The following is a 56,027-nucleotide window of genomic DNA, read 5'->3' as shown; positions in this document are numbered from 1 at the left end:
CCGGGGAGCACTTTTCCGGCCGCTACACGATCCGCCACCGGATCGAGTCCTGATCCATCCCATTCGTCCAGCGGCAGATGTATTTTTCACCTTTTCCCGCAGTTGCCTTCCGCCCGGTCAGCACCGTACATTGACGACAACCTTGGACGGCTGAAAAGGCTTGTCGCGCCTTCCTTTGCCGAGGTTGATTCAATCTGACATATGCTCTGCCATCGGTTCACCAAGATCGTCTTGCTCTGTCTGTGCTGTCTGCTATCCCCGTTCGGGCTCATGGCCGATGCAAAGCCCTCGACCACGTCCAGCGACCGGTTGATCCGGCAACAGGACGAGCTGTCCGCCCTCTGGAGCTTCTATCGGCAGGCCTACATCCGCGACGGGCGCGTGATCAGCCTGGATGAACAGGGCGTCACGACGTCCGAAGGCCAGGGCTATGCGATGTTGCGGGCGGTCTGGTCGAACGATCGCCGCACGTTTGACGAGGTGTGGCGCTGGACGCAAGCGTATCTTCAGGTACGACCGGATAAGCTCTTTGCCTGGAAGTGGAAGGGCAAGGTGCTGTCCTTGGATGCCGCGACCGATGCCGACACGGATATTGCGCTGGCTCTTATTCTCGCGTCGCGCCGGTTCGATATTCCCCGGTATGAGCAGGAGGCCCTCGCGATTCTAGCTTCCATCTGGGACCTGGAGGTGCTGCATCTGAGCACCGGTTCCTATGTCACGGCGGGAAACTGGGCGGTGCATGAAGCCTATCCGACGATCCACGTGGCCTACCTCGCGCCCTATGCCTATGAAGTCTTCGCCTCCGTCGATCGCAAGCGCGACTGGCGGAAGCTCATTGAGAGTTCCTACGCCGTTTTACATTGGCTCTACGATGAACGACAGGTTTCGCTTCCGCCCGAACTCATTTATCTCGACAAGTTGTCCGGCCGGTTGGTCATGACGCATCCCAAGGCCGGACCGGCGGCGGAGTTTAGCTACGATGCGTTCCCGCTTTTTTGGCGCGTCGCGCTGGATGCCAAGTGGTTCGGCCGTTCAGAAGCGGGGCTGCGTGAGAAGATGCTGGGCTTCTTTTGGGTGGAGTGGAAGGCGCGCGGAAAGTTCGTGGATCGCTACACGGTTTCGGGCGAGCCTCGTTCGACGCTGGAAGGGCTGCCGTTGTATGCGACGGTGCATGCGCTGGCCTCTCAGGACCTGCCGGAACTGGCCAGCCGGTTGTCCGAGCTGAAGCTCCCGCTGCTCCATGCCAATGCGTTGGCCGGCAAGAGCACGCCGTATTATCTGCATAACTGGCTGTGGTTCGATCGGGCCGTCGAACTGGATCACGTACGGCGATACGACGAGTACTTCGCGTTCTTGCGCCCGTTTGATGTGGCGGGATTCTCCGCGCATTTCGCCTGGGAGCTAGTGCTGGTCACGCTGGTCCTCTTTCTCCTGGCGCGATGGCACTGGGTTTTGAAGGTGGCGTTTCTGGTCTGCGGATTTGCGCTCTGTGTGCGGTATCTCGACTGGCGCGCGCACGAGACTCTGAATTGGGTCGAGGCCGGCGGGCCGTTCATCAGCCTGTCTCTCTGGTGTGCCGAACTCTATGCCTTTTCGACGGTGGCCCTCCTGCTCGTACAAGTCGGGGTGGGCCGGAAATCAGCCGCAGCCAGCGCACCTCCGGTCGCGACAGACTTCCAACCGTCGGTCGATATCTTGATTCCGATCTATTCCGAGTCCTGCGAGATTCTTGAGAAGACTTTGATCGGCGCCGAAGCGATTGCATATGGGAAGAAGCGGATCTTTGTCCTGGACGATAGCCATCGTGACGAAGTGCGCGCTCTCGCGGAACGGTATGGGGCGACCTATTTCCAAGGACCGAGGCGACATGCCAAGGCGGGCAATTTGAACCAGGCCCTGACTCAGACGGACGGCGAATTGATCGTAGTGTTTGATACCGATCATATCCCGGTCTCGACGTTTCTAGCCGAGACGGTGCCGTATTTTGCCGACCCGCGCATGGGATTCGTGCAGACGCCGCACCATTTCTACAATCAGGACATTTTCCAGCGCGCCCTCGGTACCGGAGTCCGGATTCCCAATGAGCAGGATCTCTTCAATCATGCCATTCAGGGAGGGCGGCATCATTGGGGGGGAGCGTTCTTCGTCGGCAGCGGGGCTGTGTTCCGGCGGACCGCGATTCAGGAGGTGAACGGCTTCAATCTGATGAGCATTACCGAGGATATCCATACCAGCCAGCATCTGCATGCCAAGGGATGGAAATCCGCCTTCGTCGATAAAGATCTGGCGGTGGGGCTGACGGCGGAGAATCTCTCGTCGTATATCGTGCAGCGCCGGCGCTGGATGCTGGGGTGCCTGCAGATCTTCCTGAAGGACAACCCGCTCTTCTGCCGGGGGCTGTCTCTGCGGCATCGGGTGGGCTATTTCGCCTCCCTATATTATTTCCTCTTTCCCCTGGCCCGCGTCGTATTCTGGATTACGCCGCTCTATTTTCTCTTGTTTCATCTCCACCCGATCTTGTCCGATGTGTCGATCCTGGTCGCCTATGTGTTGCCGTTTATGTTGATGTTGCCGTTGCTGTCTTCGGTGATGCTGCCGGGATGGCCGCGGTTGCTTTGGTCGTCGAGCTATGAGGCGACGGTCGCGTTCCCGCTGTTTCGGTCCATGTTCGATCTGTTTCTCCCGAAGCGGCTGGGGTTCAAGGTGACGCCGAAGGGGTTGACGTCGGCACACCGGACATTCGATTGGCGGTCGTCGTTGAGTCTGTTGGCGGCCACGGTGATCACCATGGGGGCGATCGCCAAGGGTCTGTGGGAATTCTGGTTTTTCGGAATCGAAAAGGACGCCTACTTCTTCAACCTCAGTTGGGCCGGGGTGAATCTGGTGACGCTGCTCATCGGATTGAGCATGGCGTGGGAGCGACCGCAGCGGCGGGGGGAAGAGCGAGTCGGCCGGCAGTTCGACTGTGGGGTGGAGGCTCAGGGGTTTCAGTGCCAGGCGGTTACGGATGACCTGAGTCTGTCGGGGCTCTCGTTTCTCACGACCTCCGCAGATCCGATTCCGGAAGCGTTTGACGTCACGCTGCAGGGACGGACGCCGATGACCTGCCGGGCGCGGGTGCTGTATCACGAGATTCTGCCCGGAAAGCGGATTCGTTGCGGGGCGGAGTTTCTGGATCTGCAGGCAGCGCAGCGGCAGTGGCTTGTGATAAATCTGTTCGGCGATCCGGCGACCTGGGAGCGGGCGCACGACGCGCGTGTGCGCAGTCCGTTGCTGATGGCCGGTCATTTGTTTGCGGGCTTTTGCCGGTCATTGAAGGCGCCGGTCACCAGGCGGCGACGGATTCCCCGTCGTCGGTGTCTGGTTCCCGTGCGGATCCAGATCGGTCACACCAGGCAGTGGGGGCTCCTGCGCGATCGTTCCTCCCGTGGCATGGGGGTGCTGCTGTTCGGGCGACCCGCTGAGTCCGCTGGCCCTTGGTTGATGGGTGAGGAGAGGGGGCGGTATGAGCCCCTGTATGTTCGACGACGATGGCTCTGGATCTGGCGGGCCGGAATACGGCCTGCAAATGTGTCCGATAATTCGATCTCCCAGCAATAGAAAGGTGTCAGGCATGTGGTGTCGCCGGTTGTGTGCCTTGAGTGTGCTCCTGTTCATCTTGTGCTGGGCGACGGTTCCCGCGGGGGCCGATGATTTTGTGGAGTCCTGGTATATGTCTCGGGGGCGTTCGAATCTGGAGATTGAAAACTACAAGGCGGCGATCGAAGCCTTCGAAAAAGTCGTCGAGCGTGATCCGGGCAACCGTGAAGCCATGCGGAGCCTGGGCGTTGCCTACGAAAAACAGGGGCTGAAGGACAAGGCCATCGAACAATTTGACCGGTATCTTGCCCGTTGGGACGATGATGCCGACATCGCGTTTGCCCAAGCGCGGGCGTTGGAATGGTCGCGCTACGCCTATCGCGAGAAAGACATGCTGAAGTATTACCGGATGGGCTTGAAGCGAACAAACGATCCGGCGATGCGGCTCCGGTATGCGACGCATCTAGCCAGGCATAAAGACACCAGTCAGGAAGCCGTGGCGCAGTACGGCAAGGTGTTAGAGACGCAGCCGCGCAATGCCGAGGCCCACCGGGGTCTGGCCAAAGCCTATGCCTGGCTGGGACAGAATGATCTGGCCTTGTATCACGCGAATCTGGCGCGGCAGCAGACGAAGCACGAATCGGGCGATCTGACGGCGCTCCGTCAGGACATGTCGAAGGGACGGGAGCCGGCCGTCGAAGGGGTGATGGGGGTGCTGGTTCAGCCGGAGAAGCCCTATGAGTTGTACGGGTTCCAGATGGGCACACGCGGAAAATTCGATATCACGCCGTTTACGACGACCAAAGTGGAGGTCGGGGCCGAGCATTTCTGGAACTCGTCGGAGAATCGCTCCGGCGCCTATCTCTCCCTGGGCAGTCAAGTGCGGTTCAATCCGTCGAATCGATTCGATGCGGTGCTGGAATATCATGGCGCGCCGCGCGGCGACGGGATGGCCTATAAGTTCGAATATGCCTACGATGGACAATCATTTTCCATTCGTCCCGGGGTCAAGCGGGAGTTCCGGTACGATTCGTTCGCGGCCTTGGCCGGGTCGCGCAGTGCCGGCCAGCTGGTGGGCTTGGCGCGGTCGACGCAGTTCTATAGTGAAGTGGCGTTCGACGTGGCCGCGTTGCATGTGACCGTGACGCCCTTTGTCGGATGGGTGACGGCGGAACAGGTGAAGTCGAACGATCAGGTGGGGGTAGATACCAAGTTATCGTTGCCGCTCTGGCAGCAGGACAACTGGGAAATCGCCGGCGAGTATCTTTTCTATCTCACTCACTACGGGGAGAATCAGGGAGGATTACAGCCGAGCCAGCGGGAGCCGTTCGCAGGGGGGTACTTCAGTCCGCAGGTGTTTATCAATCAGATTCCCAGGCTGGCGACGACGTATAGTATGGAGAACAAGGACGAGCTCTATTTTGCCGCCGGTCCCGCTCTCCAATATATCGACGAGGCGACGAAGTCAGCCGTGTTCCGCGTCGGAGGCGATGCGCACATGGCCTATACGAAACATATTTCCAAGCCTTGGCTCTTCAAGGTGATGGCGGACTACACGCAGATCGCCAGCATCTATATGCGGATTCAGGTCAATGGGCTGTTGGTCTACACGTTTTACTAGCAGGATCATTTCGACGGGATTGTTACTCTCAGGTTCTGTCAGTGAATTCCCGCTGGAGCATGCCGTAGAGTTCGAGGTCGACGAACCGGTCGAACCGGACGTAGTGTTCTCGCATGCGCCCTTCGTAGGTCATCCCCACTTTCTGTAGCACTCGCCCTGAGGCAGCGTTGCCCTCGAAATGCGGGCTGTAGATGCGGTGCAGATTCAGTTGCATAAAGCCGTAGCGAAGGACCGCGCGCACGGCCTCGGTACAGTAGCCCTGATTCCAGTAGGGAACGCCGAGCCAGTAGCCGAGCCGCGCGTGCCGGTGGATCTGGACAATATCCAGGCTGATCGATCCGATGACGGTCGCATTGTCCGCAAGGGTGATGGCGAAGCTGACGGCGGTGCCGTCCTCATGGGCTCGTTTCCGATCCGCGATCCATTGTTCGGCCATGCCGTTTTCGTAGGGGTGCGGAAGAAATGTGCCGGCGGCAACTTCTTTGGCCCCCGCGAGCCGCTCTATGTCGGGAGCGTCCGAGAGTTGAAACGGCCGGAGGAGCAGCCGCGCGGTCTTGAAAGAAGGGGGCTCCGGCATGGCGTGATGGACCTGTTGAGTTGAGAGAAGGGAACCACCCTGAGGGTTGTTTCCCTGCCTCATGCTGGTCAATCGATGGAGGCGCCGAGGTTATGCGGCGAGATGGGGACTCCATCGTCTACTGGAGCGGAGTCCTGCGATTAGAACCCCAGCGCCTTTTCGAGATCGTCCTGGCCCTTCTTGAATTTCTTTTTCTCCGCCTCGTCTTTTTTCTTCTGCAAGCTTTGGAGTTCTTCTGCGCGTTTCCGATTGGCTTCGTGTTCTTTCTTACGGGCCTCTTCCTCTCTTTCGCGTGCCAGCGAGGCAACTTGAACTGTTTTGATTGTCTCGTCCGGCACGGTCATCCATGATAACCGGTATCCGGTCGACTTGAGTGCCTTGTCTTGGTAGAGCACAACATACCGTGTCGGGTAGCTCCGTTGGCCAATCTGGCGTTCCTCCAGCACGAATATAGTGGGGGACGCGAACAGGTCCGGTCGAAACTGATTGCTCTGCTCCACCAGGCGTTGATTCAGAACCTCGGCCTGGAGTTGCATGATTTTTTCGAATGCGGCCTGCTGATTCGATGTGTCTTTTTGCAGAGCTTCTATCTGCTTACTGTTTTCATCGCTGGTTTGTTTCCAGATTCTCTCGCGGGCTTCCTGCTCATCGCTCAATTGGTACCGGTAGAGCGTATTGAATTCCTCAAGTTTCAACGGGCCTCGTTTTGACTTGCCCTTGAAGAACGCCATTGTCGGCTCCATGGCTTTTCTGGTCATGTACGACACTTGGCCATGCGCGGCGGCACTGGCGTAATAGAGATACGTGCTCTCCGGAGCGACCGGAAGCGAATATTTTCCGGGGTCCGCCGGGGTCTCCGGGGTGTGTCCTCCAGCCCAGGTCATGGTGCGCTGGGACAGCAGTCTGAGCTCGCTTCCTTTACCGTGGGAGAGCATCTGTGACACAGCTTTCCGGACTTCCGGGACCGGATCATTGGCGAGCGGGGCGAGAAGCTCCGCGTCGCTGTCCTGGGGGCCGATCATGCCGATGGCATCGGCTGCAGCCACGCGCAACTCGGCCTCCTCGATTTTGAAGACCGGGAGAATACTGAGCAGAAAGCCGTGATTCGCCGACGATCCCAGCGTCAGCAAGTCCTCTTTCAGAATTTCGACGGCGGTTTTTCTGAGCTTCTCGCAGTCCGCTTCCTTCGCCGGTTTGCCCTGACAGCCGTCGACATATTTTCTGACAGCTTCATCTTTGGGTGACGGAGCGGGAGCGGCCGCCTGAACCGGCGGCGGGACGAGTCCGATACTGCCGAACATGAGCGCGGCACTCAGTGCCGCCATGGATCCCCACGAAGTCTTCATGGTGTGGCCTCCTGACACGTGCGTGAATTCGATATGCCGTATCATTTTCCCGTCGGCCCCCCTCCGAGCATGCGGATTCGGTTTTCCGCCTGGTTCAGCCGTTCTCGCTGGGCCACGTCGTTCTGCAACTGCTGCTTGATGCTGGGGTCTTCTTTGGGAAGGCATTTTAGCTTGAGATCCGCGTATTTCTTCTCCAGGAAGGTTTTCTGTGCCCGATAGGATTCGACCTCTGATTCTGCGCGCAACCGCTGCAGCCGCGAGGTCATCAGCACGTCGAAGACCTGGGGGAAGCTCAGGTAGAAATCTTTATGTTTCCGTTCGTGCTCTTTTTCCGCCTCGATAATGTCATCGCAGTTACTGCTCTGAAAATCCTCGTCCACGACAGGCTCGCCCTTTTCACTGAGTCCGGCGACTTTCCTCAGGCTTTTCTTCTCTTTGACCGGCCCTTCCTTGATGAGGTCGTACCATTTGGATGCAGGGGCGTTCTTCAATTGGACAAACTTCTGGTTTAGATCGTCATTGGTTTTGGGAAGGTCAACATCCCGGTAGGTTTCTCTGGCCCATGCGAAGATGTATTTCCAGATTTCTTCTGAAGTGGCGGCTCTATCAAGGTTTTCTTTGATTTTGTCGAGATCTTTGCATGTACAGGGGCCGGCTGCGCCTGCCGGGGCATTGAGCAGGGTCAGAAGCAGCGTGACGCTCAGCAGGCCGACGGCCATGATCCGACCCGTCGGCCGATCCCTGGCCGACGGCTGAACGCTGGAAGATAGTCTTGATGTGACCCATCTGTTGAATGTTTGACGCCACATGCGTGTCACTCCTCTCTGTGTACTCAGGCGCGGCAAAAGAGTACGCTTGCCGCCACCGTGAACTGCTCGACGCATCTCCAAGGCAAACTGCTGTTTTCTATCCTGCTGGTCGCCGGTCTGACCTATGTTACGGCGTTCTCAGGAGACTTTCACTTCGACGACCGCCCGACCATTCTTGCCAATCCGCATCTCGACCGCTGGGAGATTTTTGTCAGTCATCTCGACCATATGGTTCGGCCCGTGTTGTATGCAACATATTTTGTGGATCGCCGCCTCTTCGAGACGTCTCCCGCCGGGTATCATGTGCTGAATCTGCTCCTGCATCTGGGATCCGGGGCCCTTGTGTACCGGATTCTCGCGCGGACCGTTACGGAGGAGACCAGGCTGGTTCCGGTGTGGACCGCACTGCTGTTTCTAACCCACCCGATCCAGACGGAAACCGTCACCTACATTTCAGGCCGCGCGTCCGGTCTCATGGCCTTCTGGTATCTGCTGGCGCTCTTCCTCTACATCAAAGCGTCGGAGGAGACAAGTGGTCATCTCATTCGGCGGCGCTATCGGGTTGGCGCACTGCTCTGCTTCATTCTGTCCGTCGCATCGAAGGAGCCGGCCGTTACCTTTCCGCTGGCGCTGCTGTTGTGGGACGTGGTGGTGCGCCGGCTCAGGGGAGCGGAGCTGCGCGCCGCGATTATATCCGATCATCTGCCCTTCTGGTTTGGCGTCCTGGCTGCTGGCGTTCTGGCCTGGCATCATCCGCGTTATGCTGATTTGGCTCAGTTCAGCCTGAATATACGCCCCCTCTGGGAGAATGCCTTGAGTGAACTCCACGCCGCCAGCTATGCATTGCTGCTCTTCATATGTCCTTGGCAGTTGAACTTCGACCATGATCTACCGCTGTTCCACTCGCTCCTGGAATGGCCGCTCCCGCTCGAAGTGCTGCTGTGGGGAGCCGCAGCCCTTGCCACCTTCATCGCCCGGCAGCGACTGCCGCTCTTCTCCTTCGGCGTTGCGTGGTTCGTCCTGCAAATGCTTCCGACCGGCCTCATTCCACGTAACGATCTCTTGAGCGAGCGCAATCTCTATCTGGCGTCGTTCGGCTTGCTGCTGGCCGCCACCGTGTTGGGCACATTCCTCATCCATCGACTCTCGACCGCGCTAACACGGCCCAGCCTGGTTCACATCAGTGCAGTCGCAATCGGACTCGCCGCCGTGGCGACACTCTGTGCGGCAACCGTACAGCGGAATGCCCTCTATCGCGACCCGGTCCTGCTGTGGTCCGACTCAGTTGCGAAATCGCCGCGCAAGGCCAGACCGCATAATAATCTTGGATACGCCCTCTCCCTGCGTGGCGAGTGGGACCCGGCCATCGAAGAATTCCGCATCGCCGTCAGGCTTGATCCAAACTATGCGCTCGCCCAGCAAAATCTTCGCGATGCCTATCTCCGCCGGGTCGACCGGCAGTAACCGAGCGTCTTATTCCTGCCCCGTTCGCATCACCGCTTGACCGTACCGCAGTAGGCGAGGGGCCTGTTCCCAGCGATCTTTGACATTCAATCCCACGAGCAGCAATTGATGGCCGTCTTTGAACATGCTGGCGATGAGACAGCGACCGGCCTTGCTTGTATAACCGGTTTTTACGCCGGTGACGTCGGGATCGAGCAGCAGTTGATTGGTACTGTAGAGATGAATGCGGCGGCTTCCGTCTACGGTCGCGATCTCGCGTTCGACGGTTCGCACCATCATGGAGAACTCAGGGATCTGCAGGGCCGCCTCGGTGAGTGTGGTCAGATCTTCCGCGGTGGAAACGTGGCCGGGCGCATCGAAACCACAAGGGTTAGTGAAATGAGTACGGGTCAGTCCCAACGCTTTGGCGTGCGCATTCATTCTCTCGACGAAGCGAGCCGGCGTCCCTCCGATATGCCAGGCGATCGCCTGGCAGGCATCGTTGGCGCTGGTGACGAGCATGGCAGCCAGTAGATCGCGGAGCAGAAACCGCTCTCCTCGGCGGAGCTTCAGAGACGAGCGGTAATGCACGGCGCGGGCATCGATTCGAACGTCATCGTAGAGCGACGCGCCGTTTAGCGCCACGACCGCCGTCATGATCTTCGTCAGGCTGGCGGGAGGGAGCGGCTGGGTGGCGTTCTTCGTGAACAACACGCGGCCGGATTTCAGTTCGATAAGGTGGAGCGCAGCCGCCTGAACAGGCGGCTGCGGAGGAATGTCCACGGTTTCAGTAAGACAATCGGCGACAGTGCTGAGGATGACCCAGCCAAAGAGGCCGGCGAAGAGGAGGAGTCTTCGTGCCGGCCGGCCCACCATCACGCTAGCGCCCGAACAGCTTCTTCATCATGTCGCCGGCCTTTTTGATATCGTCGACTCCGGTGGACTGGTCACGTTCCGGAGCGGCCGGCGCGTCGTCTGCCGGCGGAGCGACTGCGGGGCGCGAACGACGGGCACTGCCTCGTTCCCCCTGAGGCATCCCCATGCTTTCCCGGCCCATCATGCCACCCATCATGCCGGCCATGTCGAATTTGGTGAAGCCCTCGGGCACCTCGAACAATTTAGGATCCTGCTTGCCGATCTTGAGATTCTTCAACTCCGTCGTCATCCGGTGCTTCTCGTTGCCTTCCTTGTAGAGCAAATCCTGCTTGACGGCGATGCCCTCTTTGGTCCTCCAGGAGAACCCGCCGTACTTTTTCCCGTCGGTGCTGGTGGCGACCGTCTTGTATTTCGTCACCTTCACGCCTTCGAGCACCTCTTCCCCGACGACGGTTTCCTCAAAGTCCCACTTCGAGAGGTCTTCCCCCTTGCTCTGGGCTGCGGCTTTCTCCAGAGAATGCTCCATGTACATGTGCTCGGAGGGCATCAGTTGCCACATGAGTTTGGTATCGTACCGGAAGATCATGGCCACCCCGTCGCCCCCCGCGGTCAGCAGTTCCTGCCGTTCCTTCGTCGGAGTGGCGTAAATATGCTGCTCAATCGTCCCCCCCTCGGTTTGCATTACCGAATCAGCGGAATATTCCACCTGAGGCCGGCTGAGTTGAACGGCCCACAGCGGTGTGGACACAAGCAGGCCTGCGAGGACAAGCACCGTAGACAGACGTCGTGACATGGCAGACTCCTTCTCAAGATGTGGGGCAGAGCAGGTTGGCGTTGTGATTGGCATGACTCCCATCCGGATGCATGTCAACGCGAGTATGGGATGGATGGCGTATTGGGTCAAGGGTATCGAATTGCGCGCGTAGAAGTAAAGTGGGGCAGGCGTAGTGATAGCTGGGGGACTGCAAGCCGGTCGCCTTAACCGAGGCAGGGCAAGAGGGCTCATGACCCGGGTGCGTTCCGATCGCCGGCCTGGCGCCGGTCGGCAGAAATTGCCGGACCAGCAGGCGCTCGGTGCTCAGCGTGGGGCCTAATGGCATGCGCGATGAAATTACAGAAGGGAGGAGGCCCGGCAGTGCTCCTGTTTTGATCCGACATAAGTCGAATGGCGGCAGGGGCTTCTTAAGTTCGCGGCCGTTCATGCCGATTTGAGAAGTATCAACTCGTGACGATGCGAAGGAAGGTGCCGAGGCCTCACCTCTGAGCGCCAGTCATCAAACGGGTGGCCGGAACGTGTCCGCACCTATTCAGATCATGTCACCATGAGAATTCTTCATCTAGGAAACGCCTACTTTCAGGAATCGTTCCGGCTGCTCGGTCATGATGTGAAATGGGCCGGATACCATCGGACTGCCGACATTCCGCTCACTCGCTCGCTTCTCGATGCCAGGAGTCTGCTGACGCAACTGCCGGCCCATTGGTATCCGGACCTGATCGTGCTGGGGGACGAGAGTACTCAGCCGTTGGTGCTGGGACTGGAGACTCTTCCAGTGCCGGTGGTTTGGTACGCAATCGATTCGCACATCCATGCCAATTGGCACATGCATTACGCCGCGGCATTCGATGTGATTCTGGTTGCGCAGAAAGACTGGGTGCCGGCCTATCAGCTTGACGGAGACCGGCAGCATGTCTCCTGGATGCCACTGTTCTGCCAGGGGGCTCACGACCGGGATCTTGGATTCGCCAGAGAGATTCCGCTCTCGTTCATCGGTACACTCGATGCCGCCAGAAATCCCGATCGCGTCGACCTGATCCAGCGCCTACAGACTCAGTATCCGATTGTCGTGCAGTCGGGGCCGTACGATGAGATCTTCAACCGATCGATGATGGTCTTGAATCAATCCGTGGCGAACGACGTGAACTTTAGGACGTTCGAGGCCATGGCCTGCGGCGCATTGCTCCTGACGGAGGGTGTAGGAAACGGGTTCAGCGACTTGTTCCAGGACCGGACGCATTGCGCGCTGTATGAGAAGGGAAATGTCGATCACATCATCGAGATCACCGACTATTATCGTGCGCATCCGGCCGAGCGGAAAGCCATCGCCCGGCAGGGATATGAGGCGGTTATGGCGGCCCATACCAGCTTGCATCGGGCGCAAGCACTGCTGGACACGGTGGCCCGGCAGCCGCTCCATGAGTTTGTCGCCAAGCGCCAGATGCGCCAGGCGCCGATTCGCTGGTCTCTGGCGTCGGTGTATGAGAGCGCCGCGCGTACGTATGACCAGGCGGCCGCGCGGGCCGGTGAGGGTATCCGAAGGCACCACTTTCTGAAGATCTCAGAGCAGTATGACACTCTCGCCAGGACGATCCGCGGCCGACTCAACCCCTTCGTTGCAGCGTAGCCCCTCCATCAGCCGGTCATGAACGATTCTTGAGGCGGGCAGTCCGCGCCCTCTGGCTCTGCCTGCTATCAGGGAATGGCCTCAGTCGGGCGGGAGTTTCTCAGGGTCGAGTTCAACGAGGATGTGCTCGCCGTCTCCTATGGACTGGATCCTGAACACCCGTCTGTCCATGCGGATCGTGCCGGCCATCGACCTGTCTTTGATGACGAGGGTGATGTCGGAAGGGGCGGCTGTCTGTACATGGCCTTGAATGACTGTGGTTGAAAGCGCACCCGGAGTCTTTGAATCGACGACCAGTTCATGACTGGTCTCGCTGGTCAGATCAAGGATGATTCCTGAAGGAACGGGAGCTGCGGGATCACGGAGCGCATCCAGGATCGTTTGGTGTAGGCGGATTTTCTGCTCCCGGATGATCCAGGGTTGGCGGGGCGTTTGGCGTTGATCGGGAGACGAGGGCGAAGAGACCAATTCCCACAGGTGCGTTTCGGAGGAAGGACGGGGAGCCATGCCGAGGGTGCAGAGGAGAAGTGCCGTCAGTCCGACACGAAGAAGGCTGCGACAGGTGATTCGATTACGCACGAAGCAGACTCCTTCTCATATGGCTACGGGCTGATGATCCGGAAATTGGCGGGGGCCGGGGGAGCGGTCGTATCGCCGCTGTTGCGGAAATTCGCCACGGTGCTCAAGGCATTGGTAAAGGCTCTGGCGTTGTCCGCCGAGGTGGCAGGGCTCGTGTTGTGGTCTACGCCGGTGACCCAGCTTCCTTGATAGCTGACATTGGGGTTTGAGAAATGATTGATACGCGGACAGGAGGGACTGCAGGGATAGGCCATGATCGTCCGAAACTTGCCTGCTTCTTTGTGCCCGAAGGAGTAGGGGTAGGCGCCGGTCCCTCCCTCGGCCCGATCATGCATAGACCCCATATTGTGGCCGAGCTCATGGGCGAGAGTGTAGCCGGAGATGCAGGCATCTTCGACCACACTGAACGCCGAACTTGCAAAGCTGGGGCTGACAGAACTCATGACGTAGGCGACTCCGCAGGCATCTCCGATGTTGTCTGCAATCAGCGTGACCAGATCCGCCTTGTGGGTGTTCCGCAGCGTATGCGCGTCATCCAGGAATCCATCCGTCGCATTTCGCAGGCGACTCAAATCCGTGTTGTAGTTGCCGGATTCGGGATACGCGATTTCGGCGGTATGAACGAGTCGAAATTGGGTGTTGATCTGACTGTTGGTGAAGGCGGTGTTCGCTAGAGAAATGCCGAGGGCAATCAGGGCTTCAATGCCGTTTTGTCCACCATTCGCGTTCTTCGCGGTGGTGGTGTAGACCGCCAGGACATCGATCAATGTGCTGCTATCTGCGGCTGCGGCGAAGGGAAGTATGGGCGCAGCCAGGCCGGTAGCCACATCTCCTGCTGCCGATTCGTCAGGACTCACGGGGACCGGATGGTGGTCGCTGGGAAGCAACTCGCTGTCGATTTCTGTCACATCATGAGTGCCGTCAGCGCTGGGCTTGATCTCATAGATTGTGCGCCCCTTTCGGATCGTTCCCGCGACAGCCGCGCCCTTCATGACAAGCGTGACATCGCTGTCCCGATCCTGCGTCAGCCGTCCCGTCCATGTGTGGTGGTGGAGCGTTCGTTGCGGGTCGTTTCCCGGGCTGAGATCGGCTAGTTGTGTGCCGGCTGAAAAAAGGTCGATCGTGAATTCGGTGTGGTGTGCCGGACTGATTGGATTGAGGGCACGGAGCGCGTCTGCGGTGATGTTGACGGAACGCTGATCCCGAACCCAGCGTCCCCTGGCTTTGCGCGGGGTGCTTGCCTGGGCCAACGGTGCGGACCGCTGCGGAGGGGCCGTTGTGAATAGCGGGGTCGGGGCCAGAGCCGGAATCGATCCGTCGCTTTCTGCGAGACCAGTTGTTCCAAGCGCCGCGGTGAAAAAGAGAAGGCCTGACAAGAGAAGTCCGCACAGACGACGGACTTGTGTGGGGACCAGTGTGGGCGCCATACCGTGATCCTCTTGGAACGACGAGATAGGGGAAGGGTGCCCTAATCGACGATGCGATGCAATACAGGGATCTGTCAGGCACCAACCTGGTAAACCGCAAAGGACATGCCTGATGGGATTGAGTCAGTTCCCATTTAAAGCCTTTGGAATTGCGGGGAAGCGGGGGGGAGGCCGGGGCGATCACTGTACAAAAGAGGGCTCTGCTGGTGGCCGGGACAATCAGTGATGACGGAGCCGGGAGAACATCGCCGGGTGGGGATGTTCCCCAACTAGCTGGCAGAAGTGCGCTATGCCGGGAGGAATTCTTCCCGGCTGAGTGTGGGCACCCTCGGCACTGTCCTTGCCTCTTGTTTGGCGAGGCGGTAAATTGAGGTCGTCAGCAGTCGACAGAACGAGGGAGTCTGCCAGTGGTACGAGCATCGTTCGGATTGGGATTGGTAATAGTGGCGGCTGTCGGGGCAGTCTTTGGTGGGTGTACCGGCGGGGGAGGGAGCGACAGTGCGCCTCCGGCCGCGCAGGCTCCTGCCGCCACGGCGTCGTTGACGTTTCAATGGGATCCGGTCGCCGCATCGGACCTGGCCGGGTACAAGATTTATCGATCGACCACTGCTGGGACCTACGGAAATCCGATTGCCACCTTGTCTGCGTCTACCACGACCTATCAGATGACGAATCTGACGAAGGGTGTGACGTACTTCTTTGCGGTGTCGGCTTACGATACCAACGGGAATGAAAGCCCCTTCTCCAATGAGCAAAGCCGAACGATTCCATAGATCCTCACCTCGTCGCGCCTCCCGGTTCCTGCTGGTAGGGGGCTCCCGCGCGCTGTCTAATCGGCAATAGACCGGCCTCGGCGTAGCAGGCTCTGCGACCGGCGATGTTCTGCCGGCGAGCTGCTGTGCTAGTTGGGTGGTGTCGGCCGGAGGATTCGAAAGCGCACCTCGTCGGCTTGTGTATAGGCGGATGTGCGTTCACCGGCGAATAATCCACAGCGATAGAGCCCTGGTGTCCAGCCGGTCTTAGGGGCCGGGAGGCGGAAGTAGCCGGACTGGTCATTCATGGCCATCATGACCTGGTCTTGTGCGACGGGCGGCGCGTTGCCGGTGACCTCAGCGATCTCCAGAAAACAGTGAGCGGAGAGCGGGATGGCATCGTACGACGCCGATACGAGCCCGAACACCAGGTAGATCTCGGGTTGTGTGGAGGGGAAGGTGTCATTCGGATTGAGCGGAATGAATTCGTGCGCGCCGGTCGGGAAATCGTCACGGATGACCTTGCCGGCCGATATGACAAAGCGAAACCAGCTGAAATCAGCGTCCCGGCCCATCAGTGAGGCCTGCGGATCTAATGCCTTCTGCGGCGTGAGCCGTTCCAGAGCTTTTTCAAACAGGGCTTCTTCCGCCAGCGCCGTGGACGGGGATTTTTCTCGGGGCGGGGCGGGAGCCGCCGCCGCTTCCGCTGCTTTCATCTGGGCTAATTCAGGGACATGCGGACGGATCTTGTCGAGCCACCGGGCCAGTTTGTCCTTCGCGAGCACGCGTGTGCCGGCGGGCAGTTGGACATCGTTGTTGTTTTGTTCAAACTCCACGGCGGTGTCATAGAGCGTTTGAAAATGGACGAACGCGTCTTCCCACTGCTCGAGTTCCACAAGGCAGACTCCCATGCGAAACACCGTATCGGCGTAGTCGTCCTCGCTGGGATTCATGTTGAGTACATTGCCGAAGATGGCCAGTGCCTCTTTGCATCGCCCGAGCTGCATGAGGGTCAGTCCTAATTGATGGGTGGCCAGCGTGTCTCTGGGGTTGAGCGTCATGATTCGCCGGTAGATCGGCTCGGCTTCCTGATAGCGACCGGCTGAGAAGAGCCTCCAGGCGTCGGCGCGAATCGCGGCCCATTCTTTCAGTTGTTTCTCGGTCGCATCCGGCGTGAGCGCAGGGGTAAAGCGGCGGCCCCGCTCCATCGACTCGTAATGCTGCGCGAGTTGGTTCTTGGCCGGGAGTTCCACCGGAGAGCCCGGGGGCACTTTGTTGAGGACGTATTGCACGTCGGCATCGGCCCCGCGATAGTCCAGAATATCGAACCGCGCCCGGGCCATCGCCAGTCTCCAGCCAAGGAGCTCTGGCGCGAGCGCCACGGCTTTCTGATAGGACATCAGGGAGTCTTCCAAGCGGTCGAGCTTACGGAGTTCCTGAGCGAGGCGCAGATGCACGAGTGGATTCTGGGGGTCGATGTTTTCAATGCGCTGCAGCTCAGCCAGCGATTCCTCCGCCTGCCCCCAGCGCATCAACACACTCCATTTAGCCCAGCGGACATCCAGGGCGGTCGGTTGTTGGGCGAGGGCGGTTTCGTAGGCCTGCACCGCTTCCTGAGGGCCACGGGCGGCGGCGAGGATGTCCCCGCGCAATTTATAGAGCGTGAGAGCCCGAGGGTGGTGATGAATCCCTTCTTCGATCAAATCGAGTGCCGGTACAATGGCGCCGCTTTCCCACACGGCCTTGGCCTGTTCCGCCAAGCGCTCCGGGGACACATGCCGTGGATCCTGTGCCCACGCGCCCGCGGTCGTCGAGAGGATCGCCGTGAGCCAGATCGTCAGGAGTCTGATCCCGTATCGGCATCGGAGTACGGGGATTGTCTGAGACCTGTGCAATACGACCGCGCTGTTTCCGAACATCCTGTTCCTCTAGGCTGGAGGTCGATGCTCCAAGATACACCGGGATTCTGAAATTCACCACTCCGGGCTATCGGGAAGAGTCGGCCTGGCGTATGAGAGACCATCATATTAAAAGGGATTCACTTTCCTTGGCGAGGTCGCTCCGCCCCAGTGCCCTGGTCCGACTTGACTCAAAAACCGAGAGCGGGTAGCGGGAAGAATGATACGCATCGTTTGACGCTGGTTCCCAGTTTGATAAGCTGGTCACGGGTGAGGCGACTGTTTCTTATGAGAAGCGTGAGACGTATGTTGAGAACGTCGAAAGCGAGCTTGGCTGAGGGCAATGATGTGCTCAGGCGAGATGCCGATGACCGGGCTGATTCAGGGGAGGGCTGGCAATGATTCTGGTTACTGGCGGTGCGGGTTACATTGGTTCTCACACCTGTGTGGAGTTGCTGCAAGCCGGATTTGAGGTCACCGTTTTCGATAATTTCAGCAACAGCCACCCTGAAGCGTTGGCGCGCGTGCAGCGCATCACCGGAAAGCCTGTCCCGCTGGTCCGCGGCGACTGCCGCGATCGTGCCGCTCTGGTTGCCGCGTTGCGCACGAGCAAGGCCACAGCGGTGATTCACTTTGCCGGGCTGAAGGCCGTGGGCGAGTCGGTGGAACAGCCGCTGTCCTACTATGATAACAATGTGGTCGGTACATTACGCCTGTTGGAAGCGATGAGTGAGTGCGGCGTAAAGCAATTGGTGTTCAGCTCGTCGGCCACCGTGTACGGCGACCCGCAACGGTTACCCTTGACGGAGGATCATCCTCTCTCGGCGACCAATCCGTATGGCCGCTCAAAGTTGATGGTGGAGGAAATCTTGCGCGACTTGCAGCGGAGCGATCAATCCTGGCGGCTCTGCATTCTGCGGTACTTCAACCCGGTGGGCGCCCATGCCAGCGGGTTGATCGGAGAAGATCCCCGTGGTGTACCGAATAACCTGCTTCCTTTTGTGGCGCAGGTCGCTGTGGGGCGTCGGGCGAGTCTCAATGTCTGGGGCGGCGACTATCCCACTCCGGACGGAACGGGTGTTCGAGACTACATTCATGTGGTGGATTTGGCTCTCGGGCATCTCAAGGCGTTGCAGGCGCTGGAGCGGTCCAAGCAGATGAAGGAGTGCTTGACGGTAAATTTGGGAACGGGGAACGGGTATAGCGTGTTGGAAATCGTGCGGGCGTTTGAGCGAGCCAGCGGAAAGCCGGTTCCTTATCAGGTCGCGTCCCGGCGTCCCGGCGACATTGCTTCCTGCTATGCCGATCCGAAGCAGGCGCTGGCGCAATTGGGCTGGCGCGCTGAACGGGGACTGGATGTGATGTGCGCCGATGCCTGGCGTTGGCAGAGTACGAATCCGAAGGGGTATGCCGCCTGATGATCTTTCCGGCCCGTCTTTCCATGAACAGATTTTCTTCCTCTTTCGGTCTGGTTGCCTAGAAAGGTAGTGATGGTCTTCGGGGCGGCCGTGGTAGACTGCGTCCCAATTGCCATCTTCTGATCGGTCAGTCACGTTCCTCATGTTCGACCTCATTCTCTATCAGCCTGAAATTCCCCCCAACACGGGTAATATCATCCGCCTGTGTGCGAACACGGGCGTTCGCTTGCATTTGGTGAAGCCGCTCGGTTTTTCGCTGGAGGACAAGCAACTATTGCGCGCCGGGCTGGACTATCACGAGTTTGCCACGATCACCGTGCACGAGAGCTGGGCGGATTGTGTGGAGCAGTTTTCGCATCGCCGAATCTTTGCGGCCTCGACGAAAGGGACGCGCCGCTATGACCTGAATGTCTATGCGTCGGGGGATGTCTTTCTCTTCGGCCCTGAAACCCGGGGGTTGCCGGTCGAACTTATCGAGGCCGTTCCTGAGGCTCAGCGTATTCGCGTGCCGATGAGGCCTGCCAGCCGCAGTTTGAATCTCTCGAACGCGGTGTCGGTGGTGCTCTACGAAGCCTTGCGGCAGACGGGATTCGAGGGGTGTCGATAGTCGGGGAACGGGTGTCTGTCAGACGTCGTTGTCGGCCAGGTAGCGCCCGAGCCCTTCCTGCTCAGCGTAGTAGTAGGCATAGTGCAGTGTCGCGAGATTGGCGACGCGCTCTTCCGCCTCGTCTCGATGCTCCGCATAAATAATCTGCAGCCCAAAGCGCGCGGTCAGCGCATCCAAAAAATCGAGCAAACCGTTCTTGTGATACTGGCCGAGGCGTCCGCTGGCGAGGCGCTGGAAAAGCGCGCCTTCAATCACCAGGAAACGATGAGGGATCTTGAGGAGCGGTTCCAGTTCGCGCATGAATCGCTGCCGGTTCTCCGACGGATTGGAGAAAATCGTATTGAGCTCTTCGGCCCGTTTGCGTTCCACCCGAAAGATGTCCGGCGCTTCGGCAATGGCATAGTCGCCGGCCTGCAGGGTTTGACGGGTGGTGCCGGCAATCCTACTTAGGCCGGAGAAGATGTAGGGCATGTGTTCGCGGGTATCGACGAGGATATGGATGGCCGGCACGGCGATCTTGGGCTGATTCTTTCGGGACAGCATGATCGGAAGGTGCGGTCCGCGTTGTTCGCTGCGCGATCTAGGCGGCGGGGTTTGTGGGTGCACGGATGTGGTCGGGCGCGGCGGAGGAGTTGGGGACGCCGTGGTGTGGGGGCGTACCGGCGTGGGCCCGGTTGTCGCATCGTAGCGCTGGCGAGAACTTGGGTCGTTGAGCGTTTGATACGCCTGATTGATCAAGGTCGTACGGGCTTCGGCTTTGCGCTGCAGGACCGGCGCATGGGTGAATCGATCCGGATGCCAGACTTGGAGTTGTTCGTGCCAGGCCTTTTTAATGTCTTCGCTGGTGGCCGTGGTCGGCAGTTCGAGCACTTGATAGTACGTGAGCATGTGATTCCCCTGACAGGTGTTCTTTTGTGCGAGTGTAACGGAGTCGGGGCGCAGAGATCTAGCGTGTATGCGGTGCCAGGGCTTGCTAGAGGGGGAGCCTGTGGGGGCGATCGCTGATCAGAGGGCCTGCCGGATGAGTTGCCGCAAGGGGAGGCATCTGATAGATTCGCGCCCGGCTATCACAGGTATTCACGAAGACGTAAAATTGTTTCTTCATTCGCGAGTGTGAACAGCAGCTCGATACGCTCGATTCTTCATTCACCATCAATCAGAGGAATGCGCTCTTGGTCAAGGCGTCATGCGCGCCGCGGCTAAGCCGATTCCGGAAAGTGCCGGCATATATTTCTATGGCATCTTCACCCAAGGTCGTTGTGTCGGATTCAGCTCAGGAAAAGATTGTTCGCCTCATTGCGACAGAGCTCAGCGTCGGCGCCCATCAGGTGGCCGCAGCGGTGGCATTGCTCGATGAAGGTTCGACGGTGCCGTTCGTGGCGCGTTATCGGAAAGAAGCCACGGGAAATTTAGACGACACGCATCTCCGCACGCTGGAAGAACGGTTGCGCTATCTGCGCGAGTTGGAAGAGCGGCGGGCGACGATTCTGGCGTCGATCGAGGAGCAGGGGAAGCTGACACAGGACTTGCGGGGGACGATCGAATCGGCGGCGACCAAGCAGACGCTGGAAGACCTGTATCTGCCGTATAAGCCCAAACGGCGTACGCGTGCGCAGATTGCCCGTGAAGCGGGACTAGAGCCGTTGGCGGATGTCCTGTTGTCCAATCCCATGCTGGATCCCGAACAGGAAGCCGTCAAGTACGTGATCGTCAAGCCGGCTAGCGACGGGGTCGATGCGATCAATGTCCCCGATGCGAAGGCGGCGCTCGAGGGAGCCCGGGACATTCTGGTCGAGCGCTTTGCGGAGACCGCCGAGTTGCTGGCGGCGCTTCGGACGAGGCTCTGGGAGCAGGGCTACGTCACCTCGACCGTGGTGAAGGGGAAAGAGACGGCAGAGGAAGAAAAGTTTCGCGACTACTATGCCTATTCCGAGACAATCCGCACGATTCCATCCCATCGTGCGCTCGCCCTGTTCCGCGGCTGGGGGTTAGGCGTCTTGAAGGTTGAGCTGGGGCTCGGTGAGCAGCTGGAGGCGATGGTGCCGCATCCCTGTGCCGCGATGATCGCGGGGCATGTTGGGATCGCGGATCGCGGCCGGCCCGCCGACAAGTGGCTGGCCGATGTCTGTCGCTGGGCCTGGCGCGTGAAAATTCATCTGCATCTCAGTACGGAATTATTGCTGCAGCTACGTGAAGCGGCGGAAGCGGAAGCGATTAGAATCTTCGGCCGGAATCTGCACGAGCTCCTCCTGGCGGCACCCGCCGGTCCGAAGGCCGTGCTGGGGCTCGATCCGGGACTGCGCACCGGTTGCAAGGTGGCGGTCGTCGATGCGACGGGGAAACTGTTGGAGACCGCGACGATTTATCCGCATCAGCCGCGCAATGAGTGGCAAGAGTCGTTGGCGACGCTGGGGCGATTGGTGCTGCAGCACGGAGTGGAGCTGATATCGATCGGGAACGGCACGGCCAGCCGCGAGTCCGATAAGCTGGCGACGGAGTTGGTGAAGCTGATTGCGGCGAAGAAGCCGGAGCAGAAACTGGCGAAGATTGTCGTCAGTGAAGCCGGGGCCTCGGTCTATTCCGCGTCGGCGTTTGCCGCGGCCGAGTTTCCTGCGTTGGACGTCAGTTTGCGGGGTGCAGTCTCCATTGCCCGTCGTCTGCAAGATCCGCTGGCCGAATTGGTGAAGATTGAGCCGAAAGCGATCGGCGTCGGTCAGTATCAACATGATGTCAATCAGCACTTGCTGGCGCGCTCGCTCGATGCGACGGTGGAAGATTGCGTGAACGCCGTCGGAGTCGACGTCAATACCGCGTCGGTTCCGCTGCTGGCGCGGGTGTCCGGCCTGAATCAGCTGTTGGCAAAGCATATCGTCGAATACCGCGACGCCAATGGGCCGTTCCGGAACCGCATCACGATGCGCAAGGTGCCTCGGTTGGGCGAGAAGACGTTTGAGCAAGCAGCCGGATTCTTGCGGATCAACGACGGCGACAATCCCTTGGATCGCTCGTCGGTCCATCCGGAGGCCTATCCGGTGGTCGAGCGCATTCTCGCGCGTGTCGGCAAAGGCATTACGGATGTCATGGGGCAGCCGGCGTTGTTGAAAGGGTTATCGCCGGCTGAATTTACCGATGAGAAGTTCGGCGTGCCGACCGTGCGCGATATCCTGACGGAGCTGGAAAAGCCCGGTCGCGATCCGCGCCCGGAGTTCAAGACGGCCACATTCCAAGAAGGCGTCGAGTCTCTGACCGACTTGCATCCGGGTATGGTGCTCGAAGGCGTCGTGACGAACGTGGCGGCGTTTGGGGCCTTCGTCGATGTCGGTGTCCATCAGGACGGGCTCGTGCATGTGTCGGCGCTGGCCAACAAGTTCGTCAAGGATCCGCACGAGGTGGTGAAGCCGGGTCAAATCGTCAAGGTGAAGGTGATGGAGGTTGACGTGAAGCGTCAGCGCATCTCCTTGACGATGCGTCTCGATGACGCGCCAGGGAGTGTGGCTTCTTCGCGTCCGTCATCGGGCGAGGCCGGTGCGGGCGTGCCGCCCGAGTCGCAGGGGCGGCGCCAGCCCATGGCTCAACGTCCTGTGGATCGGCAGCCACCGCCCGGTGGGACGATGGCCATGGCATTAGCCTTAGCGCGCGCCAAGCAGAAGTCGTCATAGTCTGATTGTCCGGAATCGGCTGTCGATCGAAGTGGAGACGGCCTTGGCGGGGGCCTGCCAACACGGTGGCAGGTCCCCTCAGCGGGTGCTTCCAAGTAGAAACTGCGTATTGCTCCGTTGTGTTCTCATTTCAAGCCTTTTCTCACGGTCGATCTTTCCTGCTCATCGGCTCGTAGCGTTTCCGCAGGGGTGAGGTTCAGAAGCGATCCGGCCCCGTCATGGTGTTGGGCAGGATTGCCGCGCCTCCTCTTCACGTAAGGTTCATTTCCATCTTCGATCAAGTAGCAGGGCTGCGGCGGTAGGCTGCGCGATTCGTTTCATGTCCCCACATAAGAGGGGGGTTGACGTACAGTAGGACTCCTTGCTATATAATCAGGAGTCCTTAACAGTTGGCGAGCGTTATTGGAAAGGAGCTAGGGATGGATGCGGTGAAGGTGTTCGATACGTGGGTGGAGGTGCCGGGAAAGACCCTGCACTTTGACGTCATGACGGGGGATCAGGCGACGGCTCTCAGATTGGCGAATGAGTATGTGGCGGCCCAGGGGTATGCGGCGGTCGCGGTCACGGCGGAGGAGTGCCGGTTCTGCCACCAGGAGCCCTTGGTCATGTTTACGGAGCATCAGCAGAAGGAGTTCCGGCAAACCGGCGGATTCATTGTGTCCTTGTCTGCGTAAAGGAGCGTCCAATGGGGAAACGCCTTTCGATGCACGGTGAAAAGACCATAGTTGATCATATTACGGCGGGCCTGACCAAAGTCGCTGCTGCATTGCGAAGCCAGGCTTGGGAGGGTGGCACGGCGCGTAAGCTCACTCCGACACAGGGCCAAATCCTGGTCCTCTTGGAGGAACGGGACGGCCAATCAGTTCGGCTGAACGACGTGGCATCCGCATTGTGCCTGTCGGCAGCGACAGCGAGCGATGCCGTCATCACGCTTGTCGAGAAGCAGTTGGTCAAGAAAGAACGTTTGGCGGAAGACCAGCGGGCGCTCGTGCTGACGCTCACGGCAGCGGGGCGACGCGAAGTCCGTGAGGCAAGGGGATGGACTGAGGTCGTCGATGCCGGCGTCAAGAGTCTCACGCCGGACGAGCAGGCGATATTCCTGCGAGGGCTCACCAAGGTGATTCATTCGCTGCAGGGCCAGGGGGTGATCTCGGTCGCGAGGATGTGCGCAGGGTGCACCTATTTTCAGCCCTATGTCCATGCCGATGCCGTGCGGCCTCACCATTGCGGACTGGTGAATAAACCGATGGGCGAGGGGCAATTGCGGATCGATTGTCCTGACTTTATTCCAGGGCGAGAAGCCGATCAACTGCGTCGGTGGCAGGCGTTCGTGAGCGGTGGGGAGGGGCGGTAAGCCCTATTTATTAATCAATACTGGAGGTGTGCGATGAAGATGCAGAGTGTGATGAGTATGGCGGTCTTGAGTGTGGTGCTGATGGCGGGGGCGGCCTGCGCGGGGAACCCCGCTCAAGGCAAGTCGCTCTATGACCGTTTGGGGGGCAAGGGCGCGATCACCGCGGTGGTCGAGACGTTTGTGGGGAATGTCGGAGGCGATAAGCGGATCAACGGATATTTCGCGAGTACGGATCTCACGAAGCTCAAGATGCATCTCGTCAATCAGATCTGCGAAGCGAGCGGCGGGCCTTGCAAGTACAGCGGTCGCACGATGACGCAGACGCATGCCGGCATGGGTGTGACCGATGCGGCTTTCGGTGCGTTGGTCGAAGATCTCGTCGCGGCCCTGGATCATCACAAGGTCGGCAAGACAGAGAAGGATGAGCTGTTGGGTGTGCTCGGTCCGATGAAGGGCGACATCGTCGAGAAGAAGTAAGTGTGTCCGATGCGGAGTCTCACGTAGTGAGACTCCGCATCGGACGGTTTCTCAATACTGTGAACCAGCTCGGTGTCTTTCATTGCGACAGGGGGTGATTGTGGCAGTGCCGAAAAGTCCGCCGATTTGGTCCGTGTATTCGCTGTGGCGCTATCCCGTGAAGTCGATGTTGGGAGAGCCGTTGGCAACGGCAACTGTGACGGAACGGGGACTGCAGGGTGACCGCCAGTATGCGTTGATCGACGTTGAGACGGGTCATGTGGTCAGCGCGAAGAATCCCCGGCGATGGCCGACGATGTTTGCGTTTCACGCGCGTCTCATTCCAGGATCCTCGATGAGTGTCGAGATCACATTCCCGGATGGACAGATCATGACGGAAGCCATGTCCGATGTAGACGGGGTTCTGTCTGCGCGGCTCGGACGAAAGGTTCGGCTCACGAGTGTGCCGCCAGCGCAGCCGATGCTGGAGCAATATGCGCCTAACCTGGAGGGCTTGTCCGAGCGGGACAGCGAGACGACGGTGAAGATTCCTCCGACGACATTCTTCGATGAGGCGCCGGTTCATCTCTTGACGACCGCGACGCTGCACGCGTTGCAGTCGCACTATTCGGATGGGCGTTTTGACGCACGGCGGTTCCGCCCCAATGTGGTCATTGATACAGGGACCGCGGCCCCCGTGTTTTTAGAGAACGATTGGAAGGGACGGATTGTGGCGATTGGCTCTCAGGTTCGTGTGGCGGTGACTGGTTTCTGTGCGCGCTGTGTCATGACGACGTTGCCGCAACAGGGGCTCCCGCAAGACTTGGCCATTCTCCGGACGGCGGTTCAGCATAATCACGGCAACGTGGGTGTCTTGGCAACCGTCGTGACGCCGGGGACGGTGCAGGCGGGGGATGTCGTTCGTCTAGAGGGATAAGGGTGTATCGGTCCGACTATGCCTCGTGGTGGTGACGCGCGACTTCGTCGCGCGTCGATACGGCTTCACCGATGCAGGGACGCGGCATGCTCCTGCGCCGGTTATCGTATTGCTGCTGGGGATCCTGCCGCGCCGTCTGTGCCGTCTGCCGAGCAATGCTCTTCGCGTCCATACCGTGGGAACTCCTGTGTGCCAGTAGACGGCCAGAGGATTGCTTTTGCGGGTAGTCGAGCGGTAGAGTGCTCATGGTTTTTCCTACGTAATTGAGAGGCGTGTTAGGTATGTCTATTCGTCGGCTCCAGGGAACGGTCGGTGCGATCATGCTGCTGGCGCTGTGCGCCGGGTGCGGGAGCGAATCCTCCTCGACCTCTTCTCCATCGCCCGTCTCGCTGGCCGGAGCCGATGCCAATAGTGACGGGGTTCGCGACGATGTCGAAGCGTATATCGACGCGATCTATCCGGTTCCTGCGAATAGCGATAGCAATAAGGCGTTGCGGCAGTATGCCAAGGGGGCACAGTCATCGATTCTCGATGCCGATGATGCCGCCAAATCTGTTACGCACGTGACGGAGCGATTTCGCGCGCTGGAATGTCTGATGGCACGGAGGCCGACGGATTTCCATCCTGTGTTTGTCGAGCTTCGGGCGAGGATTCTGGATACCAACCCGCGGTCCGAAGCCTACTTGAAAGCCGATAGCCAGGCTGCTGCGGTGAATATTCCGTTCCTTCCGGCTGATCAATGGGTGGGAGTATGTTCATGAAAGGGGTGACTCTACAGCTGAGTTTGCTGGCGGCTGCGGTGTTGTGGACTACTCCAAGCTGGGGTCAGTTTGCACCTCAGGCAGCTTGTCAAAATGGGTCCGCTCCACGCACGTCTGTCTATTATGTGAATGGCGTGACCACGACGCTCGATGAAGCGCGTCTCAATGGCGGGAAGCTGGAGATGGAGTTTTTGACTCGATTGCCGTCGATGACACCTGCAAGTCTTCAGTCCAGTTGTTATCTTTTCTTTCTCAACTATAACCCCACGTCAGGGACGGTCAAAGATTTCACGGAAGCTGGGCAGCAACGGTTAGGTATCAACCCGTCCGATATGTGGCGGAAGCTGGAGACGTTCGCCTCACTTGGTCCGACGATGGTGTCGTTGTTGCAGGGGCCCATGACGCAGACGAACCAGATCGATCAGGTGGCAGTGCAGCGTCACGCGGCGGCCTATCGAGCACAGATGACACCGCCGTTGTGTAGACGCGTGGTTGTAGTGCCGCATTCTCAGGGGAATCTCTATGCCAATGCTGCGTACGATGCGGCAGTGGGATCGTCTCCGGCGCCAGCTCCTGCTGCTGGGGCGCTGAAGATTGTCGGTGTGGCTACGCCAGACACCGTGGTGAAGGGAAATGGCCGGTATCGCACCTCGACTGGGGATCTGCTCATCGGCGCGATCAATCTGCTGTTGCCGTCAACCCTAGATGCGAATACCAACTGGGGGCTAAACCCCATTACGTCGCTCGCGCCGTTGTATTCTGGCGGCCATAGTTTTATGGGATATTTGTCGTTCGACGATAGTCGGGACCAGATCTTGAGTGATATCCAATCGTCGCTGACTGACGTCAACGCAGTTGCAGTTTGCCCGTAGTACATCGATCCTGAGCGGTTCGAAGGGGGGCTCCTCAACCCCGCGGTTCTTTCTTCACCCTAAAGAAATCTCCGCCTTTGACGAACTCGTCGTCGCTTCCCCAGGCGATATGCTTGTCCAAACGCTTCATGAGCGGTACGTGTTTGGAGCAATGGACATAGGCTTCTTCGACGTTCACTAGGATCCAGGCTTCTGGTTTCCGGCCGCCTTTGACCTGCATGGATTCGAGAATGCTTGGGGGGAGATGCGGCATGCTTTCCATCTCGCCAGGAGTCAGGACGTGAGCCTTGCCGTTGACGTGCAGGCCCATCGTGGTCAGATAGTAATCGAGAAAGATGATGCCGATGTGGGGGTTCTCTAAAATATTTCCTACACTGGCCAGCACGCCGTTGCCTCGATATTCCGGATAGACGAGCGTCTTTTCGTCCAGCACGGCGACGAATCCCCTGGTGCCGGCGCGAAAGGAGCAGTCGCATGCGCCGCTGGCGCTGGCCGTAGCAATGAAGGCCATTTCCTGCCGTGCAACGAACTGCTGCATCGGACCATTCAAATGATCGAGGACTTGATTGGCCTGAAAGGCCGCCGCTCGACTTGCCGTGCCGAACTGCTCTTGCGCCTGCTGTTCTCCTGAGACGTCCGGCCGGTTCATAGGCGAGGCTCCTTGCCCGAAGGGCATGACACGGTGAGGTGTGGCCCATTTTCTAATAGATAGGGGGCCATTGTCGAATCGAGTCGTAAGGTGTCCGATCTGTCAGCGGTGAGCGTGGAGTCCGGAGATGGGAGGTGGTCGACGCGTGTATTCCTTACGTGCGTGCTTTGGCGAGGGAAGCCTCTTTCCGTATTGGCAGGGCGTGCCCCGTGTCTGGGACGAGAGAGCGATCAGTCTTGGCGAGGGGCCGAGTTAGCTGATGGGCCGGCGGATCTCGATGAGGAGATCCCGGAGCTGAGATTCGTCGTGCGTGTCGATCGACGTAAACTTGAGACCGTAGGTATTGTCTTCAGTCCAGCGGACGACCGCGGCTTCGACCGGAATGGGAGGGCGTTCAACGGAGATCTGCAGAATCAGGTGATATTCCTGACCAAGGGTGAGTGGGGTGTCGCTGAGAAGACGGCATCCTCCGAGCGAAAGATCGATCAGGGCGCCTTCACCTTCGACATCGTCCAGGAGTTGGGCCGGCACGATAAGCTGTCTGAAGGAAAAGAGCGCGCTTGACGGCGTGACAATGCGCTGATGTTTCCGCAGGTCGATGATGCGCTTAGACGGTCCGGTTGGCTGAGACATCGGTGCTCCCAAACTCACTGGCATCATAAGAAGTGATCGGCTGGTTGCCAAGGGAATTGATGTTTTGGATTGCTCCGCGGCCAGGGTGGCGTGGTGGGGAGCCTGTTGAGCGAATGTGTTCGAGCGGCGAGCGTCGCCGGGAATAGCGGGAGTCGCTAGTTGGTGATCGAGAAATTCTTGAGCTTGGTCAGCAGTGTTTTGTAATCGATGTCCAGGGTCTTGGCGGCCGCGGTTTTGTTCCCTTCGCTCGCGTCGAGCACGCGCAGGATGTGTCGCCGCTCGATTTCGTCCAACGTCAGTTCTGCGGGATCGTCTGTCCGGGGAGCGCCTGAGGCCTTCGGCAGCACGTGCTCGACCTCAGCGTGGGTGATGGGTCCGGTTCCAGTGCTCATCAAGATCATCCGTTCGATCACATTTCTCAGCTCACGCACGTTGCCGGGCCATGCATAGGCGGTTAGCCGTTGTAAGGCGGCTGGGGCAACCGTTCGTTTGGTGGCTCCAGGGATCCGGAGCGTCTGAAGGATGTGATCGATCAGCGCCGGCAGATCCTCGGTTCGTTCACGTAACGGCGGGACGCGGAGCGTCACGGTATTGATGCGATAGAGGAGATCGTCGCGGAAGCGGCCTTGGTGGACGAGTTCTTGAATATCCTGATTCGTGGCTCCGACGATACGCACATCCGCTTGACGTGTTCGGGTACTGCCGACCGGGCGATACTCGTTGCGATCGAGAAAGCGAAGCAGGCTGACCTGCATCGGTCCCGGCATCTCGCCGAGTTCATCCAGAAAGAGGGTGCCGCCTTCTGCCGCGGCGATCAGGCCGATCTTGGCGCCGGTGGCGCCGGTGAAGGCTCCCTTTTCATGGCCGAACAGTTCGCTCTCCAGTAACTCGCGGCTGACAGCGCCACAGTTGATGGCCAGGAACGGGCCGTTGGCTCGCCGGCTTAGCTCGTGGAGCAGCCGGGCGACGACTTCCTTGCCGGAACCGGTTTCTCCCTGAATGAGGACCGGCGCGTTGGAAGGCGCGACTTGCGCGATCTGAGTTTTGAGGATGTGCCAGGCTTTGCTGGGGCCTTCCACGATCACGTCACGGGTGAAGCCGCCATGGCGGGCCGCCAGATTCTCTTTTCTTAGCGCGCGGACGGTCTTGAGCTTACTTAGCGCCGCTTTCACCACGCCGGCGTCAAAGGGGGTCTCTTTCACGAGGAAATCCCAGGCGCCGTGCTTGATCGCCTCGACCGCATCTTTCACATCACCGTGGCCGGTCAGCATGAGGACGTCGACATCGGGCTGATGCTCGGCGATCCACTTCAGCACCGCCCGCCCGTCCAAGCCGGGCATCCGCAGATCCGTAATGACGCAATCGAACGGCGCAGCGTGCAGCGCGTCGATGCCGGCCTGGCCGTGTTTCACGGCCGTGACCTGGCAGCCTTCCTCACGTAGGGCCTGTTCGAGCACCAGACGGACATATTCCTCATCGTCGATGATCAGTGTGCGCATCAGTGGACCTGGCTGGGAAACGCGATGAAGAAGGTGCTGCCTTGACCGGGAACGGATTCCGCCCAGACTCTCCCGCCGTGCTTTTCCATCACTAGTTTCACGATGGCGAGGCCGACGCCGGTGCCTTCGTATTCGCCGGGACTGTGGAGCCGCTCGAAGAGGCCGAAAATCTTGTCGGCCTGGCCGGCATCGAAGCCGATGCCGTTGTCGCGAATCCAGAGAATATGTTCGGTCGCCGTTTGTTGTCCGCCGATGGCGATGGCCGGCGCCGCGGCGTGGCGGGAAAACTTCAGCGCGTTGTCCAGGAGATTGGTCAAGGCCTGGCGCACACTGACCGGTTCGCCATAGAGATCAGAGTAGGGCAGATTGACGGTGATCTTCGCTGTGCTTCCCGCGAGGAGCTGTTGGCGATCGACCAGCAGGCTCGAGATCGTCTCCATGACGTTGAAGCGAAGGCGGGGCAGATTCTGTTGTTCCAGCCGCGAGTACTTCAATAGAGCGTCGATCATATGAGTGAGGCGGAGGGCAGAGGCGCGGATAATGCCGATGTGATGCTGGAGTTGCGCGTCGTTCGAATCGGCGAACTGTTTTTCCAGTAGAGATGAAAACCCTTCAATCTCCCGTAAGGGGCCTTTGAGGTCGTGCGCGATGGAATAGGTAAAGGCTTCCAGCTCTTTGGTCTTTCGTATCAACGCCGTACTGTGATCCCGCAGACTCGTCAGCATCGTGGTGAGCGAACCGGCGAGCGCGCCGACTTCGTCGCGGCTGGGCCAGGGCTCGAATTGCGCGCCAAGGTCGTGGTGGGCAACACGATCGGCGGTCGCCGCCAGTCGCCTGAGCGGATTTGCCACTTGCCGCTTCATGATCGCATAGACGGTCACGATCAGCAGTCCGAGGACGCCGAGGATTCCCACCACCATCGTGCGGGCCTGATCGACTAATCGATCGCCCTCGACCTTCATTTCCACGTCGATCTTCCGGTGCACCTCGATCAAGGAGGCGATGGCTTCCTGCGTGCGCGCGGCTGCGTGCTCATAGGTCGTTTCCGCCGCGATCGGTTCGGCGGGATGTTGCGGGCGTGCAGCCGCCAGATCTTCCCGCTGTGCGCGCAGGGAGGTAATGCCGTCCGCAATGGCGACGATCGCCTGATCTTCCTGTACGGCCAAGTCGGTCCGGCCATGGTGTTCCAGCATGCCATAGAGAATCGGGTGCGTGCGGGCGGCGTGGGTAGCCTGATAGGTATCGAGCGCGGCGAGGGTCCGTCGTTCAATTGCGGCAATGGCCTCGAATCCCGCGGTTCTCTCTGTGCCGGAGAGATGTTCACGGACATGGTGCATGCGGGTTTCAATCTCCCCCACATTGCGGAGCATCTCTGACGCAGTGATCACGCCGGGGATGGTAATGCGCTGATGGCGGTCGACGTAACTGTTCACGCGGGACAGATAGACGAGTGTGGCGGAGAAGCTGCCGGCGAGCAGCAGCAAGATCAAGCCGAAGGCGACGGCGAGTTTCTTGCCGATGGAGAGACGGGCGATGAATCCGGGCGGTGCAGATGACATAGCGTACGGTACCACAGGGCGTGAACGGGTGTCAGCCGATCTGATCCCAGAGGGGCGGGGATGTCATGTCATCCCCGTTATGGTCGTCCGGTTCCCCATCGGCGGTGGAGTGCCCGTTCGATAGGCGCGAAGAGCGTTTTATCGACGGCCAGCCCAATAAAAACAATCACCAACATGACGCCAATGACTTGATCCATCGCGTTAAGTTCGCGGCCATAATGCAACAGATGTCCGAGGCCGAATCCGGTCAGGATCGTGACGAAGATCTCTGCCGCCATCAGCGACCGCCAGGCGAATGCCCAGCCTTGCTTCATGCCGCTCAGGAGGAACGGAAGCGAGGCCGGAAGAACGACATGGGTCCAGGTATGCAGTCCGGTCGATCCCATGCTGCGGGCTGCGCGAGTATAGATGGGGGGGATTGTCCGCACGCCGTTGTCGGTGGCGAGAATCAACGACCAGAGGGTTCCCATGACGACGACGAAGAGCATGGCGGACTCGGTTTGGCCGAACCAGAGCAGTGCCAGCGGTACCCAGCAGACGCTAGGGAGTGTTTGGAGTCCCAGCGCGAGGACGCCGATGGTGTCTTGCGACCAGCGGGATGAGGCGGTGAGGAGTCCCAAGGGAATCCCGGCGAGAATGCCGAGCCCGTATCCGATGAGGAGACGGCGTACCGTAACGACGGTGGCCTCCCAGAGCGTGCCGTCTTCCGCGGCTGACCGCAGGTAGTCCAAGACGCTCACGGGGGAGGGCAAGAGGAGGGGCGACCAGATTTTGGCTTCCACTGCGAGATGCCACGCCGCCAGGAGAGCCAGGAAAAACAGCGAGGCGGACAGCCACCGTACGATCATCCCGCCACCTCGGTCTTGACGTAGCCTTTGAGTACACGGGTAATTTCCGTGGCGTAGCGCGCGAGATCCACGCTGTTGATATCGCGCGGGCGCGGCAGGGGAATGGCGAACTCTTCACGAATCCTCCCGGGATTCGGCGAAAACAAGATCACGCGGTCTCCAAGACACACGGCTTCTCGCACGTTGTGGGTGACGAAGACGATGGTCTTGCGGTGTTGGCTCCAGATGCGTTGAATGTCGCCGTAGAGTTGTTCTCGGGTGAGGGCGTCGAGTGCTCCAAATGGTTCGTCCATCAAGAGCACGCTGGGGTTCGGCGCCAGCGCTCGGGCCAGGGCGACGCGTTGTTTCATGCCGCCGGAAAGTTCATGGACATTGGAATGCATGAACCGTTTCAGGCCGACGAGTTCCAGGAAATATTCGGCTCTCTCCTGACGCTCCGCAGCATTCAATCCGTTGCTGAGTTTCAGGCCGAAGAGGACGTTGCCCAACACCGTCAGCCACGGGAAGAGCGCGGCTTCTTGAAACATCATGAGCCGGTGAGGGCCGGGACCGACAATGGTCTGGCCGTCGGCCTGAACCAGCCCGCGATCAGGCCTATCGAGACCGGCGATGATGTTGAGCAAGGTTGATTTGCCGCAGCCGCTGGGGCCGACGAGACACACGAACTCTCCTTCGGCGATGCGGAGGGTCACGTCATCGAGCGCGTGAACAGTCAACGAACTCGTCTGAAAGGATTTTGAAATATGTTCAAGGACGAGTTTGCTGGAGGCGGTGCCGGCCGAGGGGCTTTCCGATGTCAGCATGTCAGTTCAACCTTTCGATCAAGCGGGACAAGTCGGGAGCTGTGCGAATAAATCCGGCGCGTTGGGCGTTGGCGACAAATTGCCGGTATTCGTCCGGTGAAGCCTCTGTGGTGAGGCCGATGCGTGTCCAGGCGTGGGCGATCAATTCGGCTGAGACCTTGGCTTGCGTCTCGGCGGCCAGTTCCTGCTGGACCATCTGCTGAGCCTCTACCGGATGTGCGATGATCCATTCAGTGAGTTCACGGTGGGCTTGTGCAAGCTTCTTAGCCAGCTCACGTTTAGTCTTGAGAAACTTCACGCTCGAGACCAGAACGGTGATGCTGTCTTTCGATTGCTCAAGAAGGATCTTGCCTCCGGCATCGCGTTCCAGGCGTGAGACCCAGGGTTCGACCGTCCAGACGGCGTCGAGCTTTTTTTGCTGAAACAGCGAGAGCTGATCCGGATTGGGGGTCGGGACGATGAAGGCGTCGCCGCCGGTTTGCGTGATCCTCAACCCGCCGCTGGCCAGCCAGGCCCGGCAGGCGACGTCCTGCGTATTGCCCAGTTGCGGCGTCGCGATGGTTTTTCCACGAAAGTCGGCGGGCTGTTTGAGCCCGGAATCCGGTTGAACAACCAACGCGGCGCCTCCGATTGCTGCGCCGGCAATGATCCTGATTTCCTCGCCGTTTGATTTGGTATAGGCATTCAAGGCCGGGCTCGGCCCGACATAGGTGAGGTCGATGGAATCTGCCAGGAGGGCTTCCATGGCGCTCGGTCCGGCGTTGTAGATGTACCATTCGATCTTCACATCTTTGCCGAGCCGTTCCTCAAACCAGCCGTGACCGGTTCGTGAGAGGTGTTGGGCGACCAATCCCTGGACGTGGGTGATATTCGGAAAATGCCCGACGCGGATAGTGTCGGCTGCGAGCGTGTTGGGTGGTATGAACGTGTCGATCCCCAATATAAGTGAGAGGATGGCAAAAGCTGTCGATGACAATTGTTTCATGATGCTTCCCGTCGATTCGAGGTGTTGTCCGCCGGGAGCAGATTCTCTCTGCTCCCGGCGGGTGCATATACTGCTTACGGACGTAGCTGACGTCCCTGTTCCAGTCCTGGATAGACGGGAAGGGCTGCAAGGGCTTCTCGGAAACGAATGTGCAGTTCTTCCCGTTGATCCGGCGCCCAAAAACGGAACTTCGAGCTCGTCTTGGCCAAGAATTCTCCCGGCTCAAATGTGACATCGTGCAAGGCCGAGGCTTCCGGCACGTTCGGGAGCTGCCGGTCGTATTTGCTGATATCCGGACCGGGGCTGTGCCGGTCATGCACGCCGCTGATGGTCAAGCGCAGAATCGGGCCTTGGATGGAGAGCCAGCCAGTGGTGGTTTCCTCATCCCCTTGATCCGTGGCATGACTCAAGTGAAAGTACACCCGTTCGGTCGGACCAGCCTGTGCCAGCGCCTTTGATAGTGCCGGCGCCAATACGAAAATCTCCTCGTTGCGGAATGCCCTGGTCCAATCGGCTTGACCGGCAAATATTTGGTGAATGGCGTTCCGTTGTTCCGATGCGCGTACCCCCCGGAGTAAGGTGCCGACCTCAGTCGGGGTCAGCGTCGCGGGGTGAGTATTGGAGGTCGAGTCGGGATCCTGCTCCAACCGGACTGTGTTCAACCCTGACGCATAGATGGCCTTCGATGGCGCGGCTGGCTGGCTGGCGCAACCAGTCACGATGGATAATCCGACGAAGAGAAATAGCCCGCCAAGCGGCCATGCAGACGTCCGTGTCATATGTTGCTGAGAGTGATTCATTATCGTCCCTCCTGTCGCTGAGCAAGGCCGACTTCGCGCACCGCTTGGTCGAACCCATGGTCCTTGAATTGAGATTGAACCTGAGGCGTTAGCAGGAACTGGATGAAGTCTCCCGCTCCGGACACGTTTTTGGCGGTCCAGACAACGGCTACGCCATATCGGATCGGCGTGTGGGAGCCTTCCGGCGCCGTGTCGAGAATCCGGACGTGTTCATCTGCTATGGCGTCAGTCCGATAGACCACGCCGATCTCTGCTTCACCGTTGGCGACCAGGTTCAGCACGGCTTGCGAGTGTTCTCCGTATACGAATTGCGACTTCAGCTCCGGTTCGAGCTTGCTGTATTTTAGGAACTGAACGGCGACTTTTCCCACCGACGAGGTTTTGGGGTCACCGATTGCAATTCGCCGGATGGGGACGGTGCGCAGGTCCTGAATCGAGGCGATTGGCGCAGGAAGCGTGGTGCCGGTGATCAATACCAGCGATGTGGCGGCGTAGACACGCTTGGTGCCCTGAATGACGAGGCCTTTCTTTTCCAATTGCTCAATTTCCTCAACCAGCGACGGTAAGAAGACGTCGACCGGCGCGCCCTCTTCAATTTGCTTCCGGAGGGTTTGCGACGGGCCATAGATGACCCGCACGTTGATCTCCGGATGCTGGGCCTCAAACAGCGGTAACGCTTTCCGTAGCGCATCCTTGACGCTGTTGGCGGCAGCGATGGTGAGTGTTTCGGGTTGCGCCTGCACGGGCGGTGCGGTCCAACCTGTTATGCCTACTACACCGAGGAACAACACACTTCTCAATAGTATGCTTCGGCGTGTCATGGAGTACCTCCTATGTGTCCTGCTAGCGTTCATCATGGTTCTAGAAAAAGAATTGATACTGCACATTGATCCGGTTTTCGAGCAGCTGCTGCCCGAAGCCAGGTTGGCTCTCGAAGGGGAATCGATCCGGCGCCCGTCCGCCGCTTCCCAGCTGGATATTCGAGTAATCGATGATCAGACGGTTATTATATGTGCCGTCGAAACTGTAGCTGATGGCGGTCCCGAATTCTTTGACCAGATCCTGTTTCTGCTTGGTTGAGGGATCCATGAATCCATACCGGACTGCAACCTCGAGCTTTCGTGGGATGATGTATTTCCCCACCTGCGCATACCAGCCCCAGGCTTGTCCCAACGCCACCGGAGGGCCGGTAAATTGGGCCGCCGGGATGGTGCCAAGGTCAAACGGAGTGGTTCCACTGTCGCTGTTCCGTACCCGCTGGTGCCGGAAGTAGCCTTCAGTCTGAAATGCCCACCCTTGATACTTGGCAATGAAGTCCACTTCATGGGTTTGGAAGTCGTAAATACCACCGGCGAGGAGCCGGCCGTTCATGGCCTTGGTCACGCGCTGGCGGTAAGCGCGATCCACAATGTCGGATCGGATCGCGCTCAGGTAGTTTTGGGCAGGATTGTAAGCATAGCCGTAGGCAATCGCCGACTGCAACGTGCGGGAGTTGAGAATGTCTCCTTGTCCATATCCGGGGTTGCCGGAGAGTTTGAACAGTCCTCGAAACGTGTACATCATCTCGCCGGTTAGAATACGGGTGTCATAGTTATAGGTTCGAGTCGTTCCTGATGGGGGGCCGCCGCCGCCGGTGGGGGGCAGCACTCGCTGACTGATGCTCGTGCCTTCCCGCGAGAGATTGGCGCCGACTCCGCCCCAGATTCCAATGGCGTAGTTGAATCTGTACTGATCCTCATCGCTCAAAATACTGACCCCGATGTCCCGGCTGCCTTGCTGGTTGGCATTGAACGCGTTTTGGACGATCAGATTGTCCGCGAAGCTGGACGTGGCAATGGAGCTGATCGACGCGCGGTTGAACCAGACCCGCTGTTGTCCGGCCTGAACCGTCAACCAGGGGATATGCCAGGAGGACACATACGCGTCGAGCAATCCGGCGCGCCCGCTGCCTCCTTCTTGATCCCAAGTGGTCTGATCGAAGGCCCATGAAATATTGTACCGAAAATCGGGATCGAAGGCGTAGCCCAAAAATTGGAGGCGGGCACGGGGAATGGAAAATTGATTCGAATCGCTCTGCTTTCTGATGGCCCGATACTCGACCTGACCGCCGAGAATTTCAGGATTTCTCGAATCTCCGATCGATCCCCAGGCCGCATTGTACGCACTGTGGGTATACCGAACCTGGGTGAGCAGCCGGAGCTTCAGAAGGAACTTGTCCCCAGCGCGGATGTTCAATCCGTTATTGACGTCGATGCTGAAATTCGGTTTTGAGATGCGGTCTTTCGTCTCGATGACCTTGAGGCCCTTGTCGTACTCCTCCTGGGTGATCAGTCCCTTCAGATAAAGGTACTTCAACCCCGGATCTTCGCCGGAATAGTATTCCCACTTGCCTTCTTTCTTCACAAGTTGGCCTTCCTCGACAGCCAGCGCGGGTGACGCGCCGGCCAGCAAGGCGACCCCCAGAATGGTGCGTGTGAACAAACGGAGCCTTCTCATGTCGTTTCCCTTCGTCTTGTCGGAACTTCCGATCGTGCGGTCAGTTCGCTGCGTGAATAAAGGATGTGCCGGTGAAGCGCCTCCAGTTGTCTGGACGGCCGGTGGTTAGCGTGAGCGTCGACAGCGATGTGAAGTGGTCATGGGCGTCTCACTGGTGAGGTCTGGGTGGAGGTGTGGTTCAAACGGAATTTTTCCTTCCGTTCGATTTGAACGATCTTCGAGTCATGGATGACGATTTCAATGGACCCAAACCGGATGTCCTTGAGGGCATCCCGAAGAAGTTCGTCGGCGTTATTTTGGGGAGTTCCATTGAGATTCATGGTGCAAAGTCAGGCGTATTCTTAAAGTACTTAAATCCGATCAAGATTGAATGGCGATTAAATACAGTAAATGGAGTTACATTGTCAACAATATATTTATTGGCTCGCTGATATTTTCTGAATGAATATTGTCGCATCAAAATATGTCTAATGTTCTTGTTGATTGATGTATTCAATGATTGACAATTGTAAATCATAATTGCTATTTGTTGTTTCATGGTGAAGCGAAAGTCATCTCCCAATGTTCCGTCTTTTTGTTTGAATCGACTCAAAGAAGTCCGTACTGCCAGAGGGCTCTCGCAGGGAGAGCTGGCGGCGCGGGCCGATGTAACTCGTCAGGCCATTTCATCAATCGAAGCCAATCGGTATCTCCCCACCACGGTCGTGGCGCTCCAACTTGCGCGGGTGCTGAACACATCGGTTGAGGATCTGTTCTCTCTGCAATCTGCCGGTGAAGTGATTGAAGCGAGATTGATTGAGGTGCCGAGACCGGCGTCTTCTGCCGGCCCACTGCCTCGTGTGAAGGTCGTGAAGGTGAATGGGCAGTATTTTGCGCGACCTGTAGCAGGTCTCGGCGAAGTGTTGAGTTATACGGTTGCGGCCGATGGGTTTCTTGAGCCGAGGGATGCGACTAGGCGTGGACGTTCCGATGCGTCAGTGGTGCAGGTGCGGCTCTCGCGCGACCGGCACGCCATCGAGCAGGAAATTGCAGTCGCGGGATGCGATCCGGCGATTTTTCTGGCGGGGGAGCATCTTCGTCGTCGGAAAGATTCGACTAGCGTGGTCGGTTGGACGATGGGGAGTACCGCCGCGCTCCAGGCCTTACAACGGGGCGAGGTGCATGTGGCGGGCATTCATCTGACAGACGATTCAACCGGTGAAAGCAATTTGCCGTTTCTCCGCCGTCATTTGAAGGTGAGTTCGTATGAGGTGATTACGTTTGCGACGTGGGAAGAAGGATTGGTCGTACGTCCGGGCAATCCCAAGCAGGTTCGAACGATCGCCGATCTTGTGCGTGATGATGTGACGGTGATCAATCGGGAAGAGGGTGCAGGCGCACGCCTGCTGCTCGATCAGCGGCTGCGTGCCGCTGGTTTCGTCGGTTCGCAGGTCAAGGGATATAACCGCACGGCAGCCTCCCATCTCCATGTCGCCCGTCTGGTCTCAGAAGGGCAGGCGGATGCGGGGGTGGGCATCAGATCCGCCGCGCAATCCTACGGCCTCGACTTCATTCCGTTGCAGTCGGCGCGTTACGATCTGGTGGTGCCGAAAGCGTATCTCTCCAGCCATCCATCTTTGAATCATCTCTTCGATACGTTGGCCAGCCGTCCCTTCCGGTCCGAGATCTCCGCCATCGGCGGGTATGACACGACGGACACGGGCAAGCTTCAGGTTTTGTAATGATGAGTGTGGAAATCGCATGACCGTTCGATGGATGCGCGTTGCCATGTTGGGGATCTGTATCGCGGTCAGCATGAGTTGTGCGCCCGTGCGGGGGCCGGTTGGAGATGCAGGGGTGGCTCGTGTGATGGTCATCGCCACATCGCCCTCTGTGCAGGAAGCCATGGCGCACCTCGGCCGGGCGTTCGAGGCGAGTCACCCGGATGTGCGCGTGCAGCTGTCGGTCGATACGTCGCTCGATCTTCGGCGGACCGTTGCCGCGATGGAGAATCGGGGCAAGTCCTTCATCGGCTCAGGGCCGATTCACCTTGTGGCGCCGGGCGGGGATGAGGTGATCACCCGCATGGAGCAGAAATATTATCTGCTGCCGGAGGCGAAAGCCCTCTATGCGACGGAACGTCTTGTCCTCGTGGCGCCGGAGTCGTTGAGCGAGGCGCCGGAATCGTTTGAAGCCCTGGCGAGTATGCCATCGGTGCGGATTGCCATTGCCGATCAGAAGACTCGACTGGGCGTGGAAACCGACCGGTTGCTGTCGGCGTTGGGACTGAAAAGCGCGGAAGGAAAACGAATTGATCTCGCTAACGATCAGGCCGGGATTCTCGATCACGTGCTGAGTGGCCAGGCCGATGTCGGCATCATGTTCGGTCAGGATGCCACGCGAGTTCCGCAACGGGTGCGTGTCGTGGCCACGCCTCCCACCGGTCTGTACAAGCCGATTCCTCATTCCATTTCAATGGAAAGATATTGCCAGGATCGTCCGCTCTGCGAGGAGTTTTTGCGGTTTGTCACGAGTCCGGACGGGCAGTCGGTGTTGAAACGGTTGGGGTATGGACCGGGGAAATCGCCTGAATCTCCGGTGCGCGTCTCTATCCCGTGAGTGGGCGATTGGATAAGGGTACTGGCGGCTTCTTTCTATATCAACGGAGAGCATGTATGCGTCACCGATACCGAGTCTTCATCTTCTGTCGGATCGTTCTCTGTGGGGTTGTTGTGGGGCTGTCCGCTTCCTGTGCGCGACTGCCCTACACGACCAAAGTTGTGCATGAGGACGCACGCGTGGTTGTCGCACTTCAACAGGACGTTGACGCAGCGGCGTATTCGCATCCGGTGCAACTGACGCCGGCAGAGCTGACGAGTATCTTGCAGGGGTTTTCATTCCGGCCCAAGCAGCGCATGCCGCTACGGTGGTTTGCGGAAGAGAATCCTCCCAAACCGGTCTTTCGTCCGGATGAACTGGAAGCATTGGCAGGAAGACTCTCGGAAGGATTGCGTGCCGCCGGACCGAGCGAGCGCGTGCATTTCGAACTCCGGGCGCCGGGTCTCAATCCCAGCGTCCGTCGCGATGTCGTCGGCGGATGGGTGGCCGTCCGTGAGTCTTCTCTCTATCTCACGCTTGAATATGTGCATGTGCAGATCCCGACGAGAAAGGCGGATCTCTACGATTATAACTATCCCACCCCGCCGCCACCGCCTGCCGAGTACCTGCTGTACTTTGAACCGGGGCGCTTTTGGGCTGCCGACCAGAAGGGCTTGTCGGCGCTGGACTACCGCGCGTTCTTGAACGCGCCGAAAGTCGGCTCGTCTCCGGGGCCGTAACCATCATTTTCATCGTTGTCGCCGTCTTTCTTCCTCTATCTTCTATTCGTGTTGTTTGAGGAGATTATCGCCATGTCTCATCGCGCTCGATGGTTCGTTGCTGGGTATATGGTGCTGTTGGGTCTGTGTATGAGCCCGGCTTGGGCGGCGGATGCCGGCAAGCTCGTCGAAAAGGACGGGCGCTATGTGTTTGTCGAAAGCATGGATCCGGCCACCAGGCTGCTGCTGCAGCGGGCCGTCAAGCAGGGCACGATCACGCAGGAGGAGTACGACAATGTCGTCAGGGAATCGCAAGAGCGGACCTATCTGCTGCAGCCCAGCTTCAAGGCCTGGTACGACCGCGGGTTCAACTTCTCGATGAACGATAACGACTTCTTTCTCAAGATCCGCGGGCGGTTTGCCACCAGATTCACGCAGCGCTACAGAAACGATGCCTATCGGGAGTCCGGAGACTCAAAAAATTACCCTGAGCTCTTGGGAGTGTTCGGCGACTATCGGGCGAGCCGATCAATTAATGAATCGTCAACGTTCAATTTGAGAACGGCGCGGATTTATTTCATGGGGCATCTCTTTAATCCCGATTTGAAGTACTACATGCAGTTAGCCGGTGAAACGGCTGAAAATGCTCAGGCGCCTGGGGCAATCACAATGCTGGATCTCAACGTGACGAGTACCCACATTCCTTGGCTCAATGTGCAGGTGGGCCAATACAAAGTGTATTTCAACCGGTCGCAGATCAATTCGACCGCCTCGATGCAGTTTGCGAGCCGGGCGCAGGTGATGGAAGCCTTTACCGCCAGCGGTCTGAACCGGCGTGATGTCGGCATCACGATCATGAACGATGAAGAGATCTATCCGGTCAATTATTACTTCGGGGTGTTTAACGGCTCCGGCCCGCTAGTGAACCGGTTCGTGCAGTTTTCCAGCGAGGAGCCGACAGTCGGTTGTCCTGGCGGTCAAACCGGCGGGAATCCCTTTCCGTCCCCGGGCGGATGTCAGCCTAATCAGCGTAACCTCAATGGAAATCTCCGGACCAGCGTGAATCAGCTGATGTATGTGGCAAGATTGCAGGCGAATCTCATGGGCCGGGCCGGGTATGGGGAAGGCGATCTGGCCTATTCTGAAACGCCTCAAATGGCCATCGGTGGCGGGTATGCCTACAATCCGGCGATCGATACCAGCACCAATAATGCCTTTGTCGGCATTGATCTGGCGAATCTGACCGTTCGCCGTGCGCTTGCCCAATACGGGAACGGGCGCATGTTGGGGCAGGGCGTCGTCGACTTTTCCACCTGGACGCTCGACTCTGCATTCAAGTACCGTGGCTTCTCGTTGCAGGCCGAATACTGGTTTAGAAACGTGACCAGGCATAGCAAGGAGTTGCCCTGTATGCAGACGGCCGTCGTGGGAGGGCCTTGCACGGTTTTTGCTCCCGGCCAGTTCGGCAATGCGACGGGTTGGTATGTGCAATCCGGCTACTACCTGATTCCGCGGAAGGTCGAAGTGGCCGCCCGCTATGCCTGGTGGGATCCGGATACCAGGTCGGGCGGAGATCTGATCAAGGAAGTCAATGTGTCGTTGAACTGGTTCCTCAGCGGGACCTACGATCACCAGATCATGTTGACCTATAGCAACATTGCGATGGGACAGGGCGGATTTGCGGTCGGTCGCAGCGCGCCGTTGCCGGCGGTCGGGGCGACGTTCCCGTCCGGAACCGTCCCGTTGGATGTGAATGCCAGGACGTTGATCGAGAACGCGATTCGAGTTCAATATCAAATATTTTTCTAGGGGGATCTGTCATGATTCGTTTCATTTTGACTGTCATCCTGTGCATCGGGGCCGGTGTCAACGGTGTGTTCGCGGAGGAGATCACGATTGCGGCGGCGTCCGATTTAAACTTTGCGATGAAAGATCTCGTGGCTGAATATGAAAAGATTGCCGGGCATCAGGTGAAACTCTCCTTAGGTTCGTCGGGGAATTTTTATGCGCAGATTCAGAACGGCGCGCCGTTCGATCTCTACTTTTCCGCCGACATCGGGTACCCCAGGAAGTTGGAGGAAGCCGGGCTTACGGTGTCAGGATCGCTCTATCGATACGCGGTAGGACGGATCGTGTTGTGGGCTGGTACCGCGTCGCGCCTGGATGTGTCCAAGGGGCTGGATGTCCTGCGGGAGCCCGGCATCAAGAAGATTGCGATTGCCAATCCCAAGCACGCCCCGTATGGTCGTGCTGCGGTGGCGGCGATGGAATCGTCCCGCGTCTATGAATCGGTGAGAGAGAAGCTGATTCTGGGAGAGAATATTTCACAGGCGGCGCAGTTCATTGAATCCGGCGCCTGTGAGATCGGGATCATCGCGCTGTCTCTGGCGCTGTCTCCGGCCATGAGCGGCAAAGGGGCCTATTGGGAGATTCCAGCCGAGGCCTATCCTCCGTTGGAGCAAGGGGCGGTGATTTTGAAACAATCCAGGAATCAGGAAGCGGCCCGGCGCTTCTTGGAATTCTTGAAAGGCCCACAAGGGCAGGACATTATGAGGCGGTATGGATTTCTGTTGCCGAACTAATGCGGTCACTGCGGCGGCGGTTGTCGCGCTACTGTGTGCGATCACCGGATGTTCCGATGCGGTCACGATGGTCAAAGAGACGGCGACGAGCGGCGTGGTGACCTACCTCTTCAAAGAAGAGCGCGGCGGGCCGATGGGGTCCCCTCATCGGAAGGGCGCATTGAAGGTGATGGAGAAGAAGTGTCCGTCGGGTTATGTCGTCCTGAAGGAAGGTGAAGTGCAGGGGTACGGCAGCATGTCCAGCGTGGAAGGGCAGGAGGGAGAAGCGACCGGCCGGCGCTGGGGGATGCAGTTTATATGCAAGTAGGACTTGCCCTCAGATGAACTGGATCGCCATCTGGGTCACCTTCAAATTGGCGAGCCTGACGGCTGGCGCGTTGCTGGTGATCGGATTACCGATTGCCTATTGGCTGGCGTATTCGACCTGGCGATGGAAATTTGTCGTTGAATCGATCGTCGCGCTGCCGCTGGTTCTGCCGCCGACCGTGCTGGGATTTTACCTCCTCGTGGCCATCGGTCCCCATAGTCCCGTCGGCCGGTTCTATGCAGATCTTGTCGGCCACCCGTTGCCGTTCACATTTGAAGGTCTCCTCCTCGCGTCGATCTTGTACAGCCTCCCGTTTGCCGTCCAGCCGTTTGCCACCGCGTTCGAACAGGTCGATCGGAAATTGATCGAAGCCTCGTGGACCCTGGGGCTGTCGAAGGTGAAGACCTTCTTCAAGCTCATTCTGCCGCTCTCGACGGCGGGGCTTATTACCGGCGCCGTCTTGAGTTTCGCCCATACCTTGGGAGAGTTCGGGGTGGTGTTGATGGTGGGCGGCAATATCGAAGGGGTGACGCGTACCGTCTCGATCGATATCTATGATGAGGTGCAGGCGCTGAACTATGCCGGAGCGGCGAAGACTGCCGCGTTTCTCCTCGTGATTTCCTATCTTGTCCTGTTGTTGGTCTATGCCATGAATCGAAAGGTCTGGGCGGTATGGCCGCAGAAATAATCGTCGAGGTGACGAAGACCTTTCCCGGGCGAACGTCTATTCGTGCCAGCTTCCGCTATCCGGTTGAGTCCTCGACGGTGTTGATCCTGTTTGGGCCGTCCGGGTCCGGCAAGACGACGATTTTGCGTTCTGTGGCAGGTCTGGAATGGCCCGAAGAAGGGACGATACAGTTTGTCTCAAGAACCTGGCTGGATACGGGATCGCACGTCAAAGTATCGCCGCAGGACCGGCATATCGGTTATATGGCGCAGGACTATGCGCTGTTTCCCAATTATTCGGTTGCCGGCAACATTGCCTATGGATTGGGAGAGCTTACGCCTGTCGAACGAACGAAGCGTGTGCAGGACATGGTGGAGCTGTTTCATCTGACGGGATTGGAGGAAGCCAGGCCGCGCGAATTGTCCGGCGGACAGCAGCAGCGTGTGGCGCTGGCTCGCGCCGTCGCGCCCCGGCCGCAGTTGCTGTTGCTGGATGAACCGCTCTCCGCGTTGGATGCGCCGACTCGCGCACAACTGCGTGGAGAACTCAGAGGGCTCCTGAAGCAATTGGCACTCCCCTCAATCATTGTGACGCATGATTGGGCCGAAGCGCTGACGCTGGGCGATGTCATGGCCGTGATGCATGAGGGGACGATTCTGCAAGTGGGCACGCCCCAGGAGGTGTTCAGCCGTCCGGCCAATGCGGACGTTGCGAGAGTGGTCGGCGTTGAAACGGTGGTGCAGGGAACGCTGGTTGATGCGCATGAAGGTCTGGCGACGGTGCGAGTGGGAGAAATCTCTCTCACGGCGGTGGCCGCCGAGAATGTTGGCTCCGACGTGTTCGTCTGTATCAGGGCAGAGGATGTGACGCTCGAACCGGCGGACGCCGGGCTCACCAGTGCGCGGAATCATCTCCAGGGAACCGTGGGTGCCATTGCCTCGCTCGGAGCCCTGGCGCGGGTCACGATCGAATGCGGGTTTCCGCTCGTCGCAGTCATTACGCGATCGGCGCTGACAGAGCTGGGATTGACTGTCGGAGCACCGGTCCGAGCGGCATTCAAAGCCGGTTCCGTGCATCTGATTTCGCGCCAATGACGGCATCGTTCTCTTCACATTTCTGCCTTCTTTTCGATCTCCCCAGCTTCTGTGGATAAGTCTGTTCACAACGTTCGCTTGGCCGCGTGATAGGCTTGAATCCACCATCCAGCTGACAGCTTGCCTAGTTTTTAGTCATTGAATCATGACGGCGGCCTACCACTAGATGTTGGGCCTTTCCGCCGACTTGTCTGAGAAATCATCCAATCCTGGGTTAGAGCCTGAAATCCTGTGGCGAGCTACGCCTATTGCTGCTATTGGCGCGGGAGTTATGCACAGGATGCTCGAATCTCTGAGGAAAGCGCGGCGATTTTCTCGCTTGACAGCGATGATTCTTCTGTGTAACCATTGGTTACATCATGAAATCAAACGATCTGAAGCGGATTCGAGAAGGATTGGGGCTGACGCAGCAGCAATTGGCTGAGGCGTTGAGCACGACCCGTGTGTCGGTGGCGCGGTACGAAGCCGGAATGCGCCGAATTCCCGGGATGGTGCGTGTGGCGTTAGAGCAGCTTCAGCGCCGGGCGGAAATTCCCATGGCGGGAATCGTGGCGGCCGGATCGCCGATTGAACCCGTGCCGCAATCCGATCTGATCGATGTCCCGCCGAGCATGTTGCGCGGGGGTGATACGTTTGCGCTGCGCGTGAAAGGGGAGTCGATGAAAGATGACGGTATTCTGCCGGGCGATCTGGTGATCGTGCGCAAGCAGGCGCATGCGCGCAACGGGCAGACGGTCGTCGCATTGGTGAATCAGGACGCGACGATCAAAACCTACTTCAAGAAAGAGACTCACATCGAACTGCATCCGGCCAATGCGGCGATGCAGCCGATCATAGTCGGGCCGAACGATCACTTCCATATCGAAGGACTGTTGATCGGCGTGATTCGCCACTGTGCGATTTAGTTCAACCAAGGAGGGCACCATGCTGACAGGCGGACGAACGTTGGTGACGGAACGGTTAGTCTCTCTTGAGCAGACGATTGATGCATTGAACGGGCAGCTTCGGGACGTGCGATGGGAACTCGGGCACGCCAAAGTTGAGCCGTTGCCGATCAGGTTGTGGCGCAATCTGGTGGGCGGAAGATCCGAGCAGGACTATATGTCGACGGTCTGCAATCGAAATGTGCGCCCTAACACAAAGGTGGTGTCCCATGGTCGTTCAAGAGCGTAATGTCGATCGTGTCGTGAGCGGATCCTGTGCAGATTGTGGGGCGCTTGTTGAGCCGCGTATGGCCTGTGTCGATGCGGCCACCCATTCGACGGTGGAGCTCTGTGCGACGTGCTGGAACGCCTATCGACAGCGGCAGGTATTTCATGCGGGCTGTTGTGGATAACGGAAAGGGAGAGGGAAATGTCGGCGACCGCATCAAGTCTATTGCTGTTTCCTGATGGGGTGGATAATCCCCTGACGTGTCGGGAGCGAACCGATGCATCCAGTGAATGGCTCCTGACGCTGCGTCATGCGCCGATCCCTTTTCGCACCGATCACAGCTTGATGGTATTGCATGGCCACCCGTTGGTGTTGCGACTCGGGTTGCATGCGGCTGCGGATCGTGCGTTGGCCGGAGAGCCGGTGGTGTACCTTGACGGGGCCAACACGTTCGACCCCTTTGTGATCGGGCGATTGGCCAGAGCGCGTCGCCAGGTTCCCCGGAAGATTCTCTCTCTGGTCCATGTCGCCCGCGCGTTCACGTGTCATCAAATGGAGCGGTTGGTGTCGGATTGCCTGGAGGAGGCGCTGGTGCGGTACCAGGCCAGAATCGCCGTTGTCTCCGGGTTATTTGAAACATTTTATGATGAGGCCGTGCCGTCTCAGGAAGCCGCGCGGCTGGCTAGTCGAATGATGCAGCGCCTGCGTCGGATGGCCCAACGGGGGTATGTGCTCGTGTGCCTCTGTCCTCCGATCCCGGCGGTCATGCCGTCACGGCATCGGTTCATCGACCAACTCTGTGGCCAGGCGGATCGTGTCATTCGTGTCGGCGAGGCGCAGGGCCAGGGGATCATCAGGCTTGAGGAAGAGCCGGATGGCCGAGAGGCCGGCCAGGTATGGGAGGTCGCCAGGACGGTATTGGAGTCCCGGTAGGTTCATGGGACGGACACTGACGACCTTCACGCAGTTGGTCCAGCAAGAGATCGCCTCCTGGCGGCGATACCGGCGCGCGTTGCGGGCGGAAGATCAGCAGGCGTTGGATGAATTGTTCGCGGCGGCGCGGCGTCATTCTGCCGCCGGAGCCTATCTGGCTCGGGATACACCGTTCGAGGTGATGTTGCTATCGATGATGCTGGAACAACAGAAACAATTACAACGATTATCGCAGGCGGTTGCCGATCATGATGTCCGGTCTTCTCTCCCGCCGCCTGACGGGGTGGCTCCTTGATGCCTATCCTGTCTACGATGGCATGGCGATCTGGATTCTCGGCGACGAGGGAATCCGCTGCCGTGTGGTCGATCCCTATCATCCGTCGTTCTATCTCGCCGGGTCATCAACTGATCTTGCCGCAGCCTGGCGCCTCCTCACGGACCGGCGAATCTCCTATCGGGTGAACCGCGTCCAGCGCCGTGAGCTCTGGTCGGCTGACACGATTCCGGTCTGCGACGTGTCGATTCTGCAGCCGACCAGATTCCGCGAGGCGGTGAAACGGCTCATGGAGGATGTGCCAGAACTGCATTTCTATCATGCCGATGTCGGGTTACCGCAGCGTTATTTCTATGATCGCGGACTCTTTCCCCTTTGCCGTTGTGAAGTCGAGATCACGGCCGATGCGATCGTGCGGACCATTGCTGCGAGCGAGTCGCCCTGGGAAACGGATTATCGTCTGCCGCCTCTCCGGATCATGGAGTTTCTCTTGGAGGGGGCTTCTCCGAATCCGAATCATGGCGGGGTGGTCCAGTTGGCGGTCCGAGTCGAGGGCGAGGAGCGAGTTCTTAATGGAGACGATCCGGCGGAATTTCTCCAGACCGTCGAGGCCCTGCTGCAGCGGCATGATCCGGATATCCTGCTGACCGATTGGGGAGACTCCTACATTCTGCCTCGCCTGTTGCGAATGTCAGCGCAGATGCGTATGTCGCTGAGCTTGAATCGTGATCCGGCTCATGCGATCGGCACTCGCGCACCGCGCTCCTATGTGTCGTACGGCCGGGTGCTGGCTCACGCCGGCGAGCGGACGCTCTATGGCCGGCTCCACCTCGATCGGCGGAACTCCTTCGCCTTGTCAGAGACCGGCCTGGCCGGGCTGTTCGAGCAATCGCGCGTCACGAAAGTGCCGATTCAGCAGATGGCCCGCACGACCACCGGGACCGGGATTACGTCCATGCAACTCGAGCAGGCCCATCGGGCGGGAGTTCTCATTCCCTATCGCAAACAGCAGGCGGAGGAATTCAAGACCGGGGTGGAGTTTCTGGAGACGGATCAGGGGGGACTGACCTATGCGCCGATCTCCGGTTATCACGAAGGCGTCGGCGAGCTGGATTTCGCCTCGATGTATCCCACGATCATGACCCGCTTCAATGTGTCGCCGGAGACGGTCAATTGCCGATGTTGCGCGGAGGATCCAGCCGCGCGCGTGCCGGAGATCGCCCATCACACCTGCCGGATCTCGCAGGGGTTGATTCCCCGGACGCTGGCTCCGCTCCTCGCCAAACGGGCGCAGTATAAACAGCAGCTCAAGACGACGCCCGATGACGCGATGCGGCAGATCATCGATCAGCGCCAGACGGCGCTGAAGTGGCTGCTGGTCGTGTCATTCGGCTACCTCGGGTACAAGAATGCGCGCTTCGGGAGAATCGAAGCGCATGAGGCGGTCACGGCCTATAGCCGCGAGGTGCTGCTGCGCGCCAAAGAAATTGCCGAGTCGCAGGGGTTTCGTTTTCTGCACGCCATCGTCGATTCGCTCTGGCTGCAGAAGCGGGGCGCCGGGCGAGACGACTACGACCGGTTGGCCGCTGACATCAGTACGCAAACAGAATTGCCGATTGTCGTCGAAGGCCTGTATCGGTGGATCGGCTTTCTTCCGTCGCGCGTCAATCCGCGCATGCCGGTACACAATCAGTTCGTCGGACTGTTCGACAACGGGCGAATGAAAGTGCGCGGACTCGAAGTGCGGCGATCCGATGCCCCGCTCATTGTGAAACGGTTTCAATCGGAGGTGTTGCAGCGGATGGGGCAGGGGCAGACGATTGCGGAGTTGCGGAGACAAATTCCGGAGATCGAGGCATTGACCGAGGACTATTGCCGGTATTTGCGCGAGGGGCGCGCGTCGATTGAAGAGGTGGCGATCGGGAAGACGTTGACGCAAGCGCCGGAGCGCTATCGCCATGCGACGCAGACCAGTATTGCGGCAAAAGAGCTCCAGCGTCGCGGTGTGCCGGTCCAACCGGGAGAGACGATTCACTACGTGATCAGCCAGAGTAAGGCGGCGCTACCAGAAGATCGCGTGCGCGCCGTGGCCGGAGGCGACGGCACCATTGCCTACGATATCGACGCCTATGTGACATTGATTCAGAAGGCCGTCTCGGTGTTGCTTACTCCCTTGCGTATGAACTGCGCAAGGTGAAACCTGTAAGATACTAGGGCTCTGAACCTCATGGTAAAGGCGACAACAAAGGGCGGCATTGAAGCAGGGTGTCCCGTATGAGTGCGGATACGCTGGTGGGAGTGATATACGGATTGACCTGGCAGGATGCTGAGCAAGTCTAGCATCGCTGGCAGAGGGATCGCCAAGGCCCAGGATCTCCGAGGTCTGTTGTTGGGTGCGAGATTGCCGTCGTGCGAGTGCGTGCGCTTGGGAGGCGTTGGGGGTGAGGAAATGGAAGGTGAGGAAGTAATTGCTCCATCGATTCCCGATTCAGGTCCCTATACATGGGCCGTTCGCCACGGAGTTAAAAAAGCCATGATAATCAGAGTTGGAGTATTGGTGTGTCTGCTGCTCTCGGCCATGCCTGCACAGGCAAGCCTCTCGGTCTCCGCGACCAATCCACGGTGGATTGTGAACAGTACCACGGGGAAGGCCGTCTACTTTTCCAGTATTGGGGGAGGGCCTGAGGGGAGCCTTCAATTCAATGCAACCTTTCGAGGGCTGCAAGATATTCAGCGTGCGGCGCCGGTCACAACCGACTTCACGGCGGCTCTGGCTTCTGTGAGGGGGGCTGGCCTGAACCACATGCGCCTGTGGCAATTGGAGCAGCGGGCCTGGGCGTCAGCGGCTCACTTCAAAGACGGGACCTACCTTCGGGTCCCGATCGATCAGTTGCCGTATCTTCTGACTGGCTCGCGGATCGACAGAACCACGGGCGTCTCCGTCGCAGTCGGTGTCTATGACTTGAGTCGATTCAGTCAGGACTACTTCGACCGCATGCGGAGCCGAGTTCAAGAGGCGTTGGCCGCAGGGGTCTATCCCTCGGTCATGCTGTTTTCCAGCGGTCACCTGGAATACGACGACTATTCCATTGGCCATCCGTATCAAGCGGCCAATAATGCCAATGGAATCGATGCGGATATGAATGGGAATGGCAAAGTGGAAGAGACGATGACATTGGTCAATCCGAGGATCACGGCTTTTCAAGACGAGTACATTTGCAAATTCGTGGACACCTTCAAGGACATCGGGGGCGTGATGTTTGAGGTGACGAATGAGGTGCAGGGGCGCGGCTCCGAGGACTGGCAGAGTCATGTGATGGACCAGATCCGTGAATGTGAGCGACAAAAGGGCAGTGTGCGGCATCTGGTGATGCAGAGTGCGTACGACTTCGGACACCGAACCGACAATGATTATCTGTTCAACAATCCACGGCCTGATATTGTGATGCCGACTTGCACCAGTGATGGCACTAACTACGAGACGAATCCGCCGGCCAGTCCCGCCGAGAAACCGATTCGCTGGTATGACACGGATCACGTCGGACTGAGGTGTTCTACGATCGGCGCGGATGTGCCATGGCGGAACTTCACGCGGGCGGTCTATTTCGGCTTCCTGAACGAACGTGAAACGGAAGCCGTCGGCGCACAGGTTCGCGCCGCGCAAGCGCAAACGATCGATTGGGCCAATACCAGAATCGTCAATCTCCTCGGCATGGTACCGGAAACCGGCACGTCCATCTGCGAGTCCGGCTATTGCCTCTACAATCCCGACGGCTCCGAGTTCTTGATGTACTTGCCGAGTGCGGAGAGAAAGTATATTGACCTCTCTTCATGGACTGGCCAATACAGTGTGCAGTTTTTCAATCCGGCTGATGGCACCACGACAAATGCCGCCGAGGTACAGAGCAAGGGCTCGCGTTTGTTCGCTCCTCCATGGAATGGAGCGGCAGTCGTCTATTTGAAGCGCACGCAGAGTAGTCAGTAGTTATCCAATCGACGTCATAGTGTCGACAGAATGCCGAAGAACCGGTCGGAAGCGGTCATATTTGCTCGGTTTCGGTCGGATAACACGTGGGTATGACGTCTTGGTCTGAAGCCTGAATCTGTAGAATTACAGGGGAGTCTTGATGAGTCGAAAGGGAGGATTGGTGGCGGTGTCCCGGATTGAACGGGAGACCCGCGGCTTATGAGTCCGCTGCTCTACCAACTGAGCTACACCGCCACTTGGTTGTATTTGCTGAAGAAATGCGGACGGATGATAGCCGAAGCATGGTGGAAATGTCTACCTATGGAAGGGGCTGACAGCACAGGGAGATGGAGCCGTTAGGCGCTAGGTTTACGCGTGGGTTCCCCCTCTTTCGAGGTAACCACACTGGGGAATGCGCAAATCCAATGGGTTCGGTATTCTTTCATTGTTGGCGGTTATTGATGGATCACACGGATTGTAAAGGAGCTGAGCATGGAAGCACGGGTCGGCAAGAGTAAGCATCTTTCGCAGATTCAGTTGAATCATGTGGCCCCGGAAGTTCTTCACCAGCTCACCTCGCGAGAGTTGATGGATGCATTGATGGCAGTAGATATGCCAATGGGGGGAACCAACGAACAGCGGATCGAACGGCTGTGGTCCGTCATGCAGCCGCAGGATCTAACGTCATTTCTTCCTCAGCATGTATGTGAGCGGGTGTCGAACGCGGTCGGCGTCTCTATCTAACTACGAGCGTGGCGTGTTTCCCTTCTGGCGATGCGAAGGGAGGATGCTGTTCAGCCGCCGGCAAACACCGGGCGAAATCCGGCGTCTGTTAAGATGCGCGCGATCAGCTCTCGCTGGTCACCCTGAATCTCAATCCGTCCCTCTTTGACTGTCCCACCGGTTCCGCAGGCTGTCTGAATATTCTTTGCGAGCCGTTCTTTTTCAGCCTGGCTGATTCCGACAAAACCTGTCACCACGGTGACGGTCTTTCCCCCTCGATGAGCGGTCTGTCTGATGATATCCACCCGTCCGCGGTGTTTGTTTGGGGCCGGCTCTGCTTGCGTCGGTGGAGATTGCTCAGCCGTGGCCGGTGGAAGCGCGATCTTCCCTAATGCTGCAAATGGACTCTTCCATTGGATTGGTTCTCCGTCTGTGGGGATGCGCTTCTTGTCTTTCATCGTGTCATCTCACCATGGTGCTTCCTCAGCGCACCGATTGCTGGCTGGAGGGATTGCGGTGGGATTGTAAGTCCATGTTGCGGGGGAAGCAATGGAAGGGCGACAACCCGGCCGGGGTCATTGAAGGGCGTGGATAAACTGTTGGAGTAAGGCTGCTTGATCGGATTCGAGTTGTTCACGGGAACGCGGCGAGACAAGTTGCGTCGCCTCACGCAGCCAGGTATCGCTCCAGATCGATGCTCGCGGGTTGCGTGTGAGCTGAATGTGTTCGACGAGGTAGAGGCCGGACTCATAGAGGACGTTTCCCGGGCACCGGTCCTCCAGAGGCTGCTGAATCAGTTCCACGCCGAGCGTGAGCTGGCCCTTGTGATGCTGGCCGGGCGAGAGGACGAATCCGGCATCGTGGAATTGTTGCAGGGCTCGGGCTGTGAGTGCGTGGCTGAATCGCCCAGCCGATACGGAGATCTGAAGCTGATCGATACGCAGCCCTTTTAATGTGGGGCTGCTGTGATGAGGTTCCGGAGCAGGTGAGGGAGAGTCTTGAGGCAGGGCATCTGGATGCGTCGCTGCGGAGGTTGTTCCGGGTATTGAGGAACGTGCTCCGGCGTTTGCTGCCCGGTAGTCTGCGATGAATTGGCTGATAAATTCTTCAAGGTCGCGGTCCAAATCCTCAATTGTGACAGATGTTCGTACTTGAGCTCCTGTGTGGGCGAGCCAGGTGACATCGTTTAGAATGACCGAGTTTCTCGGGATGAGCACCGGTTCGGTGAGTCTGAGCGAGGGGGCATAGAGGATATGTCCGGGGCAGGTATCAGACAGAGACTGAGGGATCAGCGTCAGTATGAGCATGGCAATGAACGGCCTGTCCTGGGCGTCCGAATCGGGCAGAGGAAGGCCGGCCTTGGTAAAGAGGAATCTGGCGTGTTGGGACAATCGTGAAGTGAATTCCGGCGGTGCGGAGACGACGAACTGTACCCGATTGAGATCAAGGCCTTCTGTGGTTTGAACGTAGGCTGATGTGGCGGCCATGCCTTTGTCGGGGAGAGAGAATCCTATGAGAAGGGAGAGCGCAACCCAGAAGAGCATAGCAGCCATCGTAGGAGAGAGCCTATCACGCGGGAGATGAGGGCACTAGAAAGTTTCTGGAACGAACAGTGAGTTGTCGTGGATTATAGTCTGTTAGGTGATCGGCGGAGCATCGGGGAGTACGGCCCCACATTCCATACAGATCAGGCGACCGGATTTCTTCCCGTCGCGCGTCTGTTCGTCCTCGACCATGCGGCTGTGTGTGCAAGGGGGGGTGGCTGGCGGTTCGTGCTTGCTGGACGAAGGATCGGCCTCCTTAGCCCTCATAACAGACCTCCAGTAGATGAGGAGGACAGTCTAGCCGATTTAGGCAAAGGGAGCCTAGGGCCGGGTGGCCGTAGCGCCGTTCTTTGCGATACGGACGAAGATCATCGTGGCGGACCGGAGGAATGAGATGCGCGTTCCGCGAAGCCTGAGCTTGCTTCAGGTCAGGCCGATCAGATTGCGGCCGGATGAAGGGTGACAAGCTCGATCTGTACGGCAGTGGTGCCATCGCCCATCAAGATCTGTCCGTCCTGGATAGAGCAATGGAGATCCATGCTGCGTTGCGCAAGGTGTGCCATTGCGCGGCTTTCATCTTGCGGGATATTGACCACGGTCAAATTCGTGCAACGAGAGAGGGTAGTGCCGGTCTTCTCCCACCACCGATCGGCTCCTCTGCCGCCGTAGGAATAGACGACGACCCGGGTTGCGCGACCGCAGGCCTGTCGTATGATCTTTTCATCGGGCTCACCCACTTCAATCCAGAGGTCGATCGCGCCCGTGAGATCTTTTTGCCATAGGGCCGGCTCGCCTTCACTGCCGATGCCGCGACCGAACCGAAGGGTGTCGTGTGCGTGTCGTGCGAAAGCCAGCAATCTCACCATCATGCGTTCATCGGTCTCAGACGGATGGCGAGCCAACGTGACGGTGTGATCCTCATAGTAGTGGCGATCCATGTCGGCGATATGCAGGGTGGCTTTGAAGATGGTGGCGTTGGGGGCCATGGTGTGGTCGTGCTTTCTCGTGAGGCGGTGTCAGTCGTTCGGCAGGGCCGACTGATTCGATCGACGGGTCATGTCCGTTCCACGATGTACATCAATTCCAGCCGCTCGCGCGCCCAGGGCGTTTTGCGCAGAAACGTGAGGCTGGATTTGATGCTGGGGTTGTTGAGGAAACAGCGCACGGGGAGCCGCCGGCCCAATTCTTCCCACCCGTGGCGCTCGACCAGTTGGGTGATGATCATTTCCAGTGTGATCCCGTGCAAGGGATCGCGCGGATGAGACGTGGGCGGCGGCTGTTCCATGGTCGGGGCTAGACATTGAACCGGAAGTGCATGACGTCGCCGTCTTGGACGACGTACTCCTTGCCTTCCAGCCGCATCTTGCCTTTTTCTTTCGCCCCCGCTTCTCCTTTGCAGGCGATATAGTCGTCGTAACCGATCACCTCGGCGCGAATAAAGCCCTTTTCGAAGTCGCCGTGGATGACACCGGCGGCCTGCGGGGCGGTATCGCCGACATGAATGGTCCAGGCACGTACTTCCTTCACGCCAGCCGTAAAGTAGGTCTGTAAGCCCAAGAGTTGATACGCGGCGCGAATCAAACGGTTGAGCCCCGGTTCCGTCATGCCGGTGTCGGCGAGAAATTCTTTCTTTTCTTCATCCGAGAGCACGGCGATCTCTGACTCCAGCGCGGCGCAAATCGCCACGACCGGCGCCCCTTCTTTCGCGGCATATTCCTCCACGCGGGTCAGGAGGGGATTGTTCGTGAAGCCCTTTTCCGAGACATTGGCCACGTACATCACCGGCTTCATCGTCATCAGGCAGAGCGGTTTCAGCAAGGCGCGTTGCGCCGGGTCCAGTTTC

57 protein-coding genes and 1 tRNA gene (2 of these 58 cut by a window edge) are annotated in these 56,027 nt (G+C 58.7%); 31 read left to right on the top strand and 27 right to left on the bottom strand.

All coding sequences use genetic code 11. From position 1 onward, the window contains the following. The 3 genes from Q7U39_09565 to Q7U39_09555 form a co-directional block, all read left to right on the top strand. On the top strand, nucleotides 1-53 hold the end of the coding sequence (locus tag Q7U39_09565) for a hypothetical protein (GenBank protein MDO9118193.1). Its footprint begins 922 nt before the window's first position; 53 of the gene's 975 nt are visible here — the last part of the coding sequence; its start codon lies beyond the left edge, outside the window; its stop codon occupies nucleotides 51-53. A gap of 148 nt (nucleotides 54-201) precedes the next feature. Continuing rightward, entirely contained in the window at nucleotides 202-3,600 is a 3,399-nt protein-coding gene (locus Q7U39_09560; GenBank protein ID MDO9118192.1) for a glycosyl hydrolase family 8, read from the top strand. A 13-nt stretch (nucleotides 3,601-3,613) separates the two neighbouring features. After that, nucleotides 3,614-5,200: a tetratricopeptide repeat protein gene (locus Q7U39_09555; protein MDO9118191.1), complete on the top strand. Its 1,587-nt coding sequence runs from the start codon at nucleotides 3,614-3,616 to the stop codon at nucleotides 5,198-5,200. A gap of 28 nt (nucleotides 5,201-5,228) precedes the next feature. Here Q7U39_09555 and Q7U39_09550 read toward each other — a convergent pair whose 3' ends face one another. The 3 genes from Q7U39_09550 to Q7U39_09540 form a co-directional block, all read right to left on the bottom strand. Beyond that, a complete protein-coding gene (locus Q7U39_09550) occupies nucleotides 5,229-5,777 on the bottom strand; it encodes a GNAT family N-acetyltransferase (protein MDO9118190.1) in 549 nt (182 codons plus the stop codon). Nucleotides 5,778-5,917: 140 nt separating this feature from the next. Then, nucleotides 5,918-7,123 carry a HEAT repeat domain-containing protein gene (locus Q7U39_09545; GenBank protein ID MDO9118189.1) on the bottom strand — a complete coding sequence of 402 codons (1,206 nt, stop codon included), beginning with the start codon at nucleotides 7,121-7,123 and terminating at the stop codon, nucleotides 5,918-5,920. A gap of 41 nt (nucleotides 7,124-7,164) precedes the next feature. Beyond that, nucleotides 7,165-7,932, bottom strand: a complete 768-nt coding sequence (locus Q7U39_09540) for a hypothetical protein (protein ID MDO9118188.1) — start codon at nucleotides 7,930-7,932, stop codon at nucleotides 7,165-7,167. A 57-nt stretch (nucleotides 7,933-7,989) separates the two neighbouring features. Between Q7U39_09540 and Q7U39_09535 the strand changes: the two genes are divergently transcribed. Beyond that, on the top strand, nucleotides 7,990-9,396 hold the full coding sequence (locus tag Q7U39_09535) for a hypothetical protein (GenBank protein ID MDO9118187.1): 1,407 nt from the start codon (nucleotides 7,990-7,992) through the stop codon (nucleotides 9,394-9,396). 9 nt (nucleotides 9,397-9,405) lie between these two features. Here the strand turns inward: Q7U39_09535 and Q7U39_09530 are convergent, their stop codons facing one another. After that, a complete protein-coding gene (locus Q7U39_09530; GenBank protein MDO9118186.1) occupies nucleotides 9,406-10,251 on the bottom strand; it encodes a D-alanyl-D-alanine carboxypeptidase family protein in 846 nt (281 codons plus the stop codon). Nucleotides 10,252-10,255: 4 nt separating this feature from the next. Then, the gene (locus Q7U39_09525) at nucleotides 10,256-11,044 is read right to left on the bottom strand and encodes a DUF4412 domain-containing protein (protein ID MDO9118185.1); all 789 of its coding nucleotides are present in this window, start codon (nucleotides 11,042-11,044) and stop codon (nucleotides 10,256-10,258) included. A 529-nt stretch (nucleotides 11,045-11,573) separates the two neighbouring features. Between Q7U39_09525 and Q7U39_09520 the strand changes: the two genes are divergently transcribed. Continuing rightward, entirely contained in the window at nucleotides 11,574-12,653 is a 1,080-nt protein-coding gene (locus tag Q7U39_09520) for a glycosyltransferase (GenBank protein ID MDO9118184.1), read from the top strand. Nucleotides 12,654-12,734: 81 nt separating this feature from the next. Here the strand turns inward: Q7U39_09520 and Q7U39_09515 are convergent, their stop codons facing one another. Together Q7U39_09515 and Q7U39_09510 are read right to left on the bottom strand one after the other, a co-directional pair. Then, nucleotides 12,735-13,232 carry a hypothetical protein gene (locus tag Q7U39_09515; protein ID MDO9118183.1) on the bottom strand — a complete coding sequence of 166 codons (498 nt, stop codon included), beginning with the start codon at nucleotides 13,230-13,232 and terminating at the stop codon, nucleotides 12,735-12,737. A 23-nt stretch (nucleotides 13,233-13,255) separates the two neighbouring features. Further along, nucleotides 13,256-14,659, bottom strand: a complete 1,404-nt coding sequence (locus Q7U39_09510; GenBank protein ID MDO9118182.1) for a M12 family metallo-peptidase — start codon at nucleotides 14,657-14,659, stop codon at nucleotides 13,256-13,258. 407 nt (nucleotides 14,660-15,066) lie between these two features. Here Q7U39_09510 and Q7U39_09505 point away from each other — a divergent pair, with 407 nt between their 5' ends. After that, nucleotides 15,067-15,432, top strand: a complete 366-nt coding sequence (locus Q7U39_09505; GenBank protein MDO9118181.1) for a fibronectin type III domain-containing protein — start codon at nucleotides 15,067-15,069, stop codon at nucleotides 15,430-15,432. 128 nt (nucleotides 15,433-15,560) lie between these two features. Here Q7U39_09505 and Q7U39_09500 read toward each other — a convergent pair whose 3' ends face one another. Beyond that, nucleotides 15,561-17,330 (bottom strand): tetratricopeptide repeat protein, encoded by a 1,770-nt coding sequence (locus Q7U39_09500; GenBank protein MDO9118180.1) that lies wholly within the window; start codon nucleotides 17,328-17,330, stop codon nucleotides 15,561-15,563. A 377-nt stretch (nucleotides 17,331-17,707) separates the two neighbouring features. Here Q7U39_09500 and galE point away from each other — a divergent pair, with 377 nt between their 5' ends. Beyond that, nucleotides 17,708-18,727, top strand: a complete 1,020-nt coding sequence (gene galE, locus Q7U39_09495) for a UDP-glucose 4-epimerase GalE (protein ID MDO9118179.1) — start codon at nucleotides 17,708-17,710, stop codon at nucleotides 18,725-18,727. Between the two features lie 142 nt (nucleotides 18,728-18,869). After that, the gene (gene trmL, locus Q7U39_09490; protein ID MDO9118178.1) at nucleotides 18,870-19,334 is read left to right on the top strand and encodes a tRNA (uridine(34)/cytosine(34)/5-carboxymethylaminomethyluridine(34)-2'-O)-methyltransferase TrmL; all 465 of its coding nucleotides are present in this window, start codon (nucleotides 18,870-18,872) and stop codon (nucleotides 19,332-19,334) included. 18 nt (nucleotides 19,335-19,352) lie between these two features. On the opposite strand, the gene Q7U39_09485 is transcribed toward trmL, so the two are convergent. After that, on the bottom strand, nucleotides 19,353-20,222 hold the full coding sequence (locus tag Q7U39_09485; protein ID MDO9118177.1) for a DnaJ domain-containing protein: 870 nt from the start codon (nucleotides 20,220-20,222) through the stop codon (nucleotides 19,353-19,355). 347 nt (nucleotides 20,223-20,569) lie between these two features. Here Q7U39_09485 and Q7U39_09480 point away from each other — a divergent pair, with 347 nt between their 5' ends. The 5 genes from Q7U39_09480 (at nucleotide 20,570) to Q7U39_09460 (ending at nucleotide 25,740) form a co-directional block, all read left to right on the top strand. Further along, the gene (locus Q7U39_09480; GenBank protein ID MDO9118176.1) at nucleotides 20,570-22,993 is read left to right on the top strand and encodes a Tex family protein; all 2,424 of its coding nucleotides are present in this window, start codon (nucleotides 20,570-20,572) and stop codon (nucleotides 22,991-22,993) included. Between the two features lie 419 nt (nucleotides 22,994-23,412). Continuing rightward, nucleotides 23,413-23,667 (top strand): DUF2024 family protein, encoded by a 255-nt coding sequence (locus tag Q7U39_09475; GenBank protein ID MDO9118175.1) that lies wholly within the window; start codon nucleotides 23,413-23,415, stop codon nucleotides 23,665-23,667. 11 nt (nucleotides 23,668-23,678) lie between these two features. Then, nucleotides 23,679-24,347 (top strand): MarR family winged helix-turn-helix transcriptional regulator, encoded by a 669-nt coding sequence (locus Q7U39_09470; protein MDO9118174.1) that lies wholly within the window; start codon nucleotides 23,679-23,681, stop codon nucleotides 24,345-24,347. A 33-nt stretch (nucleotides 24,348-24,380) separates the two neighbouring features. Next, nucleotides 24,381-24,824 (top strand): group 1 truncated hemoglobin, encoded by a 444-nt coding sequence (locus Q7U39_09465; GenBank protein MDO9118173.1) that lies wholly within the window; start codon nucleotides 24,381-24,383, stop codon nucleotides 24,822-24,824. A 100-nt stretch (nucleotides 24,825-24,924) separates the two neighbouring features. Next, on the top strand, nucleotides 24,925-25,740 hold the full coding sequence (locus Q7U39_09460; GenBank protein MDO9118172.1) for an MOSC domain-containing protein: 816 nt from the start codon (nucleotides 24,925-24,927) through the stop codon (nucleotides 25,738-25,740). A gap of 16 nt (nucleotides 25,741-25,756) precedes the next feature. Here the strand turns inward: Q7U39_09460 and Q7U39_09455 are convergent, their stop codons facing one another. Continuing rightward, complete coding sequence (locus tag Q7U39_09455) at nucleotides 25,757-25,987, bottom strand: hypothetical protein (protein ID MDO9118171.1); 231 nt, start codon at nucleotides 25,985-25,987, stop codon at nucleotides 25,757-25,759. A gap of 34 nt (nucleotides 25,988-26,021) precedes the next feature. Here Q7U39_09455 and Q7U39_09450 point away from each other — a divergent pair, with 34 nt between their 5' ends. Next, nucleotides 26,022-26,501, top strand: a complete 480-nt coding sequence (locus Q7U39_09450) for a hypothetical protein (protein MDO9118170.1) — start codon at nucleotides 26,022-26,024, stop codon at nucleotides 26,499-26,501. Next, nucleotides 26,498-27,373, top strand: a complete 876-nt coding sequence (locus tag Q7U39_09445; protein MDO9118169.1) for a hypothetical protein — start codon at nucleotides 26,498-26,500, stop codon at nucleotides 27,371-27,373. Before Q7U39_09450 ends, Q7U39_09445 begins: the two co-directional genes overlap by 4 nt. 34 nt (nucleotides 27,374-27,407) lie before the next feature. On the opposite strand, the gene Q7U39_09440 is transcribed toward Q7U39_09445, so the two are convergent. The 10 genes from Q7U39_09440 to Q7U39_09395 form a co-directional block, all read right to left on the bottom strand. Next, a complete protein-coding gene (locus Q7U39_09440) occupies nucleotides 27,408-28,022 on the bottom strand; it encodes a pyridoxamine 5'-phosphate oxidase family protein (GenBank protein MDO9118168.1) in 615 nt (204 codons plus the stop codon). A gap of 252 nt (nucleotides 28,023-28,274) precedes the next feature. Further along, a complete protein-coding gene (locus Q7U39_09435) occupies nucleotides 28,275-28,655 on the bottom strand; it encodes a PilZ domain-containing protein (protein MDO9118167.1) in 381 nt (126 codons plus the stop codon). Between the two features lie 155 nt (nucleotides 28,656-28,810). Next, nucleotides 28,811-30,154 (bottom strand): sigma-54 dependent transcriptional regulator, encoded by a 1,344-nt coding sequence (locus Q7U39_09430; protein MDO9118166.1) that lies wholly within the window; start codon nucleotides 30,152-30,154, stop codon nucleotides 28,811-28,813. After that, nucleotides 30,154-31,713, bottom strand: a complete 1,560-nt coding sequence (locus Q7U39_09425) for an ATP-binding protein (GenBank protein MDO9118165.1) — start codon at nucleotides 31,711-31,713, stop codon at nucleotides 30,154-30,156. Before Q7U39_09425 ends, Q7U39_09430 begins: the two co-directional genes overlap by 1 nt. Nucleotides 31,714-31,790: 77 nt before the next feature. After that, on the bottom strand, nucleotides 31,791-32,561 hold the full coding sequence (locus Q7U39_09420) for an ABC transporter permease (protein MDO9118164.1): 771 nt from the start codon (nucleotides 32,559-32,561) through the stop codon (nucleotides 31,791-31,793). Beyond that, nucleotides 32,558-33,364, bottom strand: a complete 807-nt coding sequence (locus Q7U39_09415) for an ABC transporter ATP-binding protein (GenBank protein ID MDO9118163.1) — start codon at nucleotides 33,362-33,364, stop codon at nucleotides 32,558-32,560. Before Q7U39_09415 ends, Q7U39_09420 begins: the two co-directional genes overlap by 4 nt. 1 nt (nucleotide 33,365) lies before the next feature. Then, a complete protein-coding gene (locus Q7U39_09410; GenBank protein ID MDO9118162.1) occupies nucleotides 33,366-34,349 on the bottom strand; it encodes an ABC transporter substrate-binding protein in 984 nt (327 codons plus the stop codon). A gap of 74 nt (nucleotides 34,350-34,423) precedes the next feature. Then, nucleotides 34,424-35,149 carry a hypothetical protein gene (locus tag Q7U39_09405; protein ID MDO9118161.1) on the bottom strand — a complete coding sequence of 242 codons (726 nt, stop codon included), beginning with the start codon at nucleotides 35,147-35,149 and terminating at the stop codon, nucleotides 34,424-34,426. Further along, on the bottom strand, nucleotides 35,149-35,892 hold the full coding sequence (modA, locus tag Q7U39_09400; protein ID MDO9118160.1) for a molybdate ABC transporter substrate-binding protein: 744 nt from the start codon (nucleotides 35,890-35,892) through the stop codon (nucleotides 35,149-35,151). The genes Q7U39_09405 and modA (Q7U39_09400) overlap by 1 nt, the downstream gene beginning before the upstream one ends. A 118-nt stretch (nucleotides 35,893-36,010) precedes the next feature. Beyond that, complete coding sequence (locus Q7U39_09395; GenBank protein ID MDO9118159.1) at nucleotides 36,011-37,645, bottom strand: hypothetical protein; 1,635 nt, start codon at nucleotides 37,643-37,645, stop codon at nucleotides 36,011-36,013. Nucleotides 37,646-38,223: 578 nt separating this feature from the next. Here Q7U39_09395 and Q7U39_09390 point away from each other — a divergent pair. From Q7U39_09390 to Q7U39_09320, 15 genes are all read left to right on the top strand, one after another. Continuing rightward, a complete protein-coding gene (locus Q7U39_09390; GenBank protein MDO9118158.1) occupies nucleotides 38,224-39,366 on the top strand; it encodes a substrate-binding domain-containing protein in 1,143 nt (380 codons plus the stop codon). A 19-nt stretch (nucleotides 39,367-39,385) separates the two neighbouring features. Further along, on the top strand, nucleotides 39,386-40,243 hold the full coding sequence (locus tag Q7U39_09385; protein ID MDO9118157.1) for a substrate-binding domain-containing protein: 858 nt from the start codon (nucleotides 39,386-39,388) through the stop codon (nucleotides 40,241-40,243). Between the two features lie 56 nt (nucleotides 40,244-40,299). Continuing rightward, nucleotides 40,300-40,962 (top strand): hypothetical protein, encoded by a 663-nt coding sequence (locus Q7U39_09380; protein ID MDO9118156.1) that lies wholly within the window; start codon nucleotides 40,300-40,302, stop codon nucleotides 40,960-40,962. 72 nt (nucleotides 40,963-41,034) lie between these two features. After that, complete coding sequence (locus tag Q7U39_09375; GenBank protein MDO9118155.1) at nucleotides 41,035-42,750, top strand: hypothetical protein; 1,716 nt, start codon at nucleotides 41,035-41,037, stop codon at nucleotides 42,748-42,750. Nucleotides 42,751-42,761: 11 nt separating this feature from the next. Next, the gene (modA, locus tag Q7U39_09370; GenBank protein ID MDO9118154.1) at nucleotides 42,762-43,523 is read left to right on the top strand and encodes a molybdate ABC transporter substrate-binding protein; all 762 of its coding nucleotides are present in this window, start codon (nucleotides 42,762-42,764) and stop codon (nucleotides 43,521-43,523) included. After that, nucleotides 43,501-43,830 (top strand): hypothetical protein, encoded by a 330-nt coding sequence (locus tag Q7U39_09365; GenBank protein ID MDO9118153.1) that lies wholly within the window; start codon nucleotides 43,501-43,503, stop codon nucleotides 43,828-43,830. Before modA (Q7U39_09370) ends, Q7U39_09365 begins: the two co-directional genes overlap by 23 nt. A 13-nt stretch (nucleotides 43,831-43,843) precedes the next feature. Further along, nucleotides 43,844-44,518 carry a molybdate ABC transporter permease subunit gene (gene modB, locus Q7U39_09360; protein ID MDO9118152.1) on the top strand — a complete coding sequence of 225 codons (675 nt, stop codon included), beginning with the start codon at nucleotides 43,844-43,846 and terminating at the stop codon, nucleotides 44,516-44,518. Further along, nucleotides 44,503-45,591, top strand: a complete 1,089-nt coding sequence (locus Q7U39_09355; GenBank protein ID MDO9118151.1) for an ABC transporter ATP-binding protein — start codon at nucleotides 44,503-44,505, stop codon at nucleotides 45,589-45,591. Before modB ends, Q7U39_09355 begins: the two co-directional genes overlap by 16 nt. Before the next feature lie 359 nt (nucleotides 45,592-45,950). After that, nucleotides 45,951-46,496 carry a transcriptional repressor LexA gene (lexA, locus tag Q7U39_09350; GenBank protein MDO9118150.1) on the top strand — a complete coding sequence of 182 codons (546 nt, stop codon included), beginning with the start codon at nucleotides 45,951-45,953 and terminating at the stop codon, nucleotides 46,494-46,496. Between the two features lie 19 nt (nucleotides 46,497-46,515). Then, complete coding sequence (locus tag Q7U39_09345; GenBank protein ID MDO9118149.1) at nucleotides 46,516-46,764, top strand: hypothetical protein; 249 nt, start codon at nucleotides 46,516-46,518, stop codon at nucleotides 46,762-46,764. Beyond that, nucleotides 46,745-46,927 (top strand): hypothetical protein, encoded by a 183-nt coding sequence (locus Q7U39_09340; GenBank protein MDO9118148.1) that lies wholly within the window; start codon nucleotides 46,745-46,747, stop codon nucleotides 46,925-46,927. Before Q7U39_09345 ends, Q7U39_09340 begins: the two co-directional genes overlap by 20 nt. Nucleotides 46,928-46,944: 17 nt before the next feature. Beyond that, nucleotides 46,945-47,676: a hypothetical protein gene (locus Q7U39_09335; protein ID MDO9118147.1), complete on the top strand. Its 732-nt coding sequence runs from the start codon at nucleotides 46,945-46,947 to the stop codon at nucleotides 47,674-47,676. Between the two features lie 4 nt (nucleotides 47,677-47,680). After that, nucleotides 47,681-47,971 carry a hypothetical protein gene (locus Q7U39_09330; protein ID MDO9118146.1) on the top strand — a complete coding sequence of 97 codons (291 nt, stop codon included), beginning with the start codon at nucleotides 47,681-47,683 and terminating at the stop codon, nucleotides 47,969-47,971. Beyond that, nucleotides 47,925-50,147, top strand: a complete 2,223-nt coding sequence (locus tag Q7U39_09325; protein ID MDO9118145.1) for a DNA polymerase domain-containing protein — start codon at nucleotides 47,925-47,927, stop codon at nucleotides 50,145-50,147. The genes Q7U39_09330 and Q7U39_09325 overlap by 47 nt, the downstream gene beginning before the upstream one ends. 336 nt (nucleotides 50,148-50,483) lie before the next feature. Further along, nucleotides 50,484-51,935: a putative collagen-binding domain-containing protein gene (locus tag Q7U39_09320; GenBank protein MDO9118144.1), complete on the top strand. Its 1,452-nt coding sequence runs from the start codon at nucleotides 50,484-50,486 to the stop codon at nucleotides 51,933-51,935. A gap of 161 nt (nucleotides 51,936-52,096) precedes the next feature. On the opposite strand, the gene Q7U39_09315 is transcribed toward Q7U39_09320, so the two are convergent. Further along, nucleotides 52,097-52,172 (bottom strand) — tRNA-Met (locus Q7U39_09315). A 237-nt stretch (nucleotides 52,173-52,409) separates the two neighbouring features. On the opposite strand from Q7U39_09315, the gene Q7U39_09310 reads away from it, so the two are divergent. Beyond that, nucleotides 52,410-52,661, top strand: coding sequence for a hypothetical protein (locus Q7U39_09310; GenBank protein MDO9118143.1), 252 nt, complete (start codon nucleotides 52,410-52,412; stop codon nucleotides 52,659-52,661). Nucleotides 52,662-52,711: 50 nt separating this feature from the next. Here the strand turns inward: Q7U39_09310 and Q7U39_09305 are convergent, their stop codons facing one another. The 6 genes from Q7U39_09305 to ychF form a co-directional block, all read right to left on the bottom strand. Continuing rightward, a complete protein-coding gene (locus Q7U39_09305; protein MDO9118142.1) occupies nucleotides 52,712-53,098 on the bottom strand; it encodes a translation initiation factor in 387 nt (128 codons plus the stop codon). Between the two features lie 117 nt (nucleotides 53,099-53,215). Further along, complete coding sequence (locus Q7U39_09300) at nucleotides 53,216-54,193, bottom strand: hypothetical protein (GenBank protein MDO9118141.1); 978 nt, start codon at nucleotides 54,191-54,193, stop codon at nucleotides 53,216-53,218. An 84-nt stretch (nucleotides 54,194-54,277) separates the two neighbouring features. Next, complete coding sequence (locus tag Q7U39_09295) at nucleotides 54,278-54,451, bottom strand: hypothetical protein (GenBank protein ID MDO9118140.1); 174 nt, start codon at nucleotides 54,449-54,451, stop codon at nucleotides 54,278-54,280. Nucleotides 54,452-54,621: 170 nt separating this feature from the next. Further along, nucleotides 54,622-55,170, bottom strand: a complete 549-nt coding sequence (locus Q7U39_09290) for a YaeQ family protein (protein ID MDO9118139.1) — start codon at nucleotides 55,168-55,170, stop codon at nucleotides 54,622-54,624. A gap of 68 nt (nucleotides 55,171-55,238) precedes the next feature. Then, nucleotides 55,239-55,469, bottom strand: a complete 231-nt coding sequence (locus Q7U39_09285) for a VF530 family protein (GenBank protein MDO9118138.1) — start codon at nucleotides 55,467-55,469, stop codon at nucleotides 55,239-55,241. Nucleotides 55,470-55,477: 8 nt separating this feature from the next. Continuing rightward, nucleotides 55,478-56,027: the 3' portion of a redox-regulated ATPase YchF gene (ychF, locus tag Q7U39_09280; protein MDO9118137.1), read on the bottom strand. It continues 542 nt past the right edge of the window; only the last 550 of its 1,092 coding nucleotides appear in the window; the start codon falls outside the window, past its right edge — the gene reads right to left on this strand; its stop codon occupies nucleotides 55,478-55,480.

It is taken from the genome of Nitrospira sp. (genome assembly GCA_030653545.1).
Classification (GTDB): Bacteria; Nitrospirota; Nitrospiria; order Nitrospirales; family Nitrospiraceae; genus Nitrospira_D.
The sequence above is the reverse complement of the archived record's forward strand: the minus strand, read 5'-3'. Positions and strand labels throughout refer to the sequence as shown.

Coding starts and splice junctions, on each gene's coding strand:
- Q7U39_09320 (MDO9118144.1), top strand. CDS start 50,484: ATGATAATCAGAGTTGGAGTATTGGTGTGTCTGCTGCTCTCGGCCATG.
- Q7U39_09420 (MDO9118164.1), bottom strand. CDS start 32,561: ATGATCGTACGGTGGCTGTCCGCCTCGCTGTTTTTCCTGGCTCTCCTG.
- Q7U39_09375 (MDO9118155.1), top strand. CDS start 41,035: ATGTCTCATCGCGCTCGATGGTTCGTTGCTGGGTATATGGTGCTGTTG.
- Q7U39_09410 (MDO9118162.1), bottom strand. CDS start 34,349: ATGAAACAATTGTCATCGACAGCTTTTGCCATCCTCTCACTTATATTG.
- Q7U39_09425 (MDO9118165.1), bottom strand. CDS start 31,713: ATGTCATCTGCACCGCCCGGATTCATCGCCCGTCTCTCCATCGGCAAG.
- Q7U39_09385 (MDO9118157.1), top strand. CDS start 39,386: ATGACCGTTCGATGGATGCGCGTTGCCATGTTGGGGATCTGTATCGCG.
- Q7U39_09465 (MDO9118173.1), top strand. CDS start 24,381: ATGAAGATGCAGAGTGTGATGAGTATGGCGGTCTTGAGTGTGGTGCTG.
- Q7U39_09510 (MDO9118182.1), bottom strand. CDS start 14,659: ATGGCGCCCACACTGGTCCCCACACAAGTCCGTCGTCTGTGCGGACTT.
- modA (MDO9118154.1), top strand. CDS start 42,762: ATGATTCGTTTCATTTTGACTGTCATCCTGTGCATCGGGGCCGGTGTC.
- Q7U39_09290 (MDO9118139.1), bottom strand. CDS start 55,170: ATGGCCCCCAACGCCACCATCTTCAAAGCCACCCTGCATATCGCCGAC.
- Q7U39_09545 (MDO9118189.1), bottom strand. CDS start 7,123: ATGAAGACTTCGTGGGGATCCATGGCGGCACTGAGTGCCGCGCTCATG.
- Q7U39_09475 (MDO9118175.1), top strand. CDS start 23,413: ATGGATGCGGTGAAGGTGTTCGATACGTGGGTGGAGGTGCCGGGAAAG.
- Q7U39_09540 (MDO9118188.1), bottom strand. CDS start 7,932: ATGTGGCGTCAAACATTCAACAGATGGGTCACATCAAGACTATCTTCC.
- Q7U39_09435 (MDO9118167.1), bottom strand. CDS start 28,655: ATGTCTCAGCCAACCGGACCGTCTAAGCGCATCATCGACCTGCGGAAA.
- Q7U39_09325 (MDO9118145.1), top strand. CDS start 47,925: ATGATGTCCGGTCTTCTCTCCCGCCGCCTGACGGGGTGGCTCCTTGAT.
- Q7U39_09295 (MDO9118140.1), bottom strand. CDS start 54,451: ATGAGGGCTAAGGAGGCCGATCCTTCGTCCAGCAAGCACGAACCGCCA.
- Q7U39_09445 (MDO9118169.1), top strand. CDS start 26,498: ATGAAAGGGGTGACTCTACAGCTGAGTTTGCTGGCGGCTGCGGTGTTG.
- Q7U39_09285 (MDO9118138.1), bottom strand. CDS start 55,469: ATGGAACAGCCGCCGCCCACGTCTCATCCGCGCGATCCCTTGCACGGG.
- Q7U39_09430 (MDO9118166.1), bottom strand. CDS start 30,154: ATGCGCACACTGATCATCGACGATGAGGAATATGTCCGTCTGGTGCTC.
- Q7U39_09305 (MDO9118142.1), bottom strand. CDS start 53,098: ATGAAAGACAAGAAGCGCATCCCCACAGACGGAGAACCAATCCAATGG.
- Q7U39_09300 (MDO9118141.1), bottom strand. CDS start 54,193: ATGGCTGCTATGCTCTTCTGGGTTGCGCTCTCCCTTCTCATAGGATTC.
- Q7U39_09480 (MDO9118176.1), top strand. CDS start 20,570: ATGGCATCTTCACCCAAGGTCGTTGTGTCGGATTCAGCTCAGGAAAAG.
- Q7U39_09355 (MDO9118151.1), top strand. CDS start 44,503: ATGGCCGCAGAAATAATCGTCGAGGTGACGAAGACCTTTCCCGGGCGA.
- trmL (MDO9118178.1), top strand. CDS start 18,870: ATGTTCGACCTCATTCTCTATCAGCCTGAAATTCCCCCCAACACGGGT.
- Q7U39_09520 (MDO9118184.1), top strand. CDS start 11,574: ATGAGAATTCTTCATCTAGGAAACGCCTACTTTCAGGAATCGTTCCGG.
- Q7U39_09395 (MDO9118159.1), bottom strand. CDS start 37,645: ATGAGAAGGCTCCGTTTGTTCACACGCACCATTCTGGGGGTCGCCTTG.
- lexA (MDO9118150.1), top strand. CDS start 45,951: ATGAAATCAAACGATCTGAAGCGGATTCGAGAAGGATTGGGGCTGACG.
- Q7U39_09530 (MDO9118186.1), bottom strand. CDS start 10,251: ATGGTGGGCCGGCCGGCACGAAGACTCCTCCTCTTCGCCGGCCTCTTT.
- Q7U39_09555 (MDO9118191.1), top strand. CDS start 3,614: ATGTGGTGTCGCCGGTTGTGTGCCTTGAGTGTGCTCCTGTTCATCTTG.
- Q7U39_09450 (MDO9118170.1), top strand. CDS start 26,022: ATGTCTATTCGTCGGCTCCAGGGAACGGTCGGTGCGATCATGCTGCTG.
- Q7U39_09345 (MDO9118149.1), top strand. CDS start 46,516: ATGCTGACAGGCGGACGAACGTTGGTGACGGAACGGTTAGTCTCTCTT.
- Q7U39_09470 (MDO9118174.1), top strand. CDS start 23,679: ATGGGGAAACGCCTTTCGATGCACGGTGAAAAGACCATAGTTGATCAT.
- Q7U39_09500 (MDO9118180.1), bottom strand. CDS start 17,330: ATGTTCGGAAACAGCGCGGTCGTATTGCACAGGTCTCAGACAATCCCC.
- Q7U39_09380 (MDO9118156.1), top strand. CDS start 40,300: ATGCGTCACCGATACCGAGTCTTCATCTTCTGTCGGATCGTTCTCTGT.
- Q7U39_09560 (MDO9118192.1), top strand. CDS start 202: ATGCTCTGCCATCGGTTCACCAAGATCGTCTTGCTCTGTCTGTGCTGT.
- Q7U39_09340 (MDO9118148.1), top strand. CDS start 46,745: ATGGTCGTTCAAGAGCGTAATGTCGATCGTGTCGTGAGCGGATCCTGT.
- Q7U39_09550 (MDO9118190.1), bottom strand. CDS start 5,777: ATGCCGGAGCCCCCTTCTTTCAAGACCGCGCGGCTGCTCCTCCGGCCG.
- Q7U39_09525 (MDO9118185.1), bottom strand. CDS start 11,044: ATGTCACGACGTCTGTCTACGGTGCTTGTCCTCGCAGGCCTGCTTGTG.
- modB (MDO9118152.1), top strand. CDS start 43,844: ATGAACTGGATCGCCATCTGGGTCACCTTCAAATTGGCGAGCCTGACG.
- Q7U39_09415 (MDO9118163.1), bottom strand. CDS start 33,364: ATGCTGACATCGGAAAGCCCCTCGGCCGGCACCGCCTCCAGCAAACTC.
- Q7U39_09365 (MDO9118153.1), top strand. CDS start 43,501: ATGGATTTCTGTTGCCGAACTAATGCGGTCACTGCGGCGGCGGTTGTC.
- Q7U39_09335 (MDO9118147.1), top strand. CDS start 46,945: ATGTCGGCGACCGCATCAAGTCTATTGCTGTTTCCTGATGGGGTGGAT.
- galE (MDO9118179.1), top strand. CDS start 17,708: ATGATTCTGGTTACTGGCGGTGCGGGTTACATTGGTTCTCACACCTGT.
- Q7U39_09330 (MDO9118146.1), top strand. CDS start 47,681: ATGGGACGGACACTGACGACCTTCACGCAGTTGGTCCAGCAAGAGATC.
- Q7U39_09455 (MDO9118171.1), bottom strand. CDS start 25,987: ATGAGCACTCTACCGCTCGACTACCCGCAAAAGCAATCCTCTGGCCGT.
- Q7U39_09310 (MDO9118143.1), top strand. CDS start 52,410: ATGGAAGCACGGGTCGGCAAGAGTAAGCATCTTTCGCAGATTCAGTTG.
- Q7U39_09440 (MDO9118168.1), bottom strand. CDS start 28,022: ATGAACCGGCCGGACGTCTCAGGAGAACAGCAGGCGCAAGAGCAGTTC.
- Q7U39_09405 (MDO9118161.1), bottom strand. CDS start 35,149: ATGAATCACTCTCAGCAACATATGACACGGACGTCTGCATGGCCGCTT.
- Q7U39_09485 (MDO9118177.1), bottom strand. CDS start 20,222: ATGCTCACGTACTATCAAGTGCTCGAACTGCCGACCACGGCCACCAGC.